The organism is Photorhabdus sp. RM71S (assembly GCF_042879355.1).
Taxonomy (GTDB): domain Bacteria; phylum Pseudomonadota; class Gammaproteobacteria; order Enterobacterales; family Enterobacteriaceae; genus Photorhabdus; species Photorhabdus kayaii.
In genome coordinates this window covers 172,571-229,579 of sequence record NZ_JBHFKV010000003.1, presented here as the reverse complement: position 1 = coordinate 229,579, position 57,009 = coordinate 172,571, and the positions used below count along the sequence as shown (strand labels likewise).

Annotated in this window: 60 protein-coding genes and 1 other RNA gene (2 of these 61 only partly in view); 42 read left to right on the top strand and 19 right to left on the bottom strand. The window is 42.9% G+C overall.

The window, feature by feature from the left end; all coding sequences use genetic code 11:
- The 19 genes from ACGF5R_RS03190 to ACGF5R_RS03100 all read left to right on the top strand — a co-directional run.
- Positions 1-267, top strand: partial view of a DUF3383 domain-containing protein gene (locus tag ACGF5R_RS03190; protein ID WP_387689702.1) — the end only. Its footprint begins 1,197 nt before the window's first position; 267 of the gene's 1,464 nt are visible here — the last part of the coding sequence; its start codon lies off the left edge, out of view; its stop codon occupies positions 265-267.
- 10 nt (positions 268-277) lie between these two features.
- On the top strand, positions 278-718 hold the full coding sequence (locus ACGF5R_RS03185) for a phage structural protein (protein ID WP_112879533.1): 441 nt from the start codon (positions 278-280) through the stop codon (positions 716-718).
- Positions 718-1,143, top strand: coding sequence for a phage tail assembly chaperone (locus tag ACGF5R_RS03180; protein ID WP_112879531.1), 426 nt, complete (start codon positions 718-720; stop codon positions 1,141-1,143). Before ACGF5R_RS03185 ends, ACGF5R_RS03180 begins: the two co-directional genes overlap by 1 nt.
- Positions 1,144-1,178: 35 nt before the next feature.
- Positions 1,179-1,331, top strand: coding sequence for a DUF6889 family protein (locus ACGF5R_RS03175; protein ID WP_192881057.1), 153 nt, complete (start codon positions 1,179-1,181; stop codon positions 1,329-1,331).
- Positions 1,321-3,324 (top strand): lytic transglycosylase catalytic, encoded by a 2,004-nt coding sequence (locus ACGF5R_RS03170; RefSeq protein ID WP_112879530.1) that lies wholly within the window; start codon positions 1,321-1,323, stop codon positions 3,322-3,324. The genes ACGF5R_RS03175 and ACGF5R_RS03170 overlap by 11 nt, the downstream gene beginning before the upstream one ends.
- A complete protein-coding gene (locus tag ACGF5R_RS03165; protein WP_112879529.1) occupies positions 3,324-3,938 on the top strand; it encodes a phage baseplate protein in 615 nt (204 codons plus the stop codon). Before ACGF5R_RS03170 ends, ACGF5R_RS03165 begins: the two co-directional genes overlap by 1 nt.
- On the top strand, positions 3,938-4,243 hold the full coding sequence (locus tag ACGF5R_RS03160) for a phage baseplate plug protein (RefSeq protein ID WP_387689699.1): 306 nt from the start codon (positions 3,938-3,940) through the stop codon (positions 4,241-4,243). The genes ACGF5R_RS03165 and ACGF5R_RS03160 overlap by 1 nt, the downstream gene beginning before the upstream one ends.
- Positions 4,244-4,247: 4 nt before the next feature.
- Complete coding sequence (locus ACGF5R_RS03155; RefSeq protein WP_387689697.1) at positions 4,248-5,309, top strand: baseplate hub protein; 1,062 nt, start codon at positions 4,248-4,250, stop codon at positions 5,307-5,309.
- Positions 5,310-5,314: 5 nt separating this feature from the next.
- Complete coding sequence (locus ACGF5R_RS03150) at positions 5,315-5,668, top strand: hypothetical protein (RefSeq protein ID WP_387689695.1); 354 nt, start codon at positions 5,315-5,317, stop codon at positions 5,666-5,668.
- A 13-nt stretch (positions 5,669-5,681) separates the two neighbouring features.
- Positions 5,682-5,975: a superinfection immunity protein gene (locus tag ACGF5R_RS03145; RefSeq protein ID WP_387689693.1), complete on the top strand. Its 294-nt coding sequence runs from the start codon at positions 5,682-5,684 to the stop codon at positions 5,973-5,975.
- A gap of 26 nt (positions 5,976-6,001) precedes the next feature.
- The gene (locus tag ACGF5R_RS03140) at positions 6,002-6,352 is read left to right on the top strand and encodes a hypothetical protein (protein WP_112879524.1); all 351 of its coding nucleotides are present in this window, start codon (positions 6,002-6,004) and stop codon (positions 6,350-6,352) included.
- Between the two features lie 110 nt (positions 6,353-6,462).
- Positions 6,463-7,047, top strand: coding sequence for a hypothetical protein (locus tag ACGF5R_RS03135; protein ID WP_112879523.1), 585 nt, complete (start codon positions 6,463-6,465; stop codon positions 7,045-7,047).
- A gap of 2 nt (positions 7,048-7,049) precedes the next feature.
- The gene (locus ACGF5R_RS03130; RefSeq protein ID WP_158537806.1) at positions 7,050-7,469 is read left to right on the top strand and encodes a type II toxin-antitoxin system YafO family toxin; all 420 of its coding nucleotides are present in this window, start codon (positions 7,050-7,052) and stop codon (positions 7,467-7,469) included.
- Positions 7,470-7,534: 65 nt separating this feature from the next.
- On the top strand, positions 7,535-8,293 hold the full coding sequence (locus tag ACGF5R_RS03125; protein WP_387689691.1) for a phage baseplate assembly protein V: 759 nt from the start codon (positions 7,535-7,537) through the stop codon (positions 8,291-8,293).
- Positions 8,290-8,643, top strand: coding sequence for a hypothetical protein (locus ACGF5R_RS03120; protein ID WP_387689689.1), 354 nt, complete (start codon positions 8,290-8,292; stop codon positions 8,641-8,643). Before ACGF5R_RS03125 ends, ACGF5R_RS03120 begins: the two co-directional genes overlap by 4 nt.
- A complete protein-coding gene (locus ACGF5R_RS03115; RefSeq protein WP_192881059.1) occupies positions 8,640-9,827 on the top strand; it encodes a baseplate J/gp47 family protein in 1,188 nt (395 codons plus the stop codon). Before ACGF5R_RS03120 ends, ACGF5R_RS03115 begins: the two co-directional genes overlap by 4 nt.
- Before the next feature lie 2 nt (positions 9,828-9,829).
- Positions 9,830-10,486: a DUF2612 domain-containing protein gene (locus ACGF5R_RS03110; RefSeq protein WP_387689688.1), complete on the top strand. Its 657-nt coding sequence runs from the start codon at positions 9,830-9,832 to the stop codon at positions 10,484-10,486.
- A gap of 11 nt (positions 10,487-10,497) precedes the next feature.
- Positions 10,498-11,715, top strand: a complete 1,218-nt coding sequence (locus ACGF5R_RS03105) for a phage tail protein (protein WP_387689686.1) — start codon at positions 10,498-10,500, stop codon at positions 11,713-11,715.
- Positions 11,715-12,341, top strand: coding sequence for a tail fiber assembly protein (locus ACGF5R_RS03100; RefSeq protein ID WP_387689684.1), 627 nt, complete (start codon positions 11,715-11,717; stop codon positions 12,339-12,341). Before ACGF5R_RS03105 ends, ACGF5R_RS03100 begins: the two co-directional genes overlap by 1 nt.
- 365 nt (positions 12,342-12,706) lie before the next feature.
- Here ACGF5R_RS03100 and ACGF5R_RS03095 read toward each other — a convergent pair whose 3' ends face one another.
- From ACGF5R_RS03095 to ACGF5R_RS03055, 9 genes are all read right to left on the bottom strand, one after another.
- Positions 12,707-14,083 (bottom strand): MFS transporter, encoded by a 1,377-nt coding sequence (locus tag ACGF5R_RS03095; RefSeq protein ID WP_387689682.1) that lies wholly within the window; start codon positions 14,081-14,083, stop codon positions 12,707-12,709.
- 156 nt (positions 14,084-14,239) lie between these two features.
- Complete coding sequence (cyoE, locus tag ACGF5R_RS03090) at positions 14,240-15,124, bottom strand: heme o synthase (RefSeq protein ID WP_113040807.1); 885 nt, start codon at positions 15,122-15,124, stop codon at positions 14,240-14,242.
- Positions 15,125-15,136: 12 nt separating this feature from the next.
- On the bottom strand, positions 15,137-15,469 hold the full coding sequence (locus ACGF5R_RS03085; protein ID WP_036775099.1) for a cytochrome o ubiquinol oxidase subunit IV: 333 nt from the start codon (positions 15,467-15,469) through the stop codon (positions 15,137-15,139).
- Complete coding sequence (locus tag ACGF5R_RS03080) at positions 15,469-16,083, bottom strand: cytochrome o ubiquinol oxidase subunit III (RefSeq protein WP_112877923.1); 615 nt, start codon at positions 16,081-16,083, stop codon at positions 15,469-15,471. Before ACGF5R_RS03080 ends, ACGF5R_RS03085 begins: the two co-directional genes overlap by 1 nt.
- Positions 16,073-18,064 carry a cytochrome o ubiquinol oxidase subunit I gene (gene cyoB / locus ACGF5R_RS03075; RefSeq protein ID WP_112877924.1) on the bottom strand — a complete coding sequence of 664 codons (1,992 nt, stop codon included), beginning with the start codon at positions 18,062-18,064 and terminating at the stop codon, positions 16,073-16,075. The genes ACGF5R_RS03080 and cyoB overlap by 11 nt, the downstream gene beginning before the upstream one ends.
- A 4-nt stretch (positions 18,065-18,068) precedes the next feature.
- Positions 18,069-19,004: a cytochrome o ubiquinol oxidase subunit II gene (gene cyoA, locus ACGF5R_RS03070; RefSeq protein ID WP_112877925.1), complete on the bottom strand. Its 936-nt coding sequence runs from the start codon at positions 19,002-19,004 to the stop codon at positions 18,069-18,071.
- Positions 19,005-19,353: 349 nt separating this feature from the next.
- Positions 19,354-20,115: an outer membrane protein OmpK gene (locus ACGF5R_RS03065; protein WP_112894575.1), complete on the bottom strand. Its 762-nt coding sequence runs from the start codon at positions 20,113-20,115 to the stop codon at positions 19,354-19,356.
- Between the two features lie 250 nt (positions 20,116-20,365).
- Positions 20,366-21,844: a muropeptide MFS transporter AmpG gene (ampG, locus tag ACGF5R_RS03060; protein WP_387689680.1), complete on the bottom strand. Its 1,479-nt coding sequence runs from the start codon at positions 21,842-21,844 to the stop codon at positions 20,366-20,368.
- Positions 21,845-21,897: 53 nt separating this feature from the next.
- Entirely contained in the window at positions 21,898-22,476 is a 579-nt protein-coding gene (locus ACGF5R_RS03055; RefSeq protein WP_112877928.1) for a lipoprotein, read from the bottom strand.
- A 243-nt stretch (positions 22,477-22,719) separates the two neighbouring features.
- Here ACGF5R_RS03055 and bolA point away from each other — a divergent pair, with 243 nt between their 5' ends.
- From bolA to ACGF5R_RS03010, 9 genes are all read left to right on the top strand, one after another.
- Positions 22,720-23,034: a transcriptional regulator BolA gene (bolA, locus tag ACGF5R_RS03050; RefSeq protein ID WP_112877929.1), complete on the top strand. Its 315-nt coding sequence runs from the start codon at positions 22,720-22,722 to the stop codon at positions 23,032-23,034.
- A 503-nt stretch (positions 23,035-23,537) separates the two neighbouring features.
- Positions 23,538-24,842: a trigger factor gene (tig, locus tag ACGF5R_RS03045; RefSeq protein WP_112877930.1), complete on the top strand. Its 1,305-nt coding sequence runs from the start codon at positions 23,538-23,540 to the stop codon at positions 24,840-24,842.
- A gap of 271 nt (positions 24,843-25,113) precedes the next feature.
- Positions 25,114-25,737, top strand: coding sequence for an ATP-dependent Clp endopeptidase proteolytic subunit ClpP (gene clpP / locus ACGF5R_RS03040; RefSeq protein ID WP_058588443.1), 624 nt, complete (start codon positions 25,114-25,116; stop codon positions 25,735-25,737).
- Positions 25,738-25,874: 137 nt separating this feature from the next.
- Positions 25,875-27,146, top strand: a complete 1,272-nt coding sequence (gene clpX / locus ACGF5R_RS03035) for an ATP-dependent protease ATP-binding subunit ClpX (RefSeq protein ID WP_112877931.1) — start codon at positions 25,875-25,877, stop codon at positions 27,144-27,146.
- Between the two features lie 208 nt (positions 27,147-27,354).
- On the top strand, positions 27,355-29,709 hold the full coding sequence (gene lon / locus ACGF5R_RS03030; protein ID WP_387689678.1) for an endopeptidase La: 2,355 nt from the start codon (positions 27,355-27,357) through the stop codon (positions 29,707-29,709).
- A gap of 219 nt (positions 29,710-29,928) precedes the next feature.
- Complete coding sequence (hupB, locus tag ACGF5R_RS03025) at positions 29,929-30,213, top strand: nucleoid-associated protein HU-beta (RefSeq protein ID WP_275658143.1); 285 nt, start codon at positions 29,929-29,931, stop codon at positions 30,211-30,213.
- A gap of 303 nt (positions 30,214-30,516) precedes the next feature.
- Positions 30,517-32,388 carry a peptidylprolyl isomerase gene (gene ppiD / locus ACGF5R_RS03020; RefSeq protein WP_387689676.1) on the top strand — a complete coding sequence of 624 codons (1,872 nt, stop codon included), beginning with the start codon at positions 30,517-30,519 and terminating at the stop codon, positions 32,386-32,388.
- Positions 32,389-32,540: 152 nt separating this feature from the next.
- Positions 32,541-32,915, top strand: coding sequence for a ComEA family DNA-binding protein (locus ACGF5R_RS03015; protein ID WP_387689674.1), 375 nt, complete (start codon positions 32,541-32,543; stop codon positions 32,913-32,915).
- A gap of 156 nt (positions 32,916-33,071) precedes the next feature.
- A complete protein-coding gene (locus tag ACGF5R_RS03010) occupies positions 33,072-33,479 on the top strand; it encodes a thioesterase family protein (protein WP_112877936.1) in 408 nt (135 codons plus the stop codon).
- A 28-nt stretch (positions 33,480-33,507) separates the two neighbouring features.
- Here the strand turns inward: ACGF5R_RS03010 and queC are convergent, their stop codons facing one another.
- Together queC and ACGF5R_RS03000 are read right to left on the bottom strand one after the other, a co-directional pair.
- A complete protein-coding gene (gene queC / locus ACGF5R_RS03005; protein ID WP_112877937.1) occupies positions 33,508-34,206 on the bottom strand; it encodes a 7-cyano-7-deazaguanine synthase QueC in 699 nt (232 codons plus the stop codon).
- Between the two features lie 32 nt (positions 34,207-34,238).
- Positions 34,239-35,291, bottom strand: coding sequence for a PLP-dependent cysteine synthase family protein (locus ACGF5R_RS03000; protein ID WP_112877938.1), 1,053 nt, complete (start codon positions 35,289-35,291; stop codon positions 34,239-34,241).
- Between the two features lie 127 nt (positions 35,292-35,418).
- Here ACGF5R_RS03000 and ACGF5R_RS02995 point away from each other — a divergent pair, with 127 nt between their 5' ends.
- From ACGF5R_RS02995 to amtB, 5 genes are all read left to right on the top strand, one after another.
- Positions 35,419-35,880 carry an Lrp/AsnC family transcriptional regulator gene (locus ACGF5R_RS02995; RefSeq protein WP_112877939.1) on the top strand — a complete coding sequence of 154 codons (462 nt, stop codon included), beginning with the start codon at positions 35,419-35,421 and terminating at the stop codon, positions 35,878-35,880.
- 86 nt (positions 35,881-35,966) lie between these two features.
- Positions 35,967-37,736, top strand: coding sequence for a SmdA family multidrug ABC transporter permease/ATP-binding protein (locus ACGF5R_RS02990; protein WP_112877940.1), 1,770 nt, complete (start codon positions 35,967-35,969; stop codon positions 37,734-37,736).
- Entirely contained in the window at positions 37,729-39,513 is a 1,785-nt protein-coding gene (locus tag ACGF5R_RS02985; RefSeq protein WP_387689672.1) for a SmdB family multidrug efflux ABC transporter permease/ATP-binding protein, read from the top strand. Before ACGF5R_RS02990 ends, ACGF5R_RS02985 begins: the two co-directional genes overlap by 8 nt.
- Before the next feature lie 177 nt (positions 39,514-39,690).
- Positions 39,691-40,029: a P-II family nitrogen regulator gene (gene glnK / locus ACGF5R_RS02980; RefSeq protein ID WP_049582557.1), complete on the top strand. Its 339-nt coding sequence runs from the start codon at positions 39,691-39,693 to the stop codon at positions 40,027-40,029.
- Between the two features lie 22 nt (positions 40,030-40,051).
- Positions 40,052-41,335: an ammonium transporter AmtB gene (gene amtB / locus ACGF5R_RS02975; RefSeq protein ID WP_112877994.1), complete on the top strand. Its 1,284-nt coding sequence runs from the start codon at positions 40,052-40,054 to the stop codon at positions 41,333-41,335.
- Positions 41,336-41,407: 72 nt separating this feature from the next.
- Here amtB and tesB read toward each other — a convergent pair whose 3' ends face one another.
- The gene (gene tesB, locus ACGF5R_RS02970) at positions 41,408-42,271 is read right to left on the bottom strand and encodes an acyl-CoA thioesterase II (RefSeq protein WP_112877942.1); all 864 of its coding nucleotides are present in this window, start codon (positions 42,269-42,271) and stop codon (positions 41,408-41,410) included.
- A 250-nt stretch (positions 42,272-42,521) separates the two neighbouring features.
- Between tesB and ACGF5R_RS02965 the strand changes: the two genes are divergently transcribed.
- A complete protein-coding gene (locus ACGF5R_RS02965; protein WP_112877943.1) occupies positions 42,522-42,968 on the top strand; it encodes a YbaY family lipoprotein in 447 nt (148 codons plus the stop codon).
- 134 nt (positions 42,969-43,102) lie between these two features.
- Positions 43,103-43,199, top strand: an RNA gene (gene ffs / locus ACGF5R_RS02960) — signal recognition particle sRNA small type.
- A gap of 81 nt (positions 43,200-43,280) precedes the next feature.
- Here ffs and ACGF5R_RS02955 read toward each other — a convergent pair.
- The 3 genes from ACGF5R_RS02955 to ACGF5R_RS02945 all read right to left on the bottom strand — a co-directional run bounded on the left by ACGF5R_RS02955 (position 43,281) and on the right by ACGF5R_RS02945 (position 48,906).
- On the bottom strand, positions 43,281-43,484 hold the full coding sequence (locus tag ACGF5R_RS02955) for an HHA domain-containing protein (protein WP_011147992.1): 204 nt from the start codon (positions 43,482-43,484) through the stop codon (positions 43,281-43,283).
- 1,051 nt (positions 43,485-44,535) lie between these two features.
- Positions 44,536-47,685, bottom strand: coding sequence for an efflux RND transporter permease subunit (locus ACGF5R_RS02950; protein WP_112877944.1), 3,150 nt, complete (start codon positions 47,683-47,685; stop codon positions 44,536-44,538).
- Positions 47,686-47,712: 27 nt separating this feature from the next.
- The gene (locus ACGF5R_RS02945) at positions 47,713-48,906 is read right to left on the bottom strand and encodes an efflux RND transporter periplasmic adaptor subunit (protein WP_112877945.1); all 1,194 of its coding nucleotides are present in this window, start codon (positions 48,904-48,906) and stop codon (positions 47,713-47,715) included.
- A gap of 129 nt (positions 48,907-49,035) precedes the next feature.
- Between ACGF5R_RS02945 and acrR the strand changes: the two genes are divergently transcribed.
- The 4 genes from acrR (at position 49,036) to ACGF5R_RS02925 (ending at position 51,847) form a co-directional block, all read left to right on the top strand.
- Complete coding sequence (gene acrR, locus ACGF5R_RS02940) at positions 49,036-49,677, top strand: multidrug efflux transporter transcriptional repressor AcrR (RefSeq protein WP_112877946.1); 642 nt, start codon at positions 49,036-49,038, stop codon at positions 49,675-49,677.
- Positions 49,678-49,957: 280 nt separating this feature from the next.
- Entirely contained in the window at positions 49,958-50,632 is a 675-nt protein-coding gene (locus tag ACGF5R_RS02935) for an energy-coupling factor ABC transporter ATP-binding protein (RefSeq protein WP_112877947.1), read from the top strand.
- Positions 50,629-51,258 carry an energy-coupling factor transporter transmembrane component T family protein gene (locus ACGF5R_RS02930; protein WP_387689670.1) on the top strand — a complete coding sequence of 210 codons (630 nt, stop codon included), beginning with the start codon at positions 50,629-50,631 and terminating at the stop codon, positions 51,256-51,258. The genes ACGF5R_RS02935 and ACGF5R_RS02930 overlap by 4 nt, the downstream gene beginning before the upstream one ends.
- Before the next feature lie 40 nt (positions 51,259-51,298).
- Positions 51,299-51,847: a biotin transporter BioY gene (locus tag ACGF5R_RS02925; protein WP_112877949.1), complete on the top strand. Its 549-nt coding sequence runs from the start codon at positions 51,299-51,301 to the stop codon at positions 51,845-51,847.
- Here ACGF5R_RS02925 and ACGF5R_RS02920 read toward each other — a convergent pair.
- Positions 51,844-52,749, bottom strand: a complete 906-nt coding sequence (locus ACGF5R_RS02920; protein WP_112877950.1) for a DMT family transporter — start codon at positions 52,747-52,749, stop codon at positions 51,844-51,846. The two genes, ACGF5R_RS02925 and ACGF5R_RS02920, sit on opposite strands and share 4 nt — an antisense overlap.
- Positions 52,750-52,780: 31 nt before the next feature.
- Positions 52,781-53,545: a hypothetical protein gene (locus ACGF5R_RS02915; protein WP_387689668.1), complete on the bottom strand. Its 765-nt coding sequence runs from the start codon at positions 53,543-53,545 to the stop codon at positions 52,781-52,783.
- 123 nt (positions 53,546-53,668) lie between these two features.
- Here ACGF5R_RS02915 and ACGF5R_RS02910 point away from each other — a divergent pair, with 123 nt between their 5' ends.
- Complete coding sequence (locus ACGF5R_RS02910; protein ID WP_387689667.1) at positions 53,669-54,106, top strand: DUF1284 domain-containing protein; 438 nt, start codon at positions 53,669-53,671, stop codon at positions 54,104-54,106.
- 129 nt (positions 54,107-54,235) lie between these two features.
- Here the strand turns inward: ACGF5R_RS02910 and rsmS are convergent, their stop codons facing one another.
- Complete coding sequence (gene rsmS / locus ACGF5R_RS02905) at positions 54,236-54,403, bottom strand: pleiotropic regulatory protein RsmS (RefSeq protein ID WP_074524823.1); 168 nt, start codon at positions 54,401-54,403, stop codon at positions 54,236-54,238.
- Positions 54,404-54,425: 22 nt separating this feature from the next.
- A complete protein-coding gene (priC, locus tag ACGF5R_RS02900) occupies positions 54,426-54,968 on the bottom strand; it encodes a primosomal replication protein PriC (protein ID WP_112877953.1) in 543 nt (180 codons plus the stop codon).
- 143 nt (positions 54,969-55,111) lie between these two features.
- Between priC and apt the strand changes: the two genes are divergently transcribed.
- Both apt and dnaX read left to right on the top strand, forming a co-directional pair.
- Positions 55,112-55,663, top strand: coding sequence for an adenine phosphoribosyltransferase (gene apt / locus ACGF5R_RS02895; protein ID WP_112877954.1), 552 nt, complete (start codon positions 55,112-55,114; stop codon positions 55,661-55,663).
- Between the two features lie 96 nt (positions 55,664-55,759).
- Positions 55,760-57,009 carry the 5' portion of a DNA polymerase III subunit gamma/tau gene (gene dnaX, locus ACGF5R_RS02890; protein ID WP_112877955.1) on the top strand. The gene runs 727 nt beyond the window's last position, so 1,250 of the gene's 1,977 nt are visible here — the first part of the coding sequence; it begins with the start codon at positions 55,760-55,762; the stop codon falls past the right edge of the window.

The following is a 57,009-nucleotide window of genomic DNA, read 5'->3' as shown; positions in this document are numbered from 1 at the left end:
GTTACGCGTTTACTGACCAATGTTGAGCAATCCCTTGATCAGGCGGTAACAAACGGGCTGGTGGCTCCCGGTGTTTGGAACGGCGGACAGATTGGACAGATCCAACCGGGCGATACCTTAACCAAAGGGTATTACGTCTACGCACCGCCAATTGCAACGCAGGCACAGGCTGATAGAGAAGCCCGAAAAGCACCGGTTATTCAGTGTGCAATCAAATTAGCAGGTGCTGTTCACTATGCTGATGTCATTATTAATGTAAACAGATAAGGGTTGATAAATGGCTACCTATTCATTTATGGATGTATCCGCATCCCTGACCGGTCCGACCGGGGTTATTGATGTTGGGTATGGTTCGGCAACTTCGGGGGAAGGGATCACAATCACGATGACCGAAGCCAAGAACACGATGACCATCGGCGCAGATGGTGAAGGGATGCATTCATTACATGCGGGAAAATCCGGCTCTATCACAGTGAACTTGCTGAAAACTTCACCGACGAATAAAAAACTCTCACTGGCTTACAACGCGCAATCGCAGTCATCAGGAACATGGGGGAATAACGTCTTTTTGATACGTAACCGGGTTTCTGGCGAAGTCACGACAGCGCGGGGTTGTGCATTTCAGAAACAACCGGATTACACCAATGCCAAAGATGGCGGTACCGTCGCGTGGGTGTTTGACTGCATCAAAATAGACCAGGTATTAGGAGAGTTCTGATGGAATTTGAAGTTAATGGTATTCAATACCGTACGGCAAAGCTGAACGTGTTCGATCAGCTCAAAGTATCCCGTAAGTTACTCCCCGTTCTTGCCGGGCTGGTATCAGATATTCGCGCCGTACAGACGATGGCCCAAGACAAAAATATGGAAGGGGCTTTAGAGAAGGCGCTGCCTAAAATCGCACAAGCGGTTAGTGACTTAAGCGACGAAGATTGCAACGCGATCCTTTACCCCTGTTTGTCCGTTGTTTCCCGTCAGCACGGTAAGGGATGGACAGCCGTATTCTCCCAAGGAGTCTTGCATTTCGATGACATAGACCTGCCGACACTGTTACAGCTTGTGGCACGTGTAATCGGGGATTCGCTGGGAAATTTTTTGCACGCACTCCCCGCCGCCGAGACGCCGTTCCCGCCAGCGGCTTAGTACTTGACACTTTGCCGAACGGCGAAGAGTTCATTATGCGTCCTATAAGAAAGGGAATGGTCTCAATGGGTGAGATCAAAAGTGGGATGGTTGATTTGGCCGATATCGCATTAATGAATGATTACCTCGATTTGGAAGACGATAACGAGGCCCGGATAGCACGCTGGAGAGATGCCCATGAGCGGTAATATTGACACAATTAAAGACTACCTTATTAGCCTCGGTTTTAATGTAGACGAAAAAGGGAGAGGTAAATTTGATGCGGTGTTAAAAGGTGTCACTGCCAACGTGTTAAAAGTGGGTGCTGCTGTTGAAGGGGCGGCACTCACTATCGTCGGTTTTACCACTAAAATTGCAGCGGGCTTAGATAAGCTTTACTGGCAGTCACAGAGAACCGGTGCCACAGTTGCCGGCATTAAAGCCCTGGGTTACGCCGTGCAACAGATGGGAGGCAGCGCCGAAGCCGCACAAAGTGCACTGGAAAACATGGCGCGGTTTATGCGCAATAATCCCGGTGCGGAAGGCTGGCTTAACCGGCTTGGGGTGCAAACTCGCGACTCGTCAGGCCAGATGCGTGATGCTGCCAGCATACTGGCGGGTGTCGGCCAAAAGCTTAGTAATATGCCTTACTACCGGGCCAATCAATATGCCCAGATGTTGGGCATTGATGAAAATACGCTGATGACCATGCGGCGTGGGTTAGCGGGTTTCACTGCTGACTATCAGATGATGTTGCAGAAAACCGGGTTCAATGCCGATAAAGCGGCGCAACAGGCGAATAAATTCACCACCGCGTTACACGGCTTTAACGCGGTGGTGGGTATCTTACGCGATAAGATTGGCGCTAATCTCGCTAATGGTCTGGCGGGTTCTTTCGATTCTTTACGTCAGCGTATTCTTGATAACTTCCCTAAGATAGAGGCCACACTCACTAAGATTATCAAAGGCATTTTGTGGTTTGCCGATGTATTTTCCAGAATGGTTTACCGAGTCGTACAGGGCGTCGGGGAGATTATTAACTGGTGGAAGGGGCTGGATGAAAGCAGCAAAATGCTGATTGCCATGTTCGGGGCGATTGTTGTTGCCTGGCGTCTGTTGAACAGCGCCTTTTTAATGTCACCCATCGGCATGATCACCGTGTTAATCGGTGCGCTTCTCCTGCTCTACGATGACTATAAGACATGGAAAGAAGGCGGCAAAAGTTTAATTGACTGGAGCAAGTGGGAAAAAGATATCGACCGCGCGGTCGATGCCTTCAAAACAGTAGGGAACTGGATTAAGAAAGGTGTTGACGGTATCGGCGGCTGGAAAAATGCTTTCCTAATTCTGGGTGGAGTTGTTGCAACTACCTGGGCTGTGAAGATGCTTGCGGGATTCGCGAAAGTGTCCGCTGCGTTAGCACCACTGATGGCCCGCCTTGCTCCACTGCTGGGGCTGGTGGCCTATGGTGGATATCTGTACAGTGACTGGGATAACATCAAACAAAATGTAGAATCCTCGTGGGACTACAACACTCGTCAGATAAAAAGAGGGATCGGGGATTTCGGTCAATGGTTAGGTATCGACAACAGTTGGGCCAATAAGCATCAAGGCGGCTTACCCAACCCTGTCACTGCGGATATCCCCGGCATGCCCGGCGCACCCACGCCGCCCCCCTCACCTGAATATAATGAAAGAGGATTGCGTAACAATAACCCCGGCAACTTGAATTTTGCCGGGCAACGAGGCGCGACAAGGGAAAATGGAGAGGGGCGTTTTGCCCGGTTTGAAACCGCGTTTGACGGCTTGCGAGCACTTTCACGCCAGTTAACGTTATACGCCAGTCGTGGACTCATAACGATACGCGACATTATCACGAAATATGCGCCCCCGGAGGAAAACGATACCGAAGGTTACATTGCTTTCCTTACTAAGTGGCTCGGTGTTGATCCGAACGCACAGTTAAATTTACAGGACCCGCAAACTCTGATGGCGATGATGAACGGCATCATTCAGCGCGAAAACGGCCGCAATCCCTATTCTAGTGAACTGATTGGTAAAGCCGCGATGGCCGGAAGCGGCAGCGTTCAGCAAACGACTAACATTACCGTTCATGGCGCAACCGACGCTAAGGCAACGGCGGATGAAATCGCGAGTCGGCAAAATGGCGTAAATGCCCGTCTGATACAGCAGGTGAGTTAATGGATATTTTATCCGCGATTTTTCAGCAGCAAACCCGTAAGTTTGGTACTGAAAGTATGTTACTTGTGCCAAGTGTCGTTATCGCTGAAAAACACACGGATGCACTGGAAATCACAGAGCACCCCGTGGAAATCGGTGCGGCGGTCAGTGACCATGCCTACAAAAAGCCCGCTGAAATCACAATGGAATTGGGCTTTGCTGGCGGTGGTTCGCTGCTTGATTTTGTTGATACGTCAAAGATTGGGTTGAGTATGGGACTTAGCCCAAAAGAAACCTATCAGAAAATCCTGGACCTTCAAGAACTGCGTGAGCCATTTAACGTCATTACTGGCAAACGCACTTATGAAAACATGTTGATCAAAGCGATTGAAGTCACCACGGACCGACACAGTGAAAACGTATTGTTGTGCACGCTGACATTGCGCGAAGTGATTATTACCTCGACGCAGAAAGTACAAGTTGCTCAAAAAGAGGTCATGAAAACCGGGGTGTCTACGTCAGCCGTGGAGAATTCCGGCACAAAAACATTAAAGCCAGTCAACGAGTCTGTTTTATCAGAAATAAAAGAGGGTGCCGTTAATGCATTTAGAAGCTACATAAAAGGAGGCGGCTGATGCAAGTATCAGAAATCCCACTGACAGCGAGCAACCAATTTTTTGCAATAAAGCTCGGTGATATTAACGTCAAGATGCGCCTGATTTACCGAGACAGCGCCGGTTGGGTAATGGATATTCAGGATAAATCAGGCGCAGATTTGCTGACTGGGGCGCTGTTAATACCCGGTATTAACTTATTAGAACAATACCCGTATTTGGGGATCAACGGCATGTTAGTTATTGCCAATGATGCAGACAGCGCTGAATACCCGACAAGCACAAATCTTGGGTTATCTGGTCATTTATATTTTGTACAGAGGTAAAAACATGAGTCAGAACTGGTTACGTCATTTTGAATTAATGTTGTTAGATGATCAGGGTAAAGGAATCGTCTTATCTGACTTTAGAGTCATATTTAATATTGAGTGGTTCAATATTAGCAATCCACGCGTTGCGACGTTAAAGATTTACAATCTTTCCAAAAATACCAGTAATCGCATATTAGGTAGCGAGTTTTCGAAGATAAAAATTATCGTGGGCTATGATGGTGTGACCCCTACAGTTCCTGAGAGCGAAGTCGGCAAAGCCCGCACCGTTGAACCGGGTACGACCGGACAGCGTGACGGCAAAAACTATGGTGAAATCTTTAGCGGGGATATTCGCTATACGATGACCGGGCGCGATAACCCCACTGATACGTATACCCAAATTCAGGCGTGTGACGGTAATGAAGCCTTTATTTATGCTTTCGTCAATCAAACGGTAGCGGCGGGATATACCCTGAATGATGTCTATAACCTCGCTTTGCGCAGTCTGGAGCCTTACGGTATTACCGCAGGGGCAAAACCCAAAATGCCGGATACTGTTTTTCCTCGTGGAAAAGCGTTTTTTGAAAAAACACGATATGTATTAGACAATATCGCGCAGCAGTGCAATGCAAAATGGCAATTTGTAGACGGTAAAGTGGAGATGATTTCTGAGGAAATGGCCGTGCACGATGTTGTGGTGTTAAACAGCCGGACCGGATTAATTGGCATGCCGCAACAGACTATCGGGGCGGGCGTGAATGTCAGGTGTTTGATTAATCCGAATATCCGGGTAAATGGGTTAATTCAGTTAGACGAAGGCTCGGTATATAGAACGTCCCTACCTAATTCCGACATACAAATGTCTGGCGGGCGACTAACCGATGAAAACGATAACGGGAACCTTTATGTAAATGGGGTGCCTAATCCTCCAGCGAGCATTGCTACCGATGGTGTATATATCGTCAGAGGCATTATGTATACTGGGGATACAAGAGGCAATGCGTGGTATCAAGAGATGATGTGTGAGGCGCGTGGGGCGGCTGATTTATGGTCATCTTCTAATCTCAATAAAACGAATTAATTGCAATGAAATTAAATACTTTAATATTAACTATGATTGCTCTTACGGGAGCAATATCAACAGCAAATGCAGCATTTCAATGTTCTGGTTATCATATATCTGTAAATGATAATGATGGAATGATTCGAGTGAATGGGGAAAAAGTAACCTCCCAAAAAATCGCTTTTATTAAAGAACAAGGCGATTATGCAAACACTAAAACAGACATGGGCCTCATGCCTGCCCGCGACGGCAACATGTACGGCTTCCAGTTTATCAAGCGCAACGGTAAAGCATGGCTGAATGTCCAATTGCTCCAAAACGCTATGGACGCACCGAAAATTATTGGTTCGTTTCCTTGTAAGAAAGTGGCGGATTAAAGGCGACTGAGTTATGGATGGTTTTGTAAACCTTGCTCTGGCAATAACTTTTTTGTTTATATATTTTGCACCAACTTACGTTGCATCACGCCGGATGCATAAGCACATTTACTTTGTTGCTTTTGTGAACATCATAGTAGGATGGACTATTATCGGGTGGTTAGGCTGTATGGCTTGGGCGTTAACCAAACAGGAAATAGACTCAGTGATAACCGAGGATGAAGATTCTCTAAGAGATTGTCCGTATTGTGCTGAATTGGTCAAGAAAAAAGCCAAAATATGTAAGCACTGCCAGAGGGATATTTGACGTGTGTATTAAAATAATGGGGCACTATGCGTAGCTTATTTTTTATATCAATATCTTTGATGATTATAGCATTTCCGGCGAAGAGTAAGAGTTTAAATGATTTTTTTAATGATTATCCTGAGTTGAGTGAGAATATTTTCACTAAAAATGCCATACAGGATCAAGCAGAAAGCTTTGCTACCCAGGAAGCAATGAGAAGAGATACACCCGCGGATAAGATAGTTTCATTAACCAATAAATTAGTTATGGAAAATGGGTACGATTACGCAAGATTAGGTATGAGAAATTTAAAATTAGCGTGCTCAATTCCTGATGTTGCAGAAATAAACTCTCTTAGTAAATCTGATTGTACTTTGATAAGCAAGTATGCAGAGTAATGAATGTCGATGCGTAAGAAGGTGGCGGATTAATTATAAGCTTATCGGCGGTACGGGAAGCGAGTATACTGTACTTCTTTGTACTGTTTTACATACCAAAGGGGGTTCACATGGCTGTAGGAATGACAACGTTAGTAATGTTGCTAACGCCGCTCCCTGATACTAATCAGTTAGCAAAATTGCCAGAGTATCTTTCTGCGCCGATTACGCAATTGGTACAGGATAGATCAGGGCAAAAGATACTGACCGCTCAAGAGGCTATGTCATATTTCTCTGAATCTAAAATGGCGCTTGCCTACCTGAAAGAGAATGCCCAAATTGGCATTGAATTACTTGAAACTATTGACCGTGACGGGATCGAACCCGGTATAGATATTTGTGATGTAGTTGAACGCTATGAATTCGCTGCAAAAATCGTGACGAGTCAACTTCATCTCCTGAAATTAAGCTATATTCTTGCGGAGTCTTCCCCCGCATGGGGATCGCACGTCAAGTTATTCCAAACACATTCTCAGGGAGCACTGAGGATTTTTGCAAACAACAGAAATGTTTTATTGCGTATTGCAGCAACGCTAAAGCAATATCTACCCGTTAATGCGAGTGAGCACACGCCGAAAGCTGATGTGGAAAGTTACAAAGAATTGGTGAACCTCTCGCATAAAAAGCTGGGTATCCCATTGCCTGCATGGGGTTAGGCATGGTTTATGTCAGCGTAGCAGAAGATCTGCTTTTTAACACAGCCGCTTATGATTACGCCGCCATGTTAGCTAAATATCTGAGTGATGCGGAAGAGGTTTCGGGTTGGCTTGGGTGCCAAGGACGCTTTGAGCGTAACATGAAGGCTATGGAGTCTGGGTTATGGAAGTTACACATACTTCCACTGAATGAAAAACCGTGGCCGGCAAAAGTGATGTTACATAACAGAAAAAGTGACAATTATCTGGTTTATGCCCAACACTGGTACTACGAAAATCATTATCAGGTTATAGCCGTGGTGATACCGGATGCCCATGCACGTATTGATAAGCTCATGAGTAGACTTATTCGCATGGTAGAAGATTCTTTCCAGTGCTTAAGTGAGCAAGAATTGAAATTGCTTAACCATGTAAGCGCATGAGCCATTTTACCAAGAAAAAAAAACAGAGACCCGCCCCGCGCGGGTTTTTTTATGGAGTTTCCCCAATGCCAGTCTCAACAGAATCCAGAACCGGCGATTTATCCGAAACCCTGAAAGCCATCAATCATTCGCTTTCTTCTCAGCTTAGAGTAGCGATACCGGGCATTATTCAATCCTTTAATGCCGAAGCAGTAACGTGCGTTGTTCAGCCTGCGATTAAAAGTGGCACAACTGATAAAGACGATAAAAAAACATCAGTATCCTTACCCTTGCTTGTAGATGTGCCCGTTATATTCCCAAGGGGCGGCGGCGTGACGCTAACTTTCCCGGTAAAAGCGGGTGATGAATGCCTGGTGGTATTTGCTGATCGCTGTATTGATTTCTGGTGGCAATCGGGAGGCGTACAAGAACCGGCAGATGAACGCCAGCACAGTTTATCCGATACTTTTGCAATTGTTGGTCCACAATCTCAGGCAAAGAAAATTTCAGGGGTTAGCACAAACACCGCGCAGCTAAGAAGTGATGATGGCGCGGCGTATATCGAACTCGATCCCAACAGCCATAACATCACGGTGATTACACCGGCAAAACTTACCGCCACGGCAAACGGCGGTACTGAAATCACTTCACCTGAAATCACTCTGAACGGCAACGTCACCATTAACGGCAACTTATCGCAGGGGATGGGGGCTGGTGGCGGAACTGCAACGATGCAAGGTCCGGTCACCGTGAATAACGATGTGACAGCAGCAGGGATTAGCCTGAAAAACCATGTCCATAGTGGCGTGCAATCGGGTGGCAATAAGACGGGGAAACCTCAATGAGATACAGAAGAGAAGATCCGGACGGAGATTACAGTTTCGGCCAGGGGGATAATACGTTTCTGATTAATTCCCCAGAAGCGGTTGCGCTGGCAGTAAAAACCCGGCTGGCATTGTGGCGCGGGGATTGGTTCCTGGATATGAAAGAAGGTACGCCATACGTACAGTCAGTTTTGGGAAAACAACGATCAGATGTTTATATCCTTGCCGTTCGTGACCGAATCTTAAAAACGAAAGGCGTTAAATCCATTCTCTCATTTGACACTCGCAATGACGGTACGACACGCCGTCTCACCTTCACAGCAACAATTGATACCATTTACGGGCAAGCAACGGTAACAAGCGAGGCATAATGTTAAATCTTGACACTTTGGGGCTGGCCGCAACTGTGACAGCTTCGGGCATCAGTGCGCCTGATTACCAGACCATTTTGAATAAGCTCTCGGAATATTTCCGTCAAATCTATGGTACTGACGCTTATTTAGATCCCGATAGCAAAGACGGCCAGATGATAGCGATTTATGCACTCGCGATACACGATGCGAATAATGCTGTGATTGCTGCTTATAACTCGTTTAGCCCTGCGTCAGCTACCGGCGCAGCACTATCTAACAACGTGAAAATTAACGGGATAGCTCGACATGCATCCACGTATTCGACAGTAGACATTAAACTCATTGGTACCGTTGGGACCACAGTAAAAAACGGTGTTGTCCGTGATATCAATGGCTATAGCTGGAGCTTACCGGGTACCGTGTCTATAGGCATACATGGCTTTGTTATCGCCACTGCTACATGCCAAACAAAGGGCAATGTCACAGCACTGGTTGGAGATCTTTCTATTATCGGCACACCAACTCAGGGCTGGCAGAGTGTAACAAACCCTTCGGCAGCAACACCCGGCCAGCCGATTGAGAGTGATACCGCATTGAGAGAACGGCAACGGAAATCCGTCGCGTTACCGTCTCGGACGGTACTTGACGGAATTCAAGGCGCCATCAGCTTAATACCGGGTGTTGTTCGACGACGTGGGTTTGAGAACGATACTAACGTGACGGACAACAACGGCATTCCGCCTCATTCTATAGCAATGATAGTCGATGGTGGTGACGCTAAGTTAATCGCCCAGACTATTGAAACCAAAAAAGGCCCCGGTGCGGGAACCTATGGCGATACTGAAATAAAGGTGGCCGATAGTTATGGTATTCTGCATCCGATTCACTTTTCACGCCCGAAAGACGTGCCTGTCTTCGTTGAAATAACACTTACCGCGTTTGAGGGATATACAACTTTAGTCGGCGATAGAATTCGATCAGCGATTGCAAGTTATATCGACGCGCAATTAATTGGGGATAATGTTTATTTAAGCCGTTTATTTTCTCCCGCCAATTTACGTGACGAGGAAGGCTTGACTTATGATATTTTTGAAATACAAATCGGCAGGTCGGCGGATGATGTATCACCGAGTAATTTAATTGTGACATTTGATGAAGCTGTTACATGTAAACCGGAACATATTAAATTGATAGCGAGGTGAAGATGAGAGATTATTTATCACTGATTACTCCTCAGCACAGAACCGCAAATAAATTTGTTACTCACATTGATTTAATTACCCGACCATTATCTAATATTTCAGATGCCGTTCAGCTCCTGAACAGTCAGTTTTCGATTGATGAAGCGGTAGGGGTTCAATTAGATGCAGTGGGGGAATGGATTGGACTTTCGCGATATGTTAAAACTCCTATCGTTGGCGTGTATTTCGCTTTAGATATCGAGGGAGTTGGCTTTGATGAAGGGAGCTGGAAACGACAATATGACTCTGACTCTGGTTTTACTGAATTAGATGATGAAACTTACCGAACTATATTGCGTTCTAAAATAAGGGCTAATCACTGGGACGGTACAAATGAAATGCTGGCTGAAATTTATCAGGGCGTTATTCCTGATGAGTCAGTATTAATATTCTTCGTTGATAACCAAGATATGTCGATGGATGTTTATGTTACCGGTGGAGTTGTACCCGAAGTTGTGAAAGCAGTTATTCAGCAAGGATATTTAAATATTAAGCCCGGAGCAGTCAGAGTTAATAATTATACCAACTCGGAAAATCGGGGAGTTATTTTTGGTTTTGATTCATACAGTAAATATATCGCCGGATTTGATATAGGCGGTTGGCCCATTCTATTAAATTGAGAGTAAAATTAATGGCTAAGAATGAATTTTTAACCTTTGGTATTGCCGAGGGCGCTAATGTATTGTCGAATGAGGAGTACGCGGCATTAGCAGCGCGTGTTAATGGATTTAGTGCGGGTGTTGCTAAATCTCGTGAATTAAATAAAGCGTGGCGCCAGTCATCTATTATTACGCATATCTTGGCGGATTTTATTGCAAAAGAATCGGGTAATGATGTTCTGGATAACGGGAATATCGATGCTCTGAAAAATAGCATGGCTTTAGCAATTAAAAATGCGCTGCCTGAGATGCGTGATGCTTCTCTGATAGAAAAAGGCATCACCCAGCTCACAGACAAAACAGGCAACAGTAATACCCTTGCTGCCACTCAGAAGCTAGTTTCTGATGTAAATGATAATGCCAACACCAAACTTGCCAAATCCCAAAACGGCGCCGACATTCCCGACAAAAACGCGTTTGTGAAAAACCTCGGATTGGTGGAGACGGTGGAGTTGGCTCAGGGAGCGGTACCGGGTAGCCGGAAAGTGAACGGCAAGGCGCTGACCGGGGATATCAGTTTGAATGCGGGGGATGTGGGGGCTTTCCCCGCCGCTATTTCAGTTAACAGCATCCCCGGCCGAGGATTTATCGGACCGTTTTCTGGTGAAAGAGGTGCATATTGGGCAAAAGGGATCAATATCGGGCAGTCTTCAGATGTGGGTCAAATATACATCACAGCGAACGGACTTTTATATGCGTATTTTTTAAACTCGAATGGAACTGTGGCTGGCGGTGCAATGGGTGGTTGCCCTGTCGGCGTCCCGCTCCCATACCCCCACCGATACACTCCTGTGGGTTACTTAACATGCAACGGTCAATCATTCGATAAGTCTTTATACCCAAAGCTAGCAGAAGCTTATCCTGCCGGTAGAGTACCCGATTTAAGGGGCGAGTTTATCCGGGGATGGGATGATAGTAGAGGGGTAGATCCGGGGCGGGTGTGCGGGTCATGGCAGCCACAGCAAGTTCAGTGGCACCAGCATCTTGGTGGTCACGGCGGCCGCGGACAAGGGCAATTCGGCGTAACAAATCGGGCGGGGTATCCCGGTTCGTATAATGATGACGGAAAGCAAACTTTACCGTTCACGAACAACGGTAGTGATTATCAAGGATTTACAAATAATGGCGCTGTCGGCGCAGAAACCCGCCCCCGCAACGTCGCATTTAACTACATAGTGAGAGCAGCATAATGACAGAACAAAAATACTCTTTAGAACATGAAACCGCTGTATTGGGTAAAGACGGATTAGCAATTCAGGCAGGCTGGATAAAGGTTTATCACTCGAATCAGATAACGAGAGAATTCACAGTTTCAGATATTGAGTATGTGATGCTCGGTGTCAGTCTATCAGCCGGTGCTTATCCCGATGCGCCAGAACTTCCCGATTCTCACGATGTGGCCGTTTGTCGCAGTGAAGACGGTAAGTGCTGGCAAATCCTCCCGGATTACCGTGGCAAAACAGCTTACGACACGTTAACTCGCGCTCCGCAAGAAGTCACTGAAATCGGTGAACTGCCGGATACCCTGACGTTCAAGAAACCCCCCACAGATTTCGATAAGTGGGATGGTAAAGAATGGGTAGTTGATAAAGACCTTCTCAAATCCCATCAGATTAATGAAGCTAAGCAACAACAAGCAGCACTGCTACAACAAGCAAATGAAACACTCTCATTGCTACAAGACTCTGTTGATTTAGAAGTCGCTACAGACTCAGAGAAAGCCGCTCTACTCGAATGGAAAAAGTACAGAGTATTGCTTACGCGTGTAGATGTTAATCAAGCGCCTGACGTAGAATGGCCGGAAGTGCCGAAGTGATTGTTGACTAATGACTTTAAATGTGTTTAGCATTAACTAACTACTGTACAAGTAGCTTAGAAATTCTGATTTTTGAAGAGCAAGTACACTGCCGTGCAGGCAGAACAACGAAGCCGGTTAGTCCGGCTTCATAATCTACCCTCCCTCTTCCTTTTCCTCTTAATGATGTACTACGCTTCATACCTAAGTGCTTTTTCGGTTTGTACATATGTGTGTGCATATTTTTTTATTTTGTGATTTATTTGTATATAACATATTGTTTTTATTGTTATTTTTAATTTATGATGCATTCTGACTAGGAATACCTCTATCCCAGTTTCCCTTAATATCGAATCGGAGTGAGTAGGGGTGATCTGGTTTGATATTTAATCTATCGTGTTATTATTAGCTATCAATTGTTCAAGTTGTGCTCTGCTTGTCAGCTTAGTATCTACTTTTATGTAAGCACTATGCTCCTCCGGAACAATAACGACATCGCAAACGCCTGGCTGAACAAGAATTTTTTGTTCCAGCAATGCTTTATTGACTATATTTTCTGGTAGAAAAATTCTGATGCTGCTGACATAAGGAGGTTGTTTCATTGTTATGCTAATAATGAGCCAAATGATTGTCAGAACGATACCTGCCGCAAATACCAGCGGTGCTCCTTTTAATTCATATAACCAACCACCGAGACCACCCCCTAAAGCGACACCTAAAAATTGGCTGGTGGAGTAGATACCCATTGCTGTACCTTTATAACCCGCTGGTGCTTCTTTACTGATAAGTGATGGCAGGATAGCTTCCATTACATTGAAAGCAATAAAGAAAATTTGTGTGCCGATAAAAATCACCCATAAGTGATGTCCGGCCGCCCACAATACAATTTCAGCAATCAGCAGCATCGTGATACACAGTGAAAACACTTGTTTCATGCGGCGCTTTTTTTCTGCGTAAATAATGAAAGGTAAAACAGATAAGAATGAAACTAGCATAGTGATCAGATAAACCTTCCAGTGTTGTTGGGTAGGGAGCCCCGCTTGTTGCATCACCAAAGGAAGGGCGACAAAACTTGCCATTAACAAAGTGTGCAAACTGAGAATGCTAAAGTTAAGTTTTAGCAACTGGCTATCAGCCAGAACCTTACTGAAACTGTGACGAACAATGCCTGATTCACGGTTAATAATATGTTTATCGGTGGAAGGAACAGCAAATAATGTTATCAGAATGCCACTACCGGCCAGAATGGTAATTCCCCAAAATAGGCCATTTAATCCAATGGCATTCGTAAGGATTGGGCCAAGTACAATGGCGATGGCGAAAGTTATTCCGAAGCTAATGCCAATAAAAGCCATCGCTTTAGTTCGATTTTGTTCACGGGTTAAATCAGAAAGTAGCGCCATAATTGCAGCAGATATCGCTCCAGCGCCTTGTAACGCTCGCCCAATTATTATGCCCCAGATGGAGTCATTGAGAGCAGCAATAATACTGCCAAGGATGAATAGCAATAATCCGCCAACAATTAAGGGTTTACGGCCAATTTTGTCAGAAAACAGGCCAACAGGGATCTGGAAAATGGCTTGGGTTAGACCATAAATGCCAATGGCGATGCCAATAAGTGTTTCGGTGGCATCTTTTAGATGAAGTCCATAGGTTGTTAATACAGGAAGAACCATGAACATGCCTAGCATTCGCAGAGAAAAAACTGAACCTAGGCCCCATGTCGCCCGAAGCTCAAGTGGCGTCATTTTATTATCGTTCATGATTACCTCGAAATATTTTGATGCGTCATTGTAGATAGGTTTTCAATAAGGGGTAAATAGTTAATTGAATTAATAATATTGAAGTGTTAAGGAGAGTGGATAACAGGCTGGAAGGAAACTGATGGCAGAGGGGGTAGCCACTGCCATCAGGGAAAATTACCGGACGTAAGTTAGGAAGGCTTCTGAGGGCACATGTGGGTCAATAGACATCATGACACTCAGGGAAGTGATTGCCACAATGGAAAATATAAATAATTTACGAGCCCAAATGCGGTCATTATCAGTTTTGTAACCGGATAACGCCATTCCTAGCCACCAGACGCTCACTGCTGCTGCAACAACCAGATATTTGTAACCAGCGTAACCGCTGATGGCTAACATAAGGGTTGCAATCATAAATGCTAGGATATAAAGGATAATGTGGTTTTTCGCCACAGATATGCCTTTAATGACGGGCAGTACAGGAATATTGGCTGCCTGGTAATCTTTGAAACGAAAAATAGCAATGGCGTAGGAGTGCGGCATTTGCCACAGGCTGAAAATCAGTAACAGGATCAACGCGCCCGTATCAAACTGACCAGTTACTGCACAATAACCGATAACCGGAGGTGCAGCACCGGACAAACTGCCGATCAACGTGCCATAAACAGATTTCCTTTTCATATAGAGGCTGTAAACCCCTACATAGATGACAAAACCGATAATCGCTAATTGCATTGCTAAAGCATTGGCTGCTGCATAGAGCAGCACTATGCCAGCAATACCCAGTATTGATGCATAAATCAGGCTGATTTTCGGATCAATAAGCCCTTTTACAAGGACGCGGTTTTTTGTTCTTTCCATGATCCGATCGATGTCACGGTCAATGTAGTTGTTAAATACACAACCAGAAGCCACGACTAGTGAAACACCGAGCAGAGTCGAGATGAACAAAGGGTAATCAATCACCCCTTTCGAGGCGAGTAGAAAACCACCGATCACAGAAATTAAATTGCCGAAAATAATTCCTGGTTTAGTTACTTGCAGGTATTGCTTAATCATATATGCAGCTCTTTAATCAACCATCATATTAATGTTGAGGTTGTACATAATCCATAGTGAGCCAACAACAACAATACCGATAATCAAGATAGTGAACAGCAATGCGACTAAGTTCCAGCGCTCTTCTGACGAAGTGTTCATGTGCAGGAAGTAAATAAAATGAACAATAATCTGCACCACAGCCAGAGCGACTACTGTTGTCAGGATAGTCGTATGGGAGGCGGAACCATCCATTACCATCCAGAACGGAATCACTGTCAGGATGACCGAAAGAACAAAGCCGATCAGATAAGACTTCAGGCTACCGTGGCTAGCTCCAGTATGAGCGGTATTGGAATGACTCATTACATAGCTCCTAACAGATAAACAACGGTAAATACACAGATCCATACCACATCCAGGAAGTGCCAGAACAAGCTCAGGCAGTTCAGACGGGTTTTATTTACATCAGTTAAACCGCGGCGGGTTACTTGGATTATCATGATGATAATCCAGACCAGACCACAGGTAACGTGGATACCGTGAGTAGCAACCAGTGCGAAGAATCCGGACAAGAATGCACTGCGGTCAGGGCCGTGGCCGTCAACAATCAGGTGATGGAATTCGTACAATTCCATCGCCACGAAGCCAAGGCCGAACAGGAAAGTCATACCGAGCCAGGCGTTAACCTGGCCGACTTTTCCTTTGTTCATGCCTAACATGGCAAAGCCATAAGTGATACTACTGAATAACAGTAGGAAAGTTTCGACCAATACGAAAGAGAGGTCGAAAATCTCTTTACCAGATTTGCCGCCTGCGGTTCCGTTAACGAGTACTGCATAAGTCGCAAATAGACATGCGAACAAAATACAGTCACTCATCAAGTAGACCCAGAAACCGAATACTTTAGTGGCTCCCGCATCGTGGTGCCCGTGATGCTCGTGGGCATGATTGTGGTTAGTCATAGTTTCAGTTGACATGGTTCAGACCTGCCTTGCTAATTTGTTCATGGTGTTGATTCTCAATTTGCTCAACTTCAGCAACGGGTACGTAGTAATCAACATCTTCATCAAAGCTTTTTGCAATCCAAGTGATAATCATGCCCGCAAAGCTTGCGATAGCTAGCCACCAGATATGCCAAATCATGGCGAAACCAAACAGCAAGCTGAAGCCAGCAATAATTACACCTGCACCGGCATTTTTAGGCATATGAATTTCTTCATACTTAGCAGGACGTTTATAAGCTGTGCCTTTTTCTTTCATATCCCACCATGCATCACGCGTTTGCACATGTGGAACGTCAGCAAAGTTATAAAACGGTGGTGGAGAAGATGTTGCCCACTCCAGAGTACGCCCGCCCCAAGGGTCGCCGGTCAGGTCACGGTTTTGGTCACGGTCACGGATACTAACGTAGAACTGAATGACCTGACACAGGATACCAACGGCAATCAGTGCAACACCAATCGCGGAGACGACCAGTAGAGTATGGAATTCAGGGTTGATATCTTGGCTAATACGGCGAGTCATCCCCATAAAGCCGAGCGCGTAAACTGGCATAAAGGCGATAAAGAAGCCGATAATCCAGAACCAGAATGCGCGGATACCCCATTTTTCGTTCAGTGTGAAACCGAAAGCTTTCGGGAACCAGTAAGCAGTACCGGCAAAACAACCGAAGACAACACCACCGATAATAACGTTATGGAAGTGTGCGATCAGGAACAAGCTGTTATGCAGAACGAAGTTTGCGCCTGGAACTGCCAGCAGAACGCCAGTCATACCACCGATAGAGAAGGTGACGATGAAGCCAACGGTCCACAGCATCGGTGTTTTATACTCAATACGGCCTCGATACATGGTGAACAGCCAGTTGAAGATCTTAACGCCTGTCGGAATCGAGATAATCATGGTGGCTATGCCGAAGAAGGCGTTAACGTTCGCACCCGAGCCCATCGTAAAGAAGTGGTGCAGCCATACAATGAACGACAGTACGGTAATGGCAATGGTTGCCCATACCAGAGATGTATAGCCGAACAGTCGTTTTTTCGAGAACGTCGCAGTCACTTCAGAGAAAACACCAAAGACCGGCAACACCAGAATGTAAACTTCAGGGTGACCCCAAGCCCATATCAGGTTGATGTACATCATCATGTTGCCACCCATATCATTGGTGAAGAAATGGGTGCCCATGTAGCGGTCAAAGGTTAGCAGGGCAATGGTAACTGTCAGAATCGGGAATGCGGCGATGATCAATACGTTAGTACAGAGTGCTGCCCAAGAAAATACAGGCATTTTCATCATGGACATGCCAGGAGCACGCATACGCAGGATCGTCGCAAAGAAGTTAACGCCTGTCAGCAAGGTACCAATGCCGGATATCTGAAGACTCCATATCCAATAATCGACCCCAACGCCTGGGCTATATTCTATACCTGAGAGCGGAGGATAAGCTAACCAGCCGGTCTGAGCGAATTCACCTACACCCAGAGAGATGTTAATCAGTGCAACGCCGACGACGAAAAACCAGAAGCTCAGTGAGTTCAGGAATGGGAATGCCACGTCACGAGCGCCGATCTGTAGTGGAACCACGATGTTCATCAGACCGACAACAAAAGGTGTCGCCATGAAGAAAATCATGATGACGCCGTGGGCGGTAAAAATCTGGTCATAGTGATGCGGAGGCAGGAAACCTGCTTCACCCGCAGAGGCGACAGCCTGTTGACCACGCATCATGATGGCATCGGCAAAGCCACGGAGCATCATGACCAGAGCCACGATAATGTACATAATACCGATTTTCTTGTGGTCAACGCTGGTTAACCACTCGCTCCATAGCCATTTCCATTTACGGAAATAGGTCAGGGCTCCGACAATTGCGAGCCCTGCGAAGAGAATCCCTGCAAGAGTAACCATGACAATGGGCTCATGCAGTGGGATTGCATCAAGTGTTAATTTTCCCAACATTACTTTATTCCTCAACTCCGGCATGAGCAGTTTCGCTCATATTCATGTTATGACCTGTTGTTGCACCGTGGCCGCCATGCATATTCATGTTGCCCATAAATTTGGCAATAATGTCTTGATACAGGTTAGGTTTAACGCTTGAGAAGTATTCAACCGGATGATTCTGGCTTTGTTTGGCTAACTCATCAAATGCTTGCATGGTATCCAAGGTTTTGGGAGAGGCTTTCACTTTTTGAACCCATTGTTCAAAACTTTCCCGATCTGCGGTAGCGGTAGCAGTAAATTTCATGCCAGAGAAGCCGTGACCACTATAGCTACTGGACAAACCTTTATAAACGCCAGGTTCATCGGCAATTAAGTGAAGTTTAGTCTGCATACCAGCCATTGCATAGATTTGACCACCTAACTGCGGGATGAAGAATGAGTTCATCACGGAATCAGAGGTGATTTTGAAGTTAATAGGCACTCCGGTAGGAAAAGCAATTTCGTTAACTGTAGCAATACCTTGCTCCGGGTAAACGAATAGCCATTTCCAATCAAGAGAGATGACTTCAATAGTTACGGGTTTTTCATCGCTAACCAGCGGCTTATATGGGTCAAGCTCGTGGGTTGTTTTCCAGGTAATGGTTGCTAAAATAATAATGATAATGATAGGAACGGTCCATACTACCAGCTCAATTTTATTTGAGTGTGCCCAGTTAGGGCGATAGGTAGCACTTCTATTGGCTTCGCGGTAACGCAGGGCAAAAGTGAATGCCATGATGATTACCGGAATAACGATGATCAGCATCAGGCCAATAGCCGTGAGTATCAGCGTTTTTTGTTCAGCGCCGATGGCGCCTTTAGGGTTCATCAATACCATATCGCAGCCACTCAGCACAAGAGTAGCCGCTAGTATTGACAATATCCCAATACTTTTATTGTATTTCATAAGTCTCATCTAACGACTCCAAATAACAAAAGCTCTATTGTCGTTTCATCAGTGCGGGCATTCTACGGTAAGGCTACTGGAGTGTAAACATTTGTAATAGTTAGTTGAGGGGTTGTTACCCTTTATGTCGATGGGATCACATGCAAATGGAGGATTAATCAGAAGTTAGCTTGAAAAGGTTATTTAATTGTAACGAAATAGGGCGGAAATACGAATTTATATTAAAGTTATTTTATATTTTTTAGAGAAGAGGAAAAAAATATAAAAATTTGCTTTAAAAATTTCCACCGCGGCCATCTTATTTAAGAATTAAATTAATTGTGAGCCACTTTTGGTAGCTCACAATTAAAATCAATAATTAGAAATTATATTTGATAGTGTAAACAATCCCATCCTGCCAGAAGTCTTCACCCAGTTTATGATCGGCATATCGATATTGAATGCCGGTTGTGAAGGATTGGTGAGGTGTCCACCATAACGCTATTGCACCATTGGTACCGTTCCGTCCACCGTTGCCATAGCGTTCATTCCGATTAAGTTCTATTTCATTCCAGTTAGTTATGCTGAATTTTTCTTCCCAGAGTTGAAAGTCGTAACCCGCAACCCAACCAACGACATAGCCGTTATTACCGGAGTAGAAAGTTTGGTCAACATAGTGCAGCGCAACAAACGGTTTGAACCAGACACCGGCGAAATCAGTATTGTAGCCAATACCATAGAGGGTATTTACCTCATGGAAGTTCCCGCCATGTGCTGTACCTGGGAGGGAGTAAGTACCATAAACATGACCATAGAGATTGAAACCCGTATCAGCCAGATAAAAACGACCGGTTGTTTTAAAAGTGTATCTTTGGTTATCCCCTGGTTCAGCATGCTGCTTGTTGAAAGCATTTTCCAGATCAAAGAACCCGTATAATTCACCCCAGTTAAATCCGGCTCCGCCTTCCAGTTCCAGGTAGGCAAAGTCGTCTTTATGAGAGGTTTGCCCTGACTTGTGTGTGGTATGGCTAGTCCAGTCGAGGTAGTTCATGCTGATATTAGCAAAGCCCCCTTGATATTCAGCATAAGCTGGAACTGAGACGGTGGTGAATAAAGCAGTAGCCAGAATGGTTGTTCTCATAAATTTCTCTAACGCATCCATGAAAAGAGGTTTTGGGTTTTAAAGCTATATTAAATAACCCTTAAAATGGTAGTCTAATTCTACGCGGATATGAATATCGAACAATCAAATAATCACTCGAAAATAGCATTTTTGGGCAAATGACTATTTGAAGTGTGATCGCTATCACTTAAGTATTTAAAAAGAGGGCAGAGATATCAAAGGCTGACAGTCGTCAACCTTTAATAAAGTCACTTAATATTTTCGCCTTTTAAGCCAATTTGTTCCTTCTTAATGCGAGATAATCTAGAAAGCTGCCGAGAATGGTGCCTGTGATACCAATCTGTGCTCCCCATAATAGTAATGTTTCGGCCAGATAAGGTGCATGAGTCCAGTTAAGAGCATTGGTGGTGATGGTAAGTAACCAGAACGTGAGCAAGATGCTTGCAAATGATAGTAAGCCAAGAGCTAGACGATAGAAATTTCTAAACTCAGTACGTGGCATAAAATCGTTAGCTTGTTGGGTATAAGCCAGAGTCTGGCGGCAGATAAATAACAGCAATAAGCCTGGAACAGAGGCCGCTATAGAGAATAGATAGAAGTTTGGCCAGCCATGTAACTCAACGAACCAACCCGCGATTGGGCCGACATAGACGCGTCCAACAGCAGATAAGGCAGATAATAAAGCAAACTGTGTTGCAGAGAATGATTTATGACATAACGCCATAAGTAAGGTAACAAATGCAGCGGTTCCCATTCCGCCACAGATATTTTCCAGAAAAATGGCGCTGCCCATAGTGTAGATATTTTTGTCAGTAATGGATAACAGCCAGTATCCAATATTGGAAATCGCTTGAAGAATGCCAAAGATCATGAGAGAGCGGAATAAACTCCATCGTTGCATCAGATAACCACCATATAATGCACCAACGATAGTTGCTGTTAATCCCAGAGTTTTGTTGATCATTCCAACTTCACTAGCATCAAAACCAATACCACGGATAAGAAATGGGGTACTTAGGCTGGCAGCAAAGGCATCCCCCATTTTATACATGACAATTAACAGCAGTATCAGCCACGCATTATTGCGATTAAAAAAATCGGTTAATGGTTCTATTGCAGCTTGCTGGAGTGTTTTTGGTGGTAGAGCGTCAATCTCAGGTTCTCTAGCTTTTAACGTCGCATAGACGCCAATCAGCATTAGTCCAGCCATCAACCAGTAGGTGTGTTGCCAGCCAATATAGCGGTCTGCGATCCATAATGCTAACCCGCCTGAAACTAACATGGCTAATCGATAACCAAGTACCGAAACGGCAGCACCTACACCCCGCTCTTCGCTACTCAATAAATCGGCTTTATAAGCATCAAAGACGATATCCTGTGATGCAGAACAGAAAGCGACGGTTACCGCCAGTGTGGCTAGCCACCATAAATGTTGAGATGGCTGGAGAAAGCCCATTGCCGCGATACTGGCTATAAGTAATAACTGTGTAACAAGTAGCCAACCACGGCGACGTCCAAGAAAAGGGGGGATAAAGCGGTCCATAAAAGGGGACCAAAGAAATTTGAAAACATACGCTTGGCCGACAAGTGAAAAGAAGCCAATTGTTTTAAGATCAATGTCTTCAACGGTCATCCATGCTTGCAGGGTGCTGGCAGTCAGTGCGAGCGGTAAACCAGAAACAAAGCCGAATAAAAGCAGGATTCGTGAGTTATGTTGGGTAAAAACGGTGAGATAACGATAAGACATGAGCCTCCCAAGACCCTGCCCTTGGCGGGCAGAGTAAATAATTAATCCTTTAATTAGCGAGCATTTTGTTTGATGAAATTGCTGATGGAAGGATCTTGAGCCATATCTGCTATGACTTCTGATAATACAGTATTAACTGCATCAGCAATTTTTTCATTAGTTGCGCCTAAAGGACCTTGTACATTATAGCTAGTGCGATAATTCTTAACTTGTTTACTGCCATTTTGCGCTGTGCTAATGATGGAAATATCGGCTTTTGTTGAAATATTATGGCGCAGGCTACCTTCTTTAACGTCTGCATATAAATTGTTCACAATAATTTGTAGATTGGCATTGGCCGGAGAGCCAATCATATAACCACGAGCGGTCATCTGTTTTTCCAGGATTTCCTGGAGTAGAAAGCGCAGATCACGGGATGGTTTCAGTATTTCCAGCTTTGCATTGCGGTTAACTTGAGCAAGTGTCTGAGACTGACGATTGTCGGCACCGCTGATACTGATGGTAATCGCACCCATCGTTGGGTCTGCTGTTGGCAATGTAATTTTAGGTTCGATGGTCAGGGTATTGCTGGGAGCTGCACAGCCTGCAAGAAGAAAAAGTGCAATGAGTGGGAATAAGATTCTTTTCAACATGTTAATTTTCTCATCAGTGATAAGGATATCCAGTAATACTTATCAATAGCATAAATTACGTCAATAATAGCACTGCCTTTTGATCATGGCATATCTCTGATGGGGTAAACGCATATAAAAACCTTATGATGTGGGATTCGATTAAAAGATATTTTAATGCGTTGATGCTATAACTTATGGAGAATAGACTAAAATTATTAGTATGGTTGGCAGTATGACTACTGTGTGGTTAAGGGGAATGATATGGTGTATCAGGATATAGAAGAGAAATTACAGGTTGCATTTAATCCCTCATATCTTGAGGTCATTGATGAAAGTTATCGTCACAATGTACCCATAGGTTCTGAAAGCCATTTTAAAGTCGTAATCATCAGCAATAAATTTGCTGGTGAACGTATGCTAAATCGCCATCGTTCTGTTTACAGCGTATTATCGGCAGAATTGTCCGCAGGTGTTCATGCTTTGGCGTTGCATACCTATACAGAAAAAGAGTGGAATGAATTACAGGATACTGTTTTAGCGTCACCGGCATGTCGTGGGGGTAATATTGTTGCCTGAAATCTGCTGATCGATGCTTAATTTGGGGCGTTTTCTTACACAACTGAATAAATCCAGTGAACGGTCTTCGGGCCGTTTTTACGTTTTATACCCATCATCTTTCAAGTTGCCTCTTTGTTGGCTGCCCTCGCTCATCCCGGTCACATCGTTATCTATGCTCCCGGGGATTTGCTCCCTTGCCGTCGCGATCCATCTTGAAATCCATAGGGTATATATATGATACATTTTGGATGCAAATTTAGCCGTTGAATAGTCGTTATCCTGTGAAGTTGATGAATAGTTCGGGCTTTTTTCAGCAATTCTCGACTCACACCCTCTGCATCGCTATAATGTCGCGTCTAATTTTTAGAATGGTTTCGGGACGCTTCTGACATCAGGGATTCTCGGTTTTTAAATGCGACCGCCCCGGTTCGTAGAGAGTGTTGCGATTGGCACATAAAATATGTGCTGGTTGTATGGTCTCTGGAGTTGACCGAGCACTATGATTTTTTTGAGGTAAAAAGATGCAAGTTTCTGTTGAAACCACTCAAGGCCTTGGGCGTCGTGTGACAATCACCGTTCCTGCTGCCGATGTTGAGAAAGCAGTTAGTAGTGAGTTGGTCAATGTAGCAAAAAAAGTTCGTATCGATGGTTTCCGTAAAGGCAAAGTGCCTATGAACGTTGTTAAACAACGTTACGGTGCTTCTGTCATTCAGGACGTTCTGAGTGATCTGATGCAACGTAACTTTATTAATGCAATCATCGAACAAAAAATTAATCCAGCAGGTGCGCCAAGTTATGCACCAGAACAATTCAAAAATGGTGAAGATTTTACTTACTCTGTAGAGTTTGAAGTTTATCCAGAAATTGAATTGAAAGATCTGGAATCTATTGAAGTTGAAAAGCCCGTTGTTGAAGTAAAAGACGAAGATGTTGATGCAATGCTGGAAACATTGCGTAAGCAGCAGGTTAATTGGAAAGAAACTGAAGAAGCTGTTAGTGCAGAAGATCGTGTGACTGTTGACTTCAATGGTTCTATCGATGGTGAAGAGTTTGAAGGCGGTAAGGCTTCTGATTTTGTTCTGGCTATGGGGCAGGGTCGTATGATCCCAGGTTTTGAAGAGGGTATCATTAGCCATAAAGCTGGGGAAGAATTTACCATTGATGTGAATTTCCCAGAAGATTATCACGCTGAAAATCTGAAAGGTAAAGCTGCTAAGTTTGCAATCACGTTGAAAAAAGTGGAACAGCGTGAGCTGCCAGAGTTTAATGAAGAATTCATCAAACGTTTCGGTATTGCTGATGGCACTGTTGATGGTCTGCGTGCAGAAGTACGTAAAAATATGGAACGTGAACTGAAAAATGCAGTTCGTAACCGTATTAAATCTCAGGTTATCGAGGGATTAGTTAAAGTTAACGAAATCGAAGTTCCTGCTGCTGTTGTTGATAGCGAAATTGATGTTCTGCGCCGTCAATCTGCTCAGCGTTTCGGCGGCAATGAAAAACAAGCTTTGGAACTGCCTCGTGAACTGTTTGAAGAACAGGCTAAGCGTCGCGTTGTTGTTGGTTTGTTATTAGGCGAAGTTATCAGTAGTAATGAATTGAAAGCTGATGAAGAACGTGTTAAAGCATTAATTGAGGAAATGGCTTCTGCCTATGAAGCTCCTCAAGAAGTGATCGAATTCTATGGTAAAAACCAAGAATTGATGAATAATGTTCGTAATGTTGCTTTAGAAGAACAAGCTGTTGAAGTTCTTCTGGGTAAAGCAAAAGTTTCTGAAAAAGAAACAACTTTCAATGAGTTAATGAATCAGAATCAAATGGCATAAGCTTTAGTTTTGTCATGAGATAATGAATTTATCATCTCAGTGGAATGAACCCGCAGATTAACCTGCGGGTTTTTTTATAAATAAGAGGCAAGATTTTTCTTGAAAAAAGTGGGTTTACCCTCAGATCCTTTTTAATATTATGTATATGATTGCAAAATTTTTCAGGGGGATTCCCCCTTGATTGGCTAACTTTGAATCATGGTCATCATCGCTTATCTCAAGTAGAATTGGTTATGAATGGCACCAACATGAATTCTATTAGGAGACGAAAATGTCATATAGCGACAAGCGGGATCAATATGCGCCTCACATGGCTTTGGTGCCGATGGTAGTTGAACAGACTGCTCGTGGAGAACGTTCATACGATATCTATTCTCGCTTATTAAAAGAGCGTATTATTTTCCTGACCGGTCAGGTTGAAGATCACATGGCAAATCTGGTTGCAGCTCAGATGTTGTTTCTTGAAGCAGAGAATCCGGAAAAAGATATTTTCTTATATATCAATTCACCAGGTGGTGTGATTACTGCGGGAATGTCCATCTATGATACGATGCAGTTTATTAAACCGGATGTCAGTACTATTTGTATGGGGCAGGCATGTTCAATGGGAGCATTCTTGTTGACTGCTGGGGCAAAGGGAAAACGTATCTGTTTGCCAAATTCCCGGGTTATGATTCATCAGCCATTAGGCGGTTTCCAGGGGCAAGCTACAGATATTGAAATTCACGCTCAGGAAATACTGAAAGTGAAATCGCGTATGAATGAGTTGATGGCAAAACATACGGGAAGACCTATTGAAGAGATCGCGAAAGATACAGAACGTGATCGTTTCTTGTCAGCAGACGAAGCCGTAGAATATGGATTGGTTGATAAGATTTTCACCCATCGCGATTAATTTATTATTCCCAGAAGCTATAATATAAACATTCGGCTTACCACTTGGTAAGGCTATGACGTTCGGGGTAATAGCAGAAGTTTCCTGCTTTGCCAGACGAATCTGGGTGAGCAGTTGATAAAGTGAGGTTGTGACTGATGACAGATAAGCGCAAAGACGGTTCAGGAAAGCTGCTGTATTGCTCTTTCTGCGGGAAAAGCCAACATGAAGTGAGAAAATTGATTGCTGGCCCGTCAGTGTATATCTGCGATGAATGTGTGGATTTATGTAACGACATCATTCGCGAAGAAATTAAAGAGCTTGTACCACATCGTGAGCGTAATGCATTACCAACGCCTCATGAAATTCGTCAGCATTTGGATGATTATGTAATTGGTCAGGAAACGGCGAAAAAAGTGTTGGCGGTTGCTGTTTATAACCATTACAAGCGGTTACGTAATGGCGATACCAGTAACGGTGTTGAATTAGGTAAAAGTAATATCCTGCTGATTGGGCCGACAGGGAGTGGTAAAACACTATTGGCTGAAACATTGGCCCGTTATCTTGATGTTCCTTTTACTATGGCAGATGCGACTACGCTGACTGAAGCGGGATATGTGGGAGAAGACGTAGAAAACATTATTCAGAAATTACTGCAAAAATGTGACTACGATGTGCAAAAAGCTCAGCGCGGTATTGTTTACATTGATGAAATTGACAAGATTTCACGTAAATCTGATAACCCGTCAATTACTCGGGATGTTTCAGGTGAGGGCGTACAGCAAGCGCTGCTGAAACTGATTGAAGGTACAATTGCGGCGGTTCCTCCTCAGGGGGGGCGTAAACATCCACAACAGGAGTTTTTGCAGGTAGATACCTCTAAGATCTTGTTTATTTGTGGCGGTGCGTTTGCAGGTCTGGATAAAGTGATTGGTCAGCGTCTAAATACCAGTACAGGTATTGGGTTTGGTGCGAAAGTCAAAGGTGAGTCAGAAAAAGCGACTGAAGGCGAATTGCTTGCACAGGCTGAGCCAGAAGATCTCATCAAATTTGGTCTTATCCCTGAATTTATTGGGCGGTTACCTGTTGTTGCCACGCTCAGTGAATTGAGTGAGGATGCGTTGATCCAGATTTTGAAAGAGCCTAAGAATGCGTTGACCAAGCAGTATCAAGCACTGTTTAACCTTGAAGGTGTTGATCTGGAATTCAGAAGTGAAGCCCTGACAGCTATTGCTAAGAAAGCAATGGTTCGTAAGACTGGTGCCCGCGGCCTGCGTTCTATCGTTGAAGGCGCATTGTTGGACACTATGTATGATCTGCCATCAATGGAAAACGTTGGGAAAGTTGTTGTAGATGAATCGGTTGTCAATGGTCAATCTGCGCCTTTACTGATTTACAGCAAACCGGATGCCCAGGTTTCTGGTGAATAATTGAGTCTAGGATAGGGAATTCACTAAACGAGATATTATTGAATAAAATGAGGGGACTACCCTCATTTTATTTTTATTAAAGTATCATACTATTGAATGTCAAATTCCTGTCCCCATATATTTTATATTCTATGGAGTGAAACTCGTGAGAACCGCGTTTCACGAGATTCCCTAAAAACTGGCGAAAGCTAAACGAAGAGAGAGCTCTATGAATCTTGAGCGTTCCGAACGCATAGAAATCCCTGTATTGCCTCTGCGCGATGTGGTGGTTTACCCGCATATGGTGATCCCATTGTTTGTAGGGCGTGAGAAGTCTATTCACTGCCTAGAAGTAGCAATGGATCATGACAAACAAATCATGTTGGTTGCGCAAAAAGAAGCTTCGACTGATGAGCCAGGGGTTAATGACCTTTTCTCCGTTGGTACAGTAGCTTCTATTTTACAAATGTTAAAATTGCCTGACGGCACCGTAAAAGTGCTTGTTGAAGGGTTGAAACGTGCCCGCATTACAACTCTGACTGACAATGGCGAACATTTTTCTGCTCATGCTGAGTATCTTGACTCACCGATCGTTGATGAACGTGAGCAGGAAGTTATGATCAGGACAGCTATTAATCAGTTTGAAGGCTACATTAAGCTAAATAAGAAAATCCCGCCAGAGGTTTTGACTTCGCTACACAGTGTTGAAGATGCAGCTAAATTAGCTGATACAATTGCTGCGCATATGCCATTGAAGCTCAGTGATAAACAGACTGTTTTGGAAATGTCTGATGTCGTTGAGCGTCTTGAATATCTGATGGCAATGATGGAATCAGAAATTGATTTGTTACAGGTAGAAAAGCGCATCCGTAACCGCGTGAAAAAACAAATGGAAAAAAGCCAGCGCGAGTACTACCTGAATGAGCAGATGAAAGCGATTCAAAAAGAACTGGGTGAAATGGATGATGCGCCTGATGAGTATGAAACCCTGAAGCGCAAAATTGAAGCGGCAAAAATGCCCAAAGAAGCTCGTGAAAAAGCCGAAGCTGAATTGCAAAAACTGAAAATGATGTCTCCTATGTCGGCGGAAGCGACGGTTGTCCGTAGCTACATCGATTGGATGGTGCAGGTTCCGTGGGTTGCTCGCAGTAAAGTTAAAAAAGATTTAGTTAAAGCTCAGGAAACTCTGGATACCGACCATTATGGTTTAGAGCGTGTGAAAGAGCGTATCCTTGAGTATCTAGCAGTACAAAGCCGAATTAGCAAAATTAAAGGACCGATTTTATGTCTGGTTGGTCCTCCTGGGGTGGGTAAAACCTCTTTAGGTCAGTCTATTGCACGAGCGACCGGGCGGAAATATGTGCGTATGGCATTGGGTGGGGTCCGTGATGAAGCGGAAATTCGTGGTCATCGCCGTACCTATATTGGCTCTATGCCGGGCAAATTGATTCAAAAAATGTCCAAAGTTGGAGTGAAAAATCCCCTATTCCTACTGGACGAGATTGATAAGATGTCGTCCGATATGCGTGGTGATCCAGCTTCTGCCTTATTGGAAGTTTTGGACCCAGAACAGAACGTGGCATTTAACGATCATTATCTGGAAGTCGATTACGATTTGTCAGATGTCATGTTTGTTGCAACATCCAATTCTATGAATATTCCAGCACCATTGTTGGATCGCATGGAGATTATTCGTCTTTCCGGTTATACCGAAGATGAAAAGTTAAATATTGCCAAGCGTCATTTGCTGCCTAAGCAGATTGAACGTAATGCTCTGAAAAGAAATGAATTAATTATTGATGACAGTGCTATTATTGGCATTATCCGTTATTATACTCGTGAAGCCGGAGTGCGTAGTTTAGAGAGAGAAATTTCTAAGTTGTGCCGTAAGACGGTGAAGACATTGTTAATGGATAAAAATTTAAAACATATTGAAATCAATGCAGATAACTTGAAAGATTATTTGGGTGTTCAACGTGTGGATTATGGCCGTGCAGATACAGAAAACCGTATTGGTCAGGTCACAGGGCTTGCATGGACTGAGGTTGGTGGTGATTTACTGACCATTGAAACCGCGTGTGTTCCAGGGAAAGGTAAACTAACCTATACCGGCTCACTCGGTGAGGTTATGCAGGAATCCATTCAGGCAGCATTAACAGTTGTTCGTGCTCGTGCTGATAAGTTGGGTATCAACTCTGATTTCTATGAGAAACGGGATATTCATGTCCATGTTCCGGAAGGTGCGACGCCAAAAGATGGCCCAAGTGCGGGTATCGCCATGTGTACAGCATTAGTCTCCTGTCTGACCGGTAATCCAGTTCGGGCGGATGTTGCTATGACGGGTGAAATCACGTTGCGTGGTTTAGTTCTGCCAATCGGTGGCTTGAAAGAGAAACTATTAGCTGCCCATCGAGGTGGAATTAAAACAGTCTTAATTCCGGAAGAGAATAAACGTGATCTGGAAGAAATTCCCCAGAACATTGTTGCAGATCTACAGATCCATCCAGTTAAACGTATTGAAGATGTTTTGTCTATTACATTGCAGAACCCTGCGTTTGGCGTAGAATTAGTGTCAGTCAAGTAATACAAAAATAGTGAACTTTTTCAATAAGTATGAATGAAATATAGGCTGGTAAGTGAATTCAGGCTTACCAGCTTTTTTATATTATTAACTTGGATAAACTGCTTAATAAATATTTTGTTGTCTTATGATTTCTTGCCAATATCGGAAAGGATTGATATAACGGCACTGCTATCGGGTTATCCGTTGGGATTCTGATGCGGTAGTAAAAACTATATGGGGATGATAAGAGTGAATAAATCACAACTGATCGACAAAATTGCTGCTGACTCTAATATTTCTAAAGTAGCTGCGGGGCGTGTAGTAGATGCATTCATTTCTTCTGTAACGGGTGCATTGAAGGATGGTGATGATGTTGCTCTGGTGGGATTCGGTACTTTTGCTGTTCGTGAACGTTCTGCACGTACAGGCCGTAACCCTCAAACAGGAAAAGAGCTCAAAATTGCTGCGGCTAAAGTACCTGCTTTCCGTCCAGGTAAAGGTTTGAAAGACGCTGTTAATGGGTGACACAAACCAAATATTGTTTATCAGTTCTTGTTATATACCCTATGGATTTCAAGATGGATCGCGACGGCAAGGGAGCGAATCCCCGGGAGCATAGAGAACGATGTGACCGGGGTGAGTGAGTGCAGCCAACAAAGAGGCAACTTGAAAGATGACGGGTATATTGGCAAACAATAGACTGACGAGATAGGTTTGGTAAGTTAAAATAGAAGCGCATCAATTGATTGGTGCGCTTTTTTTCTCTTAGCGCTTGAATTAGCGTAATATGGTATTTTCAATTTCACCAAAGCGGAGTTTTGCCTCTTTATGATGGACAACCTACGCACGGCGGCAAACAGTCCTGTGCTTAAAATCGTGCTGGCTCTCATTATCCTGTCTTTTGTTTTGACGGGAGTTGGGGGCTACCTGACAAGTGGAGCTGGTAGTTATGCTGCCGAAGTGAATGGTCAGACTATCAGTCGTGTTGAATTGGAGAGGGTGTTTCAGCAAGAGAGAGACACCTTGAAAGATCAATTGGGAGATAAATTCTCTGTGTTGGCAAGTGACGAACAAAGCATGAAGCAGATTCGTAATCAGGCTTTGGAGCGTCTAATTAATAATGTATTAATTGAACAATATTCCCGTGAATTAGGTTTATCTGCCAGTGATGAGCAAGTTAAGGATTTTATCCGAAATACTTCTTACTTTCAGATAAATGGTAAATTTGATAACAACAAATATCTGGAGTTGCTCAACCGTTCCAATATGAGTCCGGATCTTTTTGCTGAACAAACACGTCAGAATTTAGTTAATCAACAATTAATTATGGCTTTTTCTGGTAGTGAAATAGCTTTGCCGAGTGAAGTGAAACTCAATGCTGAATTGTTTTTGCAACAGAGAACCGCCCGTTTGGCTACACTGGAGCTGAAGAAAATTCAGGCGCAGCAGGAAGTAACAGATAAAGATTTGCAAGATTACTATAATCTGAATAAGAGCAGCTTTATTGCTCCTGAGGAAGTGAAAGTCAGCTATATCAAAATGGATGCTGTAGATGAAATGAATAAGGTTTCCGCTACGTCTGCTGACATTGATGCTTACTATGAGCACAACTTAAAACGCTATACACAACCAGAGCAGAAAAAGTACAGTTTAATTCAGCTTGCAACTGAAGCTGAGGCTAAAACAGTAGTTGATGAGCTAAATAAAGGTGCTGATTTTGGTAAATTGGCGGCTGAAAAGTCCACCGATAAATTTTCAGCGAAAAATCACGGTGATATCGGCTGGATGGAAGAAGATGCTCTTCCTGAAGAGTTGAGACAAGCTAATTTAAAAGAGAAAGGCCAAATTTCTTCTTTGGTTAAGGTTCTTAATGGCTTCGCTATTTTCCATTTGGATGAGATTAAACCTCAAATAATTAAACCCTTATCTGAAGTTCGCTCTGAAATTGAAAAAACGGTTAAGCAGGAAAAAGCAGTAGATGCTTTCTATGCTCTGCAACAGAAAGTCAGTGACGCTGCTACCAGCGATAATGAATCTTTAGCTGCTGCTGAGGAAATTTCAGGTATTAAGGTTGTGACGACTGATTGGTTTGATCGTAATCATGTGCCGGCAGAGATTAACTTTAGTTCTGTTATTCATGCCATTTTTGAAGGCAATCTTGTTGATGGGCAGGGGCCAACAGGAACTAACTCTGATGTTATCTCCGTTGAAGGTGATCGTGCATTTGTTCTGCGTGTAGACAATTATAAACCAGAAACAGTACAACCCTTCGAAAAAGTTAAAGAACAGGTTACTGAACTGGTTAAACGTCAGAAAGCTGAAAAACAACTTCAAGTCGAAAGCGATAATTTACTGGCCGCCTTAAAGGAAGGTAAAGGTGAGCAAGCCTTGAAAAATGCAGGTATTCAGTTTGGTGAACCCCAGGTTATTCAGCGTACATCTCAAGATAATATGTTAGTTAATGCAGTATTCGCGTTACCACAGCCAAAAGAAGGTCAGGCAGAATATGGTTTGACGAAAAATAGTTTGGATGACGTTGTGCTGATTCAACTGGATAAAGTGACTCCAGGTGTTGTATCGGAGGAACAAATTAAAAACATGACGGGTGTTTACCAGAGTGAAATGGGTAACGCTATGCTGGAATCTTTGCTGATAAGTCTGCGTGAAAAAGCCAAAATTAAGTTAGGTCATATCGAATAAAAATTTGCGGAGAGTATCGCAAATATCTTTGTAATTATCTTGTCAATAAAGGCCGCTTTCGCGGCCTTTCGCATATCTGATCTTCGTCCATTGTGCTCAAATTTATCTGTGGCAATCTTTTTCTCGCTAATAAAACATGGAGGAATTCATATATGAAAAAATCGGGAATTTTATCTGTTCTGGTTGCTGGCTTGCTTTATGCGTGTGGCGGACAATTTGCGATTGCCGCCGAACAAGTAAAAGACAAAGTAGCTAAAACAGTCAGTACTACTAGCCATTCTTCATCAGAAAAGCAGCTACAGCAGCAGGAAGCTTTGAAAGTAGAGGAAAAAGGAAAGGTGAATATTAATACTGCAAGTGCAGAAGAGTTAGCAAAAGCACTGAATGGTATTGGAGTAAAAAAAGCACAGGTGATTGTTGAATATCGGGAAAAACATGGTGCATTTACTACGGTGGAACAATTACAAGAGGTTCAGGGAATAGGGCCAGTTTTCGTTGAACGAAACAGAAATAAGTTAAGCTACTAGTATATATTTCCCTCATCCTTATTCATGATTTATTTTGTGAATGAGGATGTTGTGATCAAGGTTGCAAATAAATCACTTTAATTAGTATGAATTTTTTGTTTTGCTATTGTGAAATCAGCTTGATCAGACGAGTGACATTAACATTAAGGCAATATTATGAGTTCAGTTATAAAAGTTCATGGTTATCATATAGATTTATTTCAACATGTGAACAATGCTCGCTACTTGGAATTTCTAGAAAGTGCTCGATGGGAGTGGCTGCATAAACACTCTGTAGTGGAATGGATACAGAAAAACAATGTTGGGTTTGCAGTGGTTAATATTAATATTAATTATCGCAGTTCAGCGGTTCTTGGTGATGAATTAGAGGTGGATTGCCGGTTGACGGAGCTGAGAAACAGGAGTGGCGTATTTTCTCAAGAAATTATACGCAAGAGGAATAATCAACTCATTGCAGATGCTAAAACTACGTTTGTCTGGATTGATAGGAAAACACAAAGAGCTTTGTCTATTGAAGGTGAATTACGTGAAATAATGGGAGTTTTGGTGCAAACAGGACAATGAGAGGAAAAAGCTCTCATTGCCATTTGGATTAAACTAAATGTGTTTTTGCTTTCATTTCAGTCATAATTTTCTCAGGCGCATTGAGATATTGTTCTAATCCGTTAGCTCTGAGATGACAAGCTGCACATGTACCACACCCATTACCTTGAATACCGTTGTAGCAAGTCAATGTCTGACTACGAATAAAGTCTAAATGCTGGTAGTAGTCGGACAATGCCCAAGTTTCAGCTTTGTTGAGCCACATCAATGGCGTCTCAAAGCGGATATTACGGGCAATGCCAAGGCTTACTGCTTTATTCAGTGCCTTGACAAATTCATCACGGCAATCAGGGTAGCCGGAAAAATCAGTTTCGCATACGCCGGTAATGACTGCTTCGGCTTCAACTTGGTAAGCATATATAGCAGCCAGCGTCAGGAATAAGATATTACGGCCAGGGACAAATGTACTGGGTATGGCACTTTTTTCACTTTCATTGTAATCGGGAACAGGAATATTATCACGAGTCAGACTGCTGAGAGCCAATTCGTTAAGTAATGTGACATCCAGTACTTTATGTGCGACAGCACCAAGAGAATGACTGATATTACGTGCAACATCAATTTCGGCACGATGGCGTTGACCATAATCAAAAGTGACACAATGTACTTCATCATATTGATTAATTGCCTGAATCAGGCAGGTAGTGGAATCTTGCCCCCCACTGAATACAACAACAGCTCGTCTCATTGTAACATCCTCATTGGAATAAAATGGTTATGTTACTTATAACTACAGAAATTGGGTAGTTGTTTGAGATAAGGTGAGATATCGCCGATGTTATTTTTTACCCAATCTGGATTGTAATAAGTATCGAGATAACGTTCACCACTGTCGCACAGTAAAGTTACTATTGCACCTTGTTCTCCACGCTCATGCATTTGGTTAGCAAGCAGAAGAGCTCCCCAGACATTAGTCCCCGTAGATGCGCCAACTTTTCTGCCTAGTAATTTTTCCAACCAGTAAATTGTTGCAATGCTGGCGCAATCGGGTATTTGGATCATGTCATCAATGACTGAGGGAATAAAAGAAGGCTCTGCTCTAGGGCGGCCAATACCCTCAATCTTGCTGCTATAATTGCCACGAATATCACAGCAATTTTGACGGTAATAGTCATAAAATATAGAGTTTTCTGGATCGACAACAATTAGTTTAGTGTTATGCCCTTGGTAACGGATATAGCGTCCTAAAGTTGCAGAAGTTCCCCCAGTACCAGCGCTCATAACAATATAATCTGGTTCAGGAAATGGTTCCATTTGCATCTGGCGAAAAATACTTTCAGCAATATTGTTGTTACCTCGCCAGTCTGTTGCTCGTTCGGCGTAGGTAAATTGATCCATATAATGACCATTTAGTTCTTTCGCTAGTCGTTCTGACTCGTCATATATTTGTGCTGAATGGTTAACAAAATGGCATTTACCCCCATAAAATTCAATTTCCTGAATTTTACGTTTCGCAGTGTATGAGGGCATAACAGCAATAAAAGGTAGCCCAAGCAGGCGGGCAAAATAGGCTTCGGATACAGCAGAGCTACCCGATGAGGATTCAATAACCGGGGTACCTTCCTTTATCCAACCATTACTAAGTGCGTAAAGGAATAAAGAACGAGCAAGCCTATGTTTCAGACTGCCGGTTGGATGGGTGCTTTCATCTTTTAGATATAAATGGATGCCTGGAAAAACTGGCAAATTAAGGCGGATAAGATGAGTGTCAGAGCTGCGTTGATGGTCTGCTTGAATCTCTCTGATTGCCTTGGTGGTCCAACTGTGTGACATTAATTATTAACTCTATAATTTAAAAGTAATTGGCAGCGGGTAGATTAACTTGATACTGGGAGAAATAGATTGTTATTTTTCTTAATATATGGTTTCTTTGTAGGAAAATTTTCTATAAGAGGTAGCTATGTTGGATAAAACAGACCGCAAGTTGCTTAAGTTACTACAGAAAGATTGTAGCCTGTCTCTGAATGCATTGGCGGAAGCTGTTAATCTTACCTCTACTCCTTGTTGGAAACGGTTAAAACGACTTGAAGATGAAGGCTATATCGTTGGCAAAGTTGCTTTGCTTGATAGCGAAAAATTAGGATTAGGGCTGACAGTGATTGTTATGATCAGAACTCAGCAGCATAGCAGTGGTTGGTATGAGCAATTTGTTGCATTTATAAAGCAAATGCCAGAAGTCTTGGCTTTTTATCGTATGGCTGGTGAGTGTGATTATTTAATGCACGTAGAAGTTGTGGATATGAAAAGTTATGATCTTTTCTACAAGCGTATGGTTAATGGTATTCCCGGGTTGATTGATGTGACATCGAGTTTTGCAATGGAAAAAATCAAATACACTACAGCATTACCGATACCAGATTAACCAATTATTAATTCATTGCGTTAGATCAATTATTCTGAGTGTCGTTCAACATTTTTACTATCTATTTCATTTCGGGATATACACGTGTGAGATTGTTTTCTCAATTAAGTTGGTATTTCTGTAGCGAGTGGCGTCGCTATCTTGGGGCAGTGACTCTGCTTATTATTATTTCTATTCTACTACTCATTCCTCCCTATCTGGTGGGTGTAATCGTTGATGGGATCAGCACTGCGTCTATGTCGTTTTACCAATTGATGGTGTGGGCGGGTGTTATACTGGTTATCGCATTGATTGTCTATATCTTGCGTTATATATGGCGTTTATGGTTGTTTGGGGCGTCATATCAATTAGCAGTGAAATTGCGGAATAATTTTTACCAGCAACTTAGCCGACAAAGCCCTGAATTTTATTTGCGTCACCGCACGGGAGATTTAATGGCTCGTGCGACTAATGATGTGGATCGGGTAGTATTTGCGGCCGGTGAAGGCGTGCTTACGTTAGTTGATTCACTAGTTATGGGTTGTGCAGTGCTGATTATGATGAGTATACAAATTAGTTGGCAATTAACTTTACTGTCTCTGTTACCTATGCCGATCATGGCAATCATTATTAAACGATATGGTGATCAACTTCATCGACGCTTTAAATCTGCACAAGGGGCATTTTCTGCTCTTAATAACCAGGCTCAGGAGAGTCTGACCAGTATTCGTATGATTAAGGCGTTCGGCCTTGAAGATTTGCAATCAAATCAGTTTGAACAAGTTGCAGTGGAAGCCGGTCGTAAGAATATGTATGTTGCCAGGGTGGATGCTCGATTTGATCCGACAATTTTTATTGCCATCGGTATGTCAAACTTACTAGCTATCGGTGGTGGTAGTTGGATGGTGTTGAATGGTGTTTTAACACTTGGTGAGCTTACCAGTTTTGTGATGTACCTTGGCTTAATGATTTGGCCAATGTTAGCGCTGGCATGGATGTTTAATATCGTTGAACGGGGAAGTGCCGCTTATAGTCGTATCCGTAGTTTGTTACAAGAGCCCCCGGTCATTGAGGATGGTATTGGTCATTTATTGCCTGAACGCGGTATTCTGGATGTGAATATCAAAGCGTTTAATTATCCGCAAAGTAATAAAACTGTTCTCAGTCAAATTAATTTCCAGTTATTACCTGGACAGTTATTAGGGATCTGTGGCCCAACTGGTTCAGGTAAGAGCACACTACTTGCGCTGATACAGAGACAATTTGATGTGACTGATGGAGAAATTCTTTTCCAGTCGCTCAAAATTGCGGATATTAAGTTAGATGAATGGCGGGCACGATTTGCTGTTGTCAATCAAACCCCCTTTTTATTTTCAGATACTGTTGCCAGTAATATCGCTTTGGGACGTACTGATGCAACACAGGAACAGATTGAAGAAGTTGCCCGCCTTGCCAATGTTCATGAAGATATTCTTCGTTTGCCTGAGGGGTATCAGACAGAAGTCGGCGAGCGAGGGGTAATGCTTTCTGGTGGGCAGAAGCAGCGTATTTCCATTGCAAGAGCATTACTTTTAGATGCAGAGATTTTGATTCTGGATGATGCTTTATCTGCGGTTGATGGGCAAACTGAACACAATATTTTACAAAACCTCAGTCAGTGGAGGCAACAACGGACGGTTATTATTAGTGCTCACCGCCTGTCTGCATTAACTGATGCTGATAATATTCTGGTGATGCAGCAAGGTTCTGTTATACATCAGGGACGGCATCAGCAACTGGCGGAGCAGCCAGGATGGTATCGTGATATGTATTATTATCAGCAACTTGAAGCAGCATTGGATGATGAGGAAACAGTAGAGGGAGATAAAGATGACTAAAGTTAGTCAATTGTGGCCGTCTCTGAAACGTCTGCTAGTTTATAGCAAGAATTATCGTAAGCCGTTGGGGCTAGCTGTACTCATGTTATGGGGGGCTGCAATTGCGGAAGTCAGTGGTCCAGTTCTCATTAGTTACTTTATCGATAATATGGTTGCAACGGGTAATATGCCTGCCAGGGTGGTTATCGGGTTGGCGGTAACTTTTATTATTCTGCAACTGATTACGGCTGTATTACATTATTTTCAGGCTTTATTGTTCAATCAAGTGTCAGTTGATGTGGTTCAGCAGCTTCGTACTGATGTGATGAATGCAGCATTGCGTCAGCCTCTGAGTGCTTTTGATAATCAACCGGTAGGGCAGTTGATTTCCCGTGTAACGAATGATACTGAAGTCATTAAAGATCTTTATGTCAATGTAGTTCCTACGGTATTTCGCAGCATGGCATTGATTGGTGCGATGCTGATTGCTATGTTTATATTGGAATGGCGCATGGCATTGATTGCAATTCTTATTTTTCCTGTCGTATTGATTGTTATGGCGATATATCAGCATTTTAGTACACCAATTGTCCGTCGGGTACGTAGTTATTTGGCTGATATTAATGATGAGTTTAACGAAGTCATTAATGGAATGAGTGTTGTTCAGCAGTTCCGGCAGCAGGCGCGTTTTGGTGAACGTATGTTATCAACTAGTCGGACTCATTATCAGGCGAGAATGCAAGCGTTGAGATTAGATGGGCTTTTGTTACGCCCATTACTGAGTTTGCTATCTGCTATGGTATTGTGCGGTCTTATCGTGTTGTTTGGAATTAGTGGGCCAGGGGCGATTGGTGTCGGGGTATTGTATGCTTTTATTAATTATTTGGGGCGGTTGAATGAACCACTGATTGAATTGACATCTCAGCAATCGATTCTGCAACAAGCTGTCGTTTCTGGTGAAAGAATATTTGAGTTAATGGATAGCCCTCAACAAGGTTATGGCATGGATAGTCAGCCACTGTCCAGTGGTCGAATTGATATAGAAAATGTCAGTTTTTCCTACAGGCATGGAAAAATAATTTTGCAAGATATTAATTTACAGGTTCCGGCTCATGGTTTTGTTGCTTTGGTTGGTCATACTGGCAGTGGTAAAAGTACGCTGGCAAATTTGCTGATGGGGTATTACCCGTGGCAGAAAGGGGAAATTTATCTTGATAGTCGGCCTGTATCATCTCTGTCTCATTCGGTATTACGCAATGGTGTGGCAATAGTTCAGCAGGACCCGGTTGTTCTTGTGGGCTCTTTCTTTGACAATATTACGCTTGGTCGGAATATTTCAGAAGAGAAGGTTTGGCAAGTACTGGAAACTGTTCAATTAGCTGGGTTAGTACGTACATTGCCTGATGGACTTCATACTATCTTGGGAGAGCAGGGTAATACGTTGGCAGCCGGTCAAAAACAATTGCTTGCTATGGCGAGAGTGTTAGTGCAAACGCCACAAATTTTGATCCTTGATGAAGCGACTGCAAATATTGATTCTGGTACGGAACAGGCGGTACAACAGGCTTTGAGATTGATTCGTCAACAAACAACATTGATCGTGATTGCTCATCGTTTGTCTACTATTGTGGAGGCTGATACTATTCTGGTGCTGCATCGTGGTGCAGTTGTTGAACAGGGATGCCATCAACAATTATTTGTGAGTCGTGGACGTTACTATCAGATGTATCAGTTGCAACAAGTAGGTGAGACATTAAATGAATGTGGCACAATCGCTGAGAAAGAGGTGCTAATTTAATCAAGCTTGCACTGATTCGGTGCACTCACGGGAGAGTATATTCGCTGTTCTCCTCCCTTCTTAATTCTCCATAATTTTTACTCTCTTTATTATTTGATTTTTATATGTTTTTAATTTCTGGCACGCCCTTTGCTATTTCCTTATTGAAAACATAATAGCCGGATGGAAGGGGGATGTATGAAGCTCATTACGACAATTATAAAACCATTCAAATTGGAGGATATTCGGGAAGTTCTCTCTGGTCTTGGTGTTCAGGGGTTGACCATAACAGAGGTAAAAGGATTTGGGCGTCAGAAAGGACATGCGGAGCTTTATCGTGGAGCGGAATATAGTGTCAATTTTTTACCTAAAATAAAGATAGATATTGCTGTAGCAGATGAATTGGTTGAGGAGGTAATTCATGCTATTCAGCAATCAGCTTTCACTGGAAAAGTTGGCGACGGTAAAATCTTTGTCATCGAATTGCAACAGGCTATTCGTATTAGAACAGGAGAAACTAACGATGCGGCACTGTAACTCACTGATAGAGAAGATAGATATGAAAAGAAAATTCTCTGTGGCTGCCGGTATTGTAGCCAGTTGCTTACCATCATTATCTCAGGCAGCGGAAGGTGTTGTTGATAAAGCTGATAATGCTTTTATGATGATTTGTACAGTCCTTGTTCTGTTTATGACGATTCCAGGAATTGCTCTGTTTTATGGTGGATTGCTACGGAATAAAAATGTTTTATCGTTAATGGCTCAGGTCATGGTGAGCTTTGCTTTAGTATGTGTATTATGGGTGATTTACGGTTACAGCTTGGCTTTTGAGCCAGGGAATGGTTTTTTCGGTGGTGTTAGTCAAGTGATGCTAAAAAATTTGGCATTCACTGACTTAAGTGGCAATTTTTATCAGCTAATTCATGTGGCATTTCAGGGCTCTTTCGCTTGTATCACAGTTGCTTTGATTATTGGTGCGTTAGGGGAGCGTATTCGCTTTCCGGCTTTGTTAGTTTTTAGTGTGCTGTGGTTGACATTTTCTTACCTGCCTATGGCGCATATGGTTTGGGGTGGGGGTGTGCTTTCACAAGATGGAGCATTGGATTTTGCTGGTGGTACGGTTGTTCATATTAATGCTGCTGTAGCTGGATTGGTTGGTGCTTACTTACTGGGAAAACGTACTGGCTTTGGGAAAGAAGCATTTAAACCCCATAACTTGCCGATGGTCTTCACTGGTACTGCTGTGCTCTATATTGGTTGGTTTGGTTTTAATGCTGGTTCTGCTAGTGCTGCTAATGAGATAGCTGCTCTAGCATTTTTAAATACCATTGTGGCGACTGCCGCCGCTATCCTGTCATGGGTTTTTGCAGAATGGTTTTTCCGTAATAAACCGTCTCTTTTAGGGGCATGTTCAGGCTGTATTGCTGGGCTGGTTGGTATTACACCTGCGGCGGGAATGGTTGGTGTTGGTGGTGCATTAATCATTGGTCTGATCGCGGGTTTTACCGGACTTTGGGGGGTGGTGGCCTTAAAACGGTGGTTACGTGTTGACGATGTGTGTGATGTATTCGGCATACACGGCGTATGTGGGATCGTAGGTTGCCTCCTAACAGGGGTTTTTACGGCTAAATCTTTGGGAGGGACAGGCCATGCAGAGGGTATAACCATGTTGGAACAAGTTGGTATTCAGGCTTTTAGTATACTGGTTTGTGTGATTTGGTCAGTCGTTGTTGCCTTTATTGCTTTTAAAATAGCAGATCTGTTGGTAGGGCTGAGGGTTACGGTTGAAATTGAAAGGGAAGGGTTGGATATTAATTCTCACGGAGAGAGTGCTTATAATTAAGTTGTAATATAAAAGGGCAGCAATAAGGCCATAAAATGTAATGCTGGTTTCTTAGTTTGCTGCCTTATTCATTTATCTATTGCGTTTCCTAATCAGACCTTCCTGTACAGTGGAAGCAACAAGTATCCCTTCACGATTATAAATCTGTCCCCGAACAAAACCACGGGCACCGGAAGCTGACGGACTATCTACAGCATATAGCAGCCAGTCGTCTAGTCTAAACGGGCGGTGGAACCACATAGAATGGTCAATTGTTGCTATCTGAATATTTTTCTCAAGGAACCCGACACCATGTGGCTGTAATGCTGTTGGCAGAAAGTTAAAATCGGAGGCATAGCCAAGTAGATATTGATGAATAAAAGGATTATCAGGCATATTGCCGTTACTGCGGAACCAAACATAGCGTATAGGCTCTTCTGGTGGACAATTGAATGGACTGTGATATTTTACGGGTCTCATTTCTAACGGGCAGGGAAAAAGAAGAGTATTCTGCATCTTTTGTGGCAGTAGATGCGACATTTTTTTCACGATTTCATCCTGAGGGATAAGCTCTTCTGGATAGGGTACATCCGGCATTATATTTTGGTGTTCAAAACTTTCTTCGTGACTTTGAAATGAGGCAGTCATATAAAAGATAGGCTTACCATTCTGAATTGCACTAACTCGCCGGGCACTAAAACTTCCTCCATCACGCAAAACCTCAACATCATAGACGATAGGTTTGTGACTGTCACCGGGGCGTAAGAAATAGCTATGGAAAGAGTTGCCCATTCGGTCATCGACAACGGTTTGTTTGGCAGCATACAGTGCCTGACCAATCACTTGTCCTCCGAAAACCTGAGGAAAACCGAGATCTTCGCTTTGCCCTCGGTAAATACCTTCCTCAATTTTTTCCAATTTCATCAAATTTATCAGATTCTGTAATGACTTGCTCATAATATGCCTTTGTTTTCTATTAGGTTATCGAGAGTACAAGGGATGATTATTGTCTCATTAATAGATGATTAATAAATAACTAAATTGTAAATGTTTTAAGTCCTAACAGCAGTGCAATAAAGAATGTGAGATTTATTGGCGTCTTATGTTCAAATTTTTAATCTATAATTCAAATGATTTAGATTTAATGATTTGATACTTCAATTTATTTTAATATTTATATAGATTAGTTAATAATGGAGGAATGTGTATGAAATTATGGCAGTTCCCCGCTGGCGTATTACTAGCGGTTGCTTTGGTTGGGTGTAATGCCAAAGGTGCTGAGGTAGTAGATGCTCAGGTGGGAAAGATTGAAAATCCAATGAAACGGTCTTTTGTTGAAGGTAATATTAATATACTACAGCGTATAGCATTGCCAGCAGATGCTGTTCTGACAGTGGCGTTATCTGATGTATCTTTGGCTGATGCACCTTCAGTTACTCTGTCTCAGAAGGTAGAGCGTTTAGGTGGGAAACAATCACCTTTCCATTTTGTTTTGCCTTATCAGCCAAACAAAATTAAGCCGAATGCACGCATTGTTGTCAGAGCTTCTGTTTCGCTGCATAGCCGCTTGATGTTTGTTACAGATACCGCATATGAAGTGATTAATAATGGGAAGACTAAAGATGTCGAAATTACGTTGAAAGCCGTTAGATAATACATTTCCTTCATTGTATTGATTTGCAATGTGCAATAAATCAGCATTCGGGTCTGCCTGTCTTGCTATTTAAGTAGGTATGAATGATAATGGCACCGCTTTAGAGTTAAAGCAACACGTCACAATGGGGGCTCTGTTGGTTCTCCCGCAACGCTAACTTGTTAACTTGGTCAGGTCCGGAAGGAAGCAGCCATAGCAGGGGATGTGTGTGCCGGGATGCCGCTGGCAGAGCCCTCGCCAATTTCATTGGTAACCTAATAAGCCGATAGCACTTTACCGGCTCGGATCACTTTCTATCTGATAAAGACTATTTTAGCGAACATATTTCCATACTGAAGGTGGAATTCTATCATACAGTTTATTCATGGTCAGCTCAGCCAGGCGGTGATCCGCAGCAGAGTAGAATAGTTCAAGTTCATCTCCTGAAAGTTCATATTTGTTCTTTTCAATTACACGTTCCAGTGTATCAATCGTGGTGCATTTTCTTAAACGCATCAGATAATCAGTTTTAGTCATAATCGCCTTTCTTATTTAACATATATAAAAAATTATTGAGGGAAATATTCAATCAAATTTTGCTCAAGGAGCAATTTAAATCCTGTAACAGGACGCTGGTTAAGCGTTCATTAGTTTTTTTACCATTCCATAAGTTTAGAAACGCTAATCTTAATTTGTTTCCAAACAAAGTATAAGTATATGTATTATCAATACATTTATCAATTCAAGTGAGAAGACTGAAATCATCAGAATATTTTATTTTAAAGTACCAAACGAAAGTTGATATGTATTCAATCTATTTGTTTAGCTTTAAAATCTCCTGAAATGTAGAAGCTATTTCCACAACCAGTCTCATCTCTGTGTACTCTGCACTAGAAGTGCTTCTTGCCTTAGATTTTCACATAAGCATTCTAATTCATCAATATTATGTCATCTTGAGTGAATATTCATCCATGCTATGTTGATCTTGATGTATATGCCATTACTTAATTTTTCGAGTTAAACACTAAGCATATACACGTATTATAAATTTTTTTCGAGAGATTATTATTATGTATCTATAATCGTTCTTTGGGATTATTTATCTTTTCTACAGATGGCTCTGATTTGCTTCTAGTAAATCAGAATCAGCTCTTAACAAAATTCATACCTTAACTCAATAAACTATAAATAGCGGCTAGTATGTGTGAGTTAATATGTAGGTTTATATAAAACAGTATTTCCCTCAGATACCAGTAACGGCAGATTATAGCCTGATGGCTACAATAATCAATGAATATAACATCATTATTACATAAGTCACTATGTGCTGGTATTGTTTTTTGTCATTTAGTGTAAAAAAAGATAAAGTAATTTTTGTCCGACAACTTTCATATTAATTTTATTAAAGTTACTAATGCTTGGATTTTTAAAGCTATTTTATACTCATAAGTGGTGATTATAATTAAATTTAAACGAAATTACTTAAATATTAAGCGGATAGATTAATGATCAGAATCTTGTCAGATGTAGGCAACGATTATATTTAAGAAGGCCGATTTGACGGCCTTCTGGTTATTGTTGGTAGCATTTAATGAGATTCTGATGCGAGTTCAATCTCCTCCGCTTTCTTACTGAAACGTCGTCTTATAACCACAAAGAATACCGGCACGAAAAAGATGGCTAGCGAGGTTGCTGCAATCATTCCGCCTAATACCCCAGTACCCACTGCGTTTTGAGAGCCGGATCCTGCACCATTACTCAGTACTAGGGGGATAACACCTAACATAAATGCTAGTGATGTCATTAGGATTGGGCGAAGACGCATTCTTACCGCATCTAGCGTAGCTTCTATCAACCCCTTGCCCTCTTTTTCCATCAAGTCCTTGGCGAATTCAACGATGAGTATCGCGTTCTTAGCCGACAAACCGATAGTGGTCAACAAGCCAACTTTAAAGTAAACATCGTTATCTAAACCGCGGAATGTTGTTGCTAACAAGGCTCCAACGATACCTAATGGTACTACTAGCATAACTGAGAATGGAATTGACCAGCTTTCATACAGTGCAGCTAGACAGAGGAATACTACTATCAATGATAATGCATATAGAGCTGGGGCTTGATTACCAGACAGGCGTTCCTGATAGGACATACCTGTCCAGTCGAAACCGATTCCATTTGGTAACTGCGATGCTAATTCTTCCATTAAAGCCATTGCATCACCGGTACTTTTACCAGGGGCTGCTTCACCCAATATTTCCATTGATGGTAAACCGTTATAACGTTCCAGACGTGGTGAACCGTAGGTCCAGGGTTCTTTGGACGTATCTGTAAAGGCAGAGAATGGAACCATTTCACCCTGTTTATTACGGACATACAGCTTGTAAATATCACTTGGTAGCATACGATAAGGAGCTTCCGACTGAACGTAAACTTTTTTGACTCGACCGCGATCGATAAAGTCGTTTACGTAATTACTGCCAAACATCGTGCTGAGTGTAGAGTTGATATCCACGATGGAAACACCGAGAGCTTCAGCTTTTTCCTGATCGATTCTGATCCGATATTGAGGGGTATCTTCCTGACCATTAGGACGAACACCTACTAACATATCTGGATGCTGTTGTATCATGCCAAGTAATTGGTTACGGGCTTCTGTCAGTTTGTCATGTCCAAGGTTTGCTTTATCAATTAATTCAAAATCAAAGCCAGTCGCTGAACCTAACTCTACAATTGCCGGGATGTTAAACGCAAAAACCATACCTTCTTTGATTTTCTGGAAGTGAGCACTAGCCCTGGCAACAATAGCAGGTACTTTGTTTTCAGCACCTGGACGTTCACCCCAGTCTTTTAGGCTTATAAATCCCAACCCAGTGTTTTGACCTTGCCCACTAAAACCAAAGCCACTGACGGTAAATACAGAAACCACACGATCTTTTTCTTCTGTATTGAAGTAATCGCTTATTTTATCTAGAACTTTTTCTGTTTGTTCCTGTGTCGCCCCCGCAGGTAATTGAACCATTGTCAGCAATACTCCCTGATCTTCTTCGGGAAGAAAAGAGGATGGTAAACGTGTGAACATGATGGCCATACCCGCCACCAGGAATACATAAATTACCAGATAACGGCCTGTATTGCGTAGAATACGACCAATGCTGTCAGTATAGTGGTGGGTACTTTTGTCAAATATGCGGTTGAACCAGCCAAAGACGCCGGTCTGCTTACCGTGGCTACCTTTGGCAATGGGTTTCAACATGGTGGCACATAGAGCTGGTGTTAGGATTAGTGCTACCAGCACAGACAATACCATTGCAGATACGATAGTGATCGAGAATTGACGATAAATTGCACCGGTTGAACCACCGAAGAAGGCCATTGGGATAAATACAGCAGACAGCACCATTGCAATACCAACTAGGGCGCTTTGGATTTGTCCCATCGATTTCTTGGTTGCTTCTTTCGGCGATAGACCTTCTTCCTGCATAACACGTTCAACGTTTTCTACAACAACAATGGCATCATCTACCAATAAGCCAATGGCGAGAACCATAGCAAACATGGTTAATGTATTTATTGAATAGCCAAATGTAGCGAGTATTGCAAATGTTCCTAAGAGTACGACTGGAACCGCAATGGTTGGAATGAGTGTTGCACGGAAATTTTGGAGAAATAGATACATTACCACGAACACCAGCATGATGGCTTCAACCAGTGTTTTTACCACTTCGTTTATAGAGATTTTAACGAATGGTGTGGTGTCATATGGATAGACGATTTTCAGCCCGTGAGGGAAGAAAGGTTCCATATTTTTTAGCGCTTCTTTTACTGCTTTGGATGTATCCAAAGCGTTAGCGCCTGTCGCTAGTTTGACACCGATACCCGCAGCAGGTTTTCCATTATAGCGGGCAATGATGTTGTAGCTTTCTGCACCTAGTTCCACCTTTGCTACATCTTTCAGACGGACCTGAGAACCGTCAGTATTGACACGCAGAAGAATATTGCTGAACTCTTCCGGTGAGGTTAGACGTGTTTGAGCAATGATCGACGCATTCAAGCGTTGACCTGGAACCGGAGGGGTTCCCCCTAATTGACCGGCGGCTATTTGGTTATTTTGTGCTTTGATGGCATTTATTATATCCAGAGTCGTCATTTTGTAGTTAATGAGCTTGTCAGGATTTAACCAGATACGCATAGCATACTGGTTACCAAAAAGCATTGTATCACCCACACCAGTGACACGGCTCAGAGGGTCTTTGACGGTTGCACCAACATAGTCAGAGATATCGTCTTGTGACATAGAGCCATCTTCAGAGATGAATCCGGCAACCATCAAGAAAGAGGCCGTGGACTTATCTACACGTATACCTTGCTGTTGCACTTCTTGTGGTAACAGAGGCATAGCGAGTTGTAGCTTGTTTTGTACTTGTACCTGTGCAATATCGGGATCAGTACCGGCCTCAAAGGTTAGTGTAATATTCATGTTTCCAGCAGAATCACTGTCGGAAGACATATAAACTAGGTTATCGATACCATTCATGTTCTGTTCGATAACCTGTGTCACTGTGTTTTGCACAGTAGTGGCATCTGCGCCGGGATAAGTTGCAGAGATAGAAATCGCCGGTGGTGCAATAGTAGGGTATTGCGCTACGGGTAATTTCATAATTGCCAGCAGGCCAGCCAGCATGGTGATAATCGCGATTACCCATGCAAAGATTGGCCGATCTATAAAAAATTTAGGCATGAATCACTGACTCCTATGACTCCTAAATTAAGACTTTTTCGCAGGTTCAGCTTGGTTCGCAGCAGATTTTGCATTTAAGTCCACTTCTTCTGCTTTAACCGGGATGCCGGGTTTAATTTTTTGCAAACCAGTAACGATGACCCGATCACCTGCTTTTAGACCGGAAGCTACTAGCCATTTATCACCAATAGCTTGGTTGGCAGTGATAATGCGCGGTTCGACTTTTTCGTCTGCACCAACCACCATGACAGTAGCTTCACCACGAGGTGTACGGGTAACTCCTTGCTGAGGAACCAGTATTGAATCCTGGCGAATACCTTCTTCCAGTTTTGCACGAACAAACATACCTGGAAGCAGTTCTTCATTCGGGTTAGGGAATATTGCACGGATAGTGATAGAGCCTGTTGTTTCATCTACAGTAATATCAGAGAATTCCAAGTAACCTGTTTCACTGTAGTTTTTACCATTTTCCATGATCAGGTGAACTTTAGCCTTATTGTCCCCTTTCTGCACAATACCTTTGGCGATTTCATTTTTAAGACGCAGATAATCATCACTTGACTGAGTGACATCCACATAAATCGGATCCAGTTGTTGAACAGTTGTCAGTGCTGTTGGTTGACCAACAGAAACTAGAGCGCCTTCAGTTATAGTAGATTTGCCGGAACGACCACTAATCGGTGCTGTAACTTTGGTATATGCCAAATTGATACGGGTGGTCTCTACGGCCGCTTTTGCTGCCTGTACTATAGCATTCGCTTGTGCATAGTCGGCGCTGGCTTTATCAAATTCCTGTTGACTAACATAGTTTGTACCTAACAGTGATTTATATCGGTTCACTGTCAAGCGTTCGATCTCTGCATTAGCCTGAGCTTTTGCCAAATCAGCTTTAGCTTTGTCATAGTCAGCTTGGTAAGTTGCTGGATCTATCTGATATAAAGAAGTGCCTGCTTTTACATCGCTACCTTCTTTATAATTTCGTTTCAGAATTATACCACTTACTTGTGGACGAACTTCTGCAATGCGGAAGGCTGATGTTCGGCCTGGAAGTTCCGTCGTGACCATCAGAGGTTCAGTTTTCAGCGTCACGATACCGACTTCAGGAGCCTGTTGGTTCCCAGCAACTTGCTGAGAGTCTTTGTCGTTACATCCTGAAAGAGCTAAGCTGCCTGAGAGTACCAGTACTGTAGCCAGAGGCAAGACTCCCCTGTTTATTCGCATAAGTAAACCTCAATATTTTTAGATGTTGACCCTTCAATCCGTAAAACCATTACTCCATTAACAACAGCATGCTATAATACAAACATACGTGAATGTATGTAAATCCATTTTAGGTTAAAATTAGAGTGTATGGCACGAAAAACTAAACAACAGGCTGAGGAGACCCGGCAGCAGATTATAGACGCAGCTATAAAAGAGTTTTCTGAGCGCGGTGTCTCGGCTACTTCACTGACAGATATTGCCACAACGGCTGGAGTAACCCGAGGGGCAATCTACTGGCACTTTAAAAATAAAGTAGACCTGTTTTCCGAAGCTTGTAAAATAACAGATTCTAAGATTGACGAATTAGAGAAAGAGTATCAAGCAAAATATCCTAATAATCCACTCCTGATTTTAAGAACGTTAATCATCCATATCCTGACGTCGGTCACTGATGATCCGAAAAACCGGCTATTAATGGAGATTTTTTTCCACAAATGTGAGTTTGTTGGTGAAATGTCTGCCTTGGTGGAAGTCCGTCAGGAGCTGTGTGTTGCAGATTATGTTCGTATTGAAGCATCTCTTTCCGGCTGTATTGCGTCAGGTCAGCTTCCTTATAATCTTCATCTACGGCGAGCGGCTATCATGTTAAGAGGATTGATAACGGGCTTATTGGAAAATTGGCTATTTGCACCAGATAGTTTTGATATTCAGAAGGAAGCCGAGTCGTTAGTGGATAGTTTTATCGATATGCTTAAATATAGTGAGCATATGAAAGTCACTGAAAAATGAAGAACTAGAATATAGAGGAAAATTAAGGTGAATTCTATTTTGGTAATTGCTAACAATGTGGCTAATGGCAAAAAGTCATTATCTTATGCTCTTTGTTTATCTGCTGTTATATAAGAGATTAGACTGAGAAACTGAGCTGAAATTATTTCTAATATCAGATACTGTTGCCGGTTTTGTTAAGGAAGAGACTGAAGACAGGCTGTAGCCTAAGGTAAATGCTGAAGATTTTGACTGTGTAAAATGTACTGATTCTTTTCGGAAAGAGAACGGATAACCATCTATGTTGGAAATACGAAATGTGACGCATGCCTATGGCGAGCGAGTAATATTGAAAGAATTAAATTTGCAGCTTAAGGAAAAACGCATTGCCATCATAGGTAGTAATGGTTGCGGCAAAAGTACATTCGCACGCCTTCTTAATGGATTGTTGGTACCGAAAAGTGGTGATGTTTTGGTGGATGGTCTGAATACTAGAACGGAAGGTAAAGCGATCCGACGTAAGGTTGGTTTCGTATTTCAGAATCCTGACAATCAGATCGTTTTTCCAGTCGTTGAGGAAGATTTAGCCTTTGGCATGAAAAATCTCGGGTTTACCAAGGATAAGATTCGACAAAGAACTCAGGAGGCCCTTTCACGCTATGATTTACTTCAATTTAGGGAGCATCCTGCCCATCTTTTAAGTGGTGGTCAGAAACAACTCCTTGCGATTTCCGGTGTTCTTGTGATGGAGCCCGATTACATTATTTTCGATGAGCCTACAACCTTGCTGGATTTACGAAATAAGCGCCGTGTTGCCGAAGCAATCGATAACTTATCTCAAACTGTGATTGTAGTTTCTCATGACCTTGATTTTCTAGTGGGATTTGATCGTGTTCTGGTTTTTGATGAGGGTCGTGTCGTTGTTGATGACATCCCCTCTATTGCTATCCCTGAATACGTAAGGATGATGTTATGAGCCTGTCTGGATATAATCCTGGTTCATCATTTGTGCATCGAGTTAGTCCTGGGCTTAAAATTATTTCTTTGCTCATTCTCGGAACATTGCTTTTCGTTATTCCACGTATCGATCTTTCTGCTGCGGCATTGGCGGGAATCGTACTTTTATACTTGTTAGCCAAAATCTCATTAAAAACTGCTTGGATGCAATTACGGCCGGCGTTATGGATCTTCGCGCTTATTTTCATAGTCCAATTGTTTTTACACCACTGGACCACAGGTGTACTTGTAATAGTTCGTCTTACCTCTCTTTTATTGCTGGCCTCGCTGGTCACTCTCACTACTCGCTCTTCTGATATGATCGACGCATTGGAAAAGGGTCTTGGGTGGTTGTACTATCTTGGCATCAATCCTGGAAAAGTGAGTTTGGCTCTATCGCTTGCTTTGCGGTTTATCCCTGTTCTGGCGTCAATTACAGAAGAAGTGCGGGAGGTGCAGAAAGCAAGAGGCCTTGATAAGAGTGTCATTGCAATTGCAGTTCCTGTTATTGTGCGGATGCTCAAAATGGCAGACGATATTTCTGCCGCTATTGAAGCTAGGTCCTATGATCCAGAATTTGACAGAAATAAATCAAGCAGCAAGTAAAACAGAGGTTGTGGCTTTATCGAAAAGAAAGGGGGATTAAATGTCTACCAAAGATATTGTTTATATAGCACTATTTGCCTCTTTAACCGTAGCACTGGGTTTATTTCCGCCACTGACACTTCCCGTTGTGGGCGTTCCGATAACAGCGCAGTCAATGGGAGCAATGCTTGCTGGTGCCATTATTGGTGCGAAACGGGGTGGATTAGCATTGTTGCTCTTTTGTGTGTTTGTTTCCGTTGGATTACCGGTAATGTCTGGAGGGCGGGGAGGATTGAGTGTATTTCTCAGTCCAAGTGGTGGCTTTATTTTGGCATGGCCGATTGCCGCTTTTGTTATCGGCTATTTGTATGAGAAAAATCTTGCAAAACTGAATATCTTTAAAGAAGCTGTATTTCTTGTCTTTGGTGGAATTATGGTTGTTTATGTAATTGGTATCCCGTGGATTGCTGTATTTGCTAATATCAGCACCTGGCAAGCAGCCGTAGGTTCAATTGGGTTCATACCGGGAGATATTATTAAAATCGTACTGGTTATTTTGATTGCGAAAACGGTTCGTCGGGCTTACCCCACTCTTGAACCGCGTTCTTAAGTGTCAGTTTTTGTCGTGGGTTGATGTTTGTTTGTGATTACCCAATAGTTACCGCTAAGTGTCATCATTGTGCCAATTATGGCCCAAATGGTTGGACGATAGCCTTCTGTAACGCTGGAGATCGTTAAGGCTACGAGTGGAACGAGAAGCATGGTATAAGCTCCTCGTTCAGCCCCCAAGCGACCAACAACGGCAAAGTAAGTTGTATACCCAATTACCGAAGGAAACAGGATCAAATAGAATAGAGATGTTACATAGGCTGGTGATAGATCAAAATCAAACGCTTGCTTGGTCAAAAAGGCGTAGCTGAGCAAGAATATGGTGCCATATCCCATAGAAATCCCGGTCATTGGCAGAACAGTGACACCTTTTCTCTGTAACTGAACTGCGGAAATGTTAGCAAATGAGAATGTCAGGGTTGCTGCGATTGCGTAACCGAATCCTGTCCAATTCCATTCATTATTTAAAAATTCTGGACTAAAGACTAAAATTATCCCAGTTAGCCCAACTACAGCGCCTACCAGCACTGACCATGAAATCGATTGCCGTAGGAAGAGAATTGCGTTTATAGAGTTGAATAATATGACTGAAGAGTAGGTGAGGGCGATTAAACCGGTGGTGATCAAGGCCGCCGCTTTGTAAATCAGCAAGAATGCGATAGCGAATCCGAATGCTCCAAGTGCGGCAAAAGAGAGGTGCTCACGCCAGGTGTGTTTGAGCCTTTCCCGTGAAATTATAGCAAGCAGAAGCAGCAGTACCGATGCACACCCAAAACGGTAAATCAGGGATATTACAGGTGAAATATCGGTCAATTGCAGTTTTGCGGCATACCACGATGTTCCCCCGGTGATAATCGTCACAGCATATAGAATGGCGGTAGAGTAAGAAAAGGTAGTCTTCATGTTTAGATTCCAAGAATCTTACTGAAATATATTACGACCATAAGATCAACGTTTTCTCATTTAATACACCGATGAAGGAGCCTGTTGCAATTCGATTGCTGCTCGCAGGCAGGACAATATGAGGGTTGCTCGTGTTGAAAATGACGACAGAGCCAATTTGAGGTCGAAAAGTGAAAGATTCACAATCAACCAATAGGGAACTATCATATGGTTTGTATGTTTTATCAACCACAGTGCTCTTGAATGGTTGATTATAGATCACGGTTTCTCCTCCCTGAGAGGGAGACAAAACATAGAGGTTCCAAGCAAGCTGAGTCGATATATCCCCGACAACTAAATTTCCTTTCGTAAAAGTAGGTGCGTAGTCCACATGTAGATCCGAGCCACCGGAGATAATCCGGGTGATACCGGCAAAATAGGGGCCAAACCCCGGTTCTTCTGCGACTGAAATGCTGAAATTTGTATCGTGATTGATGTATCGTATAAGTCGAGCAACGGGATCAAAAGCTTGATGAGTAATTTGGGTGCGATTTTGCTCAGCTGCGCTAACTTGAGCAAAATATTGCTCTTTTGGCCGATCACGGTAATGAGCGAGTGGATTTCCCAAATAACACCCCGGTCTTCCAAATTCATATGGCTTTGCCTTCATGCTCAGTATTGCAGACGAAAGCTGTTCTGTTTCTTCTGTCGTTGCAAAATCATCTATCATTGCTGCTGGAATCTTGTTATCTATGATTGCCTGCAAGCTCTCTGATGATAATTTGACAAGCTCGTTTGATACCCACCGTGACGACATAATAGTCGATTCCTAGCCGATTTTCTTTATATTAGAAAAATTGATCTATTGATGGTCAGTATCAATCATATAGCATTGATTGTATAAAAATGCAACACTTGATCACATTCAGGAGCGTAACTCATGACAATATCCCTGAGAGGTCATCACCTCTTGTGTATTCTTACCTATGCGGGCAACGGATACTCCCCTAGTTTTGTTGAAAACTACAATAGGATTATTCCTCGAATTCGGGGCGAAGATATCTTGATTGTGGCAGGACCGGATGACATATGTATTCCTTTGCTTGGAGAAGATGAACCTCATTGTTTTGGCAAGAGTGTTATTATCCGGGATAGTCGAGCTTTGGAAGCTGTTGGTTCTCTTATGGGCCGACCAATTGAGATAGGTCATACGCTGAGGCTTGATGAAACCTATTTAAAACAGGCGCGATGGGCTTTCAATCGTGGGATCATAAGATCTGCTTGTATAGGCTGTGAATGGGAACCGCTTTGCACTCGAATTGCTGCTGATGATTATTCTTCAACGTTTCTTAAACGAAATAGTGGAAAGAGCGAGTGACGATATAAAGCCGTTTGAAATTTAGCAAAGGCTGATATTGATATGAATGTATGATCACATACTTAAGACAAACGTGAATCTTTTATAGTATCGATCAAGATATCTATTAAGGTGTTTGAAGTAAATCGTTCAATATTCCTTCGTCGACTGTGATTGCTTCGCTAATTTTGCTTGATAGTCGTGTTTGACTATTTCCAGTGCGGCGAGTGCGATTTCAGGAGCGATTTCATTGCATTCCAGTAAATAGATCAGATCAACAGCAAGTTGAACTTCGGGTGGTGCGTGTTCGACTGACATAAAGCATTCCTCATCTGAATCGTTAATCCATGTTCTCTTTGTATTCGATTGATTTTTCAATTCGCGTCAGAGATTGACGGCAACGTGCTAGTCTTCCGGCTAATGCCGCGATTTCTTTCTGTATTTTTTGTTGATGATTAAGTGTAGTTTGTTGATTCAATTTTAGCTCTCTATCATTGATCATTGCGAGCAGGCGGCGTTCATAATCCTGATGTTCAGCCAGTTTGTGATACAGGTCAGTAGTTTGTTGTTTATGTTCAAATCGGTTCTCTTTTTTTCTCAATGACTGGGTAGACAATTCACGCCTTAATGCTTCTATTTGGGCAACTAAGCGTTCAGTCAGAAATGCGACCTGTTCGGTTCGGTGATCCTGCACACACTCTTTGAGTTGTTCCATGTTGTGCCTGACTTCTTGTAGATAACCACGGAGTTTATCGCTGTGTCGGTTAAATAAAGCCTGATCAAACCGGGCAGTAGAGAATGGTGTGTCTGCTAATGGTGCTATCTCTTCCGCCAGTATATCGACCTGTTTTTCGAGTAAATTTAATAACGGCTGCGTATTCATTTATACCTTAAAATGGTTATTCCTTGCGAAGCAGAATTAATCTGGGACGACAAAAAGTAGGCTGGTGCGTGTTCATTAGTTGATTTTTTCTATCAGTTTGAATAGATTTTAGCACCTTCGTGTTCTACTCATTGGCACCGATTATGACCGCAAATGCGCAGCAACTGCAATTTATTAAAGACAGTATTGAAACTATTCCTGATTATCCAAAACCAGGGGTTCTTTTTCGTGATATTACCACTTTATTGGATAACCCTCTTGCCTACCAGGCAACAATTGATCTTCTGGTGGAGCGATATCAGGACAAAGGCATCACAAAAATAGTTGGCACTGAAGCTCGCGGTTTTCTGTTTGGAGCCCCGGTTGCGTTACGCCTTGGTGTTGGTTTTATTCCTGTTCGTAAAGCGGGCAAACTACCTCGGGAAACATTGAGTGAAACGTACAATCTGGAGTATGGCACTGATACGTTGGAAATGCATAAGGATAGCGTAAGAGAAAATGATAAGGTGCTGGTTATTGATGATTTGCTGGCAACGGGTGGTACGGTTGAAGCCACTGTTCGTTTAATCCGTCGTTTAGGTGGTGAGGTTTCTGAAGCGGCTTTTATTATTGGTTTGCTTGGCTTAGGTGGTGTTGAGCGCCTGCAAAGACAAGGTGTAAGTAGTTTTACTCTACTTGAATTCCCAGATCATTAATCTGCTTATTTTTGTATTACTAACATATCGGCCTCGCTGTCTGTAGTGAGGCTGTGTTAGCATGATACCCAACTGTATTCGATTTTTCCGGTATCAATGAGCTATCAGGTACTTGCCCGTAAGTGGCGCCCACAAATATTTTCTGATGTAATTGGCCAGGAATATGTCCTGACTGCGTTAGCTAATGGTCTTGCCCATGGCCGGCTTCATCACGCTTATTTATTTTCTGGCACTAGAGGTGTTGGGAAAACAACGATCGCCCGTTTGTTTGCTAAGGGGCTAAATTGTGAAACAGGTATTACTGATAAGCCTTGTGGTAAATGTGTTAATTGCCTTGAAATTGAACAGGGGCGATTTGTCGATTTAATTGAAATTGATGCGGCTTCCCGTACTAAAGTTGAAGATACGCGCGAATTGCTAGATAACGTGCAATATGCTCCGGCTCGTGGGCGTTTTAAAGTCTACCTGATTGATGAAGTCCACATGCTTTCCCGCCACAGTTTCAATGCATTATTGAAAACGTTGGAAGAGCCGCCTGAGCATGTGAAGTTTTTACTGGCAACGACTGATCCGCAAAAATTGCCAGTGACTATTCTTTCCCGTTGCTTGCAATTCCATCTCAAATCGCTGGATATTGGTCAAATAAGCGCTCAGCTTGAGCGTATTCTTAAAGCTGAACATATAGAGAGTGATAACCGCGCTCGTCAGCTATTGGCTCGTGCTGCTGATGGCAGCATGCGTGATGCATTGAGTCTGACAGATCAGGCTATTGCTATCGGACAAGGCTTGGTGACGACTGAAATAGTCAGCTTGATGCTAGGAACTTTAGATGATGAACAGCCGTTATCAATTATTGAAGCATTGATTCGAGCTGACGGTCAGCAGGTTATGGCATTGGTGGAACAAGTCGCTTCACGGGGGGCTGATTGGGAGGATTTGTTAGTAGAAATTCTTGCATTGCTGCATCGTATTGCAATGCTCCAGCTGTTACCTTCTCAGCCAGAAATCGCTTCTTCATCAATTGAAGGCCGTTTGCGGATATTGGCAAAAGCTGTTTCACCGGAAGATTTGCAACTTTATTATCAAACTTTGCTGATTGGTCGTAGGGACTTACCGTATGCACCGGAGCGCAGGATGGGCGTTGAAATGACGCTGTTCAGAGCCTTGGCATTTCATCCGAAAACAGTTATTGAAGAGGTTGCGGCACCGGTAGTACATCCTGCGGTTATACCATCAGTTACAGCACAGCCGAAACATAGTGATCAGGGAGATGTGCCACCTGCTAATTATATTAATGAACCGGCACAATTGGATAGAACTGCTCAGTCGGAACCCCAGATACCTCA

What these genes read in the sequence shown, in the direction of transcription:
- ACGF5R_RS03185 (WP_112879533.1), top strand. Translation starts at nt 278, where the DNA reads ATGGCTACCTATTCATTTATGGATGTATCCGCATCCCTGACCGGTCCG.
- ACGF5R_RS03180 (WP_112879531.1), top strand. Translation starts at nt 718, where the DNA reads ATGGAATTTGAAGTTAATGGTATTCAATACCGTACGGCAAAGCTGAAC.
- ACGF5R_RS03175 (WP_192881057.1), top strand. Translation starts at nt 1,179, where the DNA reads ATGCGTCCTATAAGAAAGGGAATGGTCTCAATGGGTGAGATCAAAAGT.
- ACGF5R_RS03170 (WP_112879530.1), top strand. Translation starts at nt 1,321, where the DNA reads ATGAGCGGTAATATTGACACAATTAAAGACTACCTTATTAGCCTCGGT.
- ACGF5R_RS03165 (WP_112879529.1), top strand. Translation starts at nt 3,324, where the DNA reads ATGGATATTTTATCCGCGATTTTTCAGCAGCAAACCCGTAAGTTTGGT.
- ACGF5R_RS03160 (WP_387689699.1), top strand. Translation starts at nt 3,938, where the DNA reads ATGCAAGTATCAGAAATCCCACTGACAGCGAGCAACCAATTTTTTGCA.
- ACGF5R_RS03155 (WP_387689697.1), top strand. Translation starts at nt 4,248, where the DNA reads ATGAGTCAGAACTGGTTACGTCATTTTGAATTAATGTTGTTAGATGAT.
- ACGF5R_RS03150 (WP_387689695.1), top strand. Translation starts at nt 5,315, where the DNA reads ATGAAATTAAATACTTTAATATTAACTATGATTGCTCTTACGGGAGCA.
- ACGF5R_RS03145 (WP_387689693.1), top strand. Translation starts at nt 5,682, where the DNA reads ATGGATGGTTTTGTAAACCTTGCTCTGGCAATAACTTTTTTGTTTATA.
- ACGF5R_RS03140 (WP_112879524.1), top strand. Translation starts at nt 6,002, where the DNA reads ATGCGTAGCTTATTTTTTATATCAATATCTTTGATGATTATAGCATTT.
- ACGF5R_RS03135 (WP_112879523.1), top strand. Translation starts at nt 6,463, where the DNA reads ATGGCTGTAGGAATGACAACGTTAGTAATGTTGCTAACGCCGCTCCCT.
- ACGF5R_RS03130 (WP_158537806.1), top strand. Translation starts at nt 7,050, where the DNA reads ATGGTTTATGTCAGCGTAGCAGAAGATCTGCTTTTTAACACAGCCGCT.
- ACGF5R_RS03125 (WP_387689691.1), top strand. Translation starts at nt 7,535, where the DNA reads ATGCCAGTCTCAACAGAATCCAGAACCGGCGATTTATCCGAAACCCTG.
- ACGF5R_RS03120 (WP_387689689.1), top strand. Translation starts at nt 8,290, where the DNA reads ATGAGATACAGAAGAGAAGATCCGGACGGAGATTACAGTTTCGGCCAG.
- ACGF5R_RS03110 (WP_387689688.1), top strand. Translation starts at nt 9,830, where the DNA reads ATGAGAGATTATTTATCACTGATTACTCCTCAGCACAGAACCGCAAAT.
- ACGF5R_RS03105 (WP_387689686.1), top strand. Translation starts at nt 10,498, where the DNA reads ATGGCTAAGAATGAATTTTTAACCTTTGGTATTGCCGAGGGCGCTAAT.
- ACGF5R_RS03100 (WP_387689684.1), top strand. Translation starts at nt 11,715, where the DNA reads ATGACAGAACAAAAATACTCTTTAGAACATGAAACCGCTGTATTGGGT.
- ACGF5R_RS03095 (WP_387689682.1), bottom strand. Translation starts at nt 14,083, where the DNA reads ATGAACGATAATAAAATGACGCCACTTGAGCTTCGGGCGACATGGGGC.
- cyoE (WP_113040807.1), bottom strand. Translation starts at nt 15,124, where the DNA reads ATGATTAAGCAATACCTGCAAGTAACTAAACCAGGAATTATTTTCGGC.
- ACGF5R_RS03085 (WP_036775099.1), bottom strand. Translation starts at nt 15,469, where the DNA reads ATGAGTCATTCCAATACCGCTCATACTGGAGCTAGCCACGGTAGCCTG.
- ACGF5R_RS03080 (WP_112877923.1), bottom strand. Translation starts at nt 16,083, where the DNA reads ATGTCAACTGAAACTATGACTAACCACAATCATGCCCACGAGCATCAC.
- cyoB (WP_112877924.1), bottom strand. Translation starts at nt 18,064, where the DNA reads ATGTTGGGAAAATTAACACTTGATGCAATCCCACTGCATGAGCCCATT.
- cyoA (WP_112877925.1), bottom strand. Translation starts at nt 19,004, where the DNA reads ATGAGACTTATGAAATACAATAAAAGTATTGGGATATTGTCAATACTA.
- ACGF5R_RS03065 (WP_112894575.1), bottom strand. Translation starts at nt 20,115, where the DNA reads ATGAGAACAACCATTCTGGCTACTGCTTTATTCACCACCGTCTCAGTT.
- ampG (WP_387689680.1), bottom strand. Translation starts at nt 21,844, where the DNA reads ATGTCTTATCGTTATCTCACCGTTTTTACCCAACATAACTCACGAATC.
- ACGF5R_RS03055 (WP_112877928.1), bottom strand. Translation starts at nt 22,476, where the DNA reads ATGTTGAAAAGAATCTTATTCCCACTCATTGCACTTTTTCTTCTTGCA.
- bolA (WP_112877929.1), top strand. Translation starts at nt 22,720, where the DNA reads ATGGTGTATCAGGATATAGAAGAGAAATTACAGGTTGCATTTAATCCC.
- tig (WP_112877930.1), top strand. Translation starts at nt 23,538, where the DNA reads ATGCAAGTTTCTGTTGAAACCACTCAAGGCCTTGGGCGTCGTGTGACA.
- clpP (WP_058588443.1), top strand. Translation starts at nt 25,114, where the DNA reads ATGTCATATAGCGACAAGCGGGATCAATATGCGCCTCACATGGCTTTG.
- clpX (WP_112877931.1), top strand. Translation starts at nt 25,875, where the DNA reads ATGACAGATAAGCGCAAAGACGGTTCAGGAAAGCTGCTGTATTGCTCT.
- lon (WP_387689678.1), top strand. Translation starts at nt 27,355, where the DNA reads ATGAATCTTGAGCGTTCCGAACGCATAGAAATCCCTGTATTGCCTCTG.
- hupB (WP_275658143.1), top strand. Translation starts at nt 29,929, where the DNA reads ATGATAAGAGTGAATAAATCACAACTGATCGACAAAATTGCTGCTGAC.
- ppiD (WP_387689676.1), top strand. Translation starts at nt 30,517, where the DNA reads ATGATGGACAACCTACGCACGGCGGCAAACAGTCCTGTGCTTAAAATC.
- ACGF5R_RS03015 (WP_387689674.1), top strand. Translation starts at nt 32,541, where the DNA reads ATGAAAAAATCGGGAATTTTATCTGTTCTGGTTGCTGGCTTGCTTTAT.
- ACGF5R_RS03010 (WP_112877936.1), top strand. Translation starts at nt 33,072, where the DNA reads ATGAGTTCAGTTATAAAAGTTCATGGTTATCATATAGATTTATTTCAA.
- queC (WP_112877937.1), bottom strand. Translation starts at nt 34,206, where the DNA reads ATGAGACGAGCTGTTGTTGTATTCAGTGGGGGGCAAGATTCCACTACC.
- ACGF5R_RS03000 (WP_112877938.1), bottom strand. Translation starts at nt 35,291, where the DNA reads ATGTCACACAGTTGGACCACCAAGGCAATCAGAGAGATTCAAGCAGAC.
- ACGF5R_RS02995 (WP_112877939.1), top strand. Translation starts at nt 35,419, where the DNA reads ATGTTGGATAAAACAGACCGCAAGTTGCTTAAGTTACTACAGAAAGAT.
- ACGF5R_RS02985 (WP_387689672.1), top strand. Translation starts at nt 37,729, where the DNA reads ATGACTAAAGTTAGTCAATTGTGGCCGTCTCTGAAACGTCTGCTAGTT.
- glnK (WP_049582557.1), top strand. Translation starts at nt 39,691, where the DNA reads ATGAAGCTCATTACGACAATTATAAAACCATTCAAATTGGAGGATATT.
- amtB (WP_112877994.1), top strand. Translation starts at nt 40,052, where the DNA reads ATGAAAAGAAAATTCTCTGTGGCTGCCGGTATTGTAGCCAGTTGCTTA.
- tesB (WP_112877942.1), bottom strand. Translation starts at nt 42,271, where the DNA reads ATGAGCAAGTCATTACAGAATCTGATAAATTTGATGAAATTGGAAAAA.
- ACGF5R_RS02965 (WP_112877943.1), top strand. Translation starts at nt 42,522, where the DNA reads ATGAAATTATGGCAGTTCCCCGCTGGCGTATTACTAGCGGTTGCTTTG.
- ACGF5R_RS02955 (WP_011147992.1), bottom strand. Translation starts at nt 43,484, where the DNA reads ATGACTAAAACTGATTATCTGATGCGTTTAAGAAAATGCACCACGATT.
- ACGF5R_RS02950 (WP_112877944.1), bottom strand. Translation starts at nt 47,685, where the DNA reads ATGCCTAAATTTTTTATAGATCGGCCAATCTTTGCATGGGTAATCGCG.
- ACGF5R_RS02945 (WP_112877945.1), bottom strand. Translation starts at nt 48,906, where the DNA reads ATGCGAATAAACAGGGGAGTCTTGCCTCTGGCTACAGTACTGGTACTC.
- acrR (WP_112877946.1), top strand. Translation starts at nt 49,036, where the DNA reads ATGGCACGAAAAACTAAACAACAGGCTGAGGAGACCCGGCAGCAGATT.
- ACGF5R_RS02935 (WP_112877947.1), top strand. Translation starts at nt 49,958, where the DNA reads ATGTTGGAAATACGAAATGTGACGCATGCCTATGGCGAGCGAGTAATA.
- ACGF5R_RS02930 (WP_387689670.1), top strand. Translation starts at nt 50,629, where the DNA reads ATGAGCCTGTCTGGATATAATCCTGGTTCATCATTTGTGCATCGAGTT.
- ACGF5R_RS02925 (WP_112877949.1), top strand. Translation starts at nt 51,299, where the DNA reads ATGTCTACCAAAGATATTGTTTATATAGCACTATTTGCCTCTTTAACC.
- ACGF5R_RS02920 (WP_112877950.1), bottom strand. Translation starts at nt 52,749, where the DNA reads ATGAAGACTACCTTTTCTTACTCTACCGCCATTCTATATGCTGTGACG.
- ACGF5R_RS02915 (WP_387689668.1), bottom strand. Translation starts at nt 53,545, where the DNA reads ATGTCGTCACGGTGGGTATCAAACGAGCTTGTCAAATTATCATCAGAG.
- ACGF5R_RS02910 (WP_387689667.1), top strand. Translation starts at nt 53,669, where the DNA reads ATGACAATATCCCTGAGAGGTCATCACCTCTTGTGTATTCTTACCTAT.
- rsmS (WP_074524823.1), bottom strand. Translation starts at nt 54,403, where the DNA reads ATGTCAGTCGAACACGCACCACCCGAAGTTCAACTTGCTGTTGATCTG.
- priC (WP_112877953.1), bottom strand. Translation starts at nt 54,968, where the DNA reads ATGAATACGCAGCCGTTATTAAATTTACTCGAAAAACAGGTCGATATA.
- apt (WP_112877954.1), top strand. Translation starts at nt 55,112, where the DNA reads ATGACCGCAAATGCGCAGCAACTGCAATTTATTAAAGACAGTATTGAA.